Origin of the sequence: Rhizobium atlanticum, from assembly GCF_030182485.1 — a bacterium.
GTDB lineage: Bacteria > Pseudomonadota > Alphaproteobacteria > Rhizobiales > Rhizobiaceae > Rhizobium.
The window spans coordinates 229,325-285,448 of the sequence record NZ_JAQJCJ010000007.1; the positions used below are offsets into that span (position 1 = coordinate 229,325).

52 protein-coding genes and 1 pseudogene (1 of these 53 running past the window's edge) are annotated in these 56,124 nt (G+C 61.3%); 24 read left to right on the top strand and 29 right to left on the bottom strand.

Annotated features, from left to right (window positions below; all coding sequences use genetic code 11):
* From PH551_RS12925 to gyrB, 5 genes are all read left to right on the top strand, one after another.
* Positions 1-176, top strand: the 3' end of a protein-coding gene (locus PH551_RS12925) for a Tim44/TimA family putative adaptor protein (RefSeq protein ID WP_085776427.1). 529 nt of this gene lie to the left of the window's left edge; 176 of the gene's 705 nt are visible here — the last part of the coding sequence; the start codon falls outside the window, past its left edge; it ends in the stop codon at positions 174-176.
* Positions 169-1,290, top strand: a complete 1,122-nt coding sequence (mltA, locus tag PH551_RS12930) for a murein transglycosylase A (RefSeq protein ID WP_285193291.1) — start codon at positions 169-171, stop codon at positions 1,288-1,290. Before PH551_RS12925 ends, mltA begins: the two co-directional genes overlap by 8 nt.
* Complete coding sequence (locus PH551_RS12935; protein ID WP_285193292.1) at positions 1,290-1,859, top strand: Smr/MutS family protein; 570 nt, start codon at positions 1,290-1,292, stop codon at positions 1,857-1,859. The genes mltA and PH551_RS12935 overlap by 1 nt, the downstream gene beginning before the upstream one ends.
* The gene (locus tag PH551_RS12940; RefSeq protein ID WP_085776430.1) at positions 1,856-2,233 is read left to right on the top strand and encodes a helix-turn-helix domain-containing protein; all 378 of its coding nucleotides are present in this window, start codon (positions 1,856-1,858) and stop codon (positions 2,231-2,233) included. The genes PH551_RS12935 and PH551_RS12940 overlap by 4 nt, the downstream gene beginning before the upstream one ends.
* 135 nt (positions 2,234-2,368) lie before the next feature.
* A complete protein-coding gene (gyrB, locus tag PH551_RS12945; protein WP_285193293.1) occupies positions 2,369-4,804 on the top strand; it encodes a DNA topoisomerase (ATP-hydrolyzing) subunit B in 2,436 nt (811 codons plus the stop codon).
* Between the two features lie 64 nt (positions 4,805-4,868).
* On the opposite strand, the gene PH551_RS12950 is transcribed toward gyrB, so the two are convergent.
* Together PH551_RS12950 and PH551_RS12955 are read right to left on the bottom strand one after the other, a co-directional pair.
* Positions 4,869-5,468, bottom strand: a complete 600-nt coding sequence (locus tag PH551_RS12950; RefSeq protein WP_285193294.1) for a nitroreductase family protein — start codon at positions 5,466-5,468, stop codon at positions 4,869-4,871.
* Positions 5,469-5,504: 36 nt separating this feature from the next.
* A complete protein-coding gene (locus PH551_RS12955; RefSeq protein WP_285193329.1) occupies positions 5,505-5,789 on the bottom strand; it encodes a DUF2218 domain-containing protein in 285 nt (94 codons plus the stop codon).
* A gap of 131 nt (positions 5,790-5,920) precedes the next feature.
* On the opposite strand from PH551_RS12955, the pseudogene PH551_RS12960 reads away from it, so the two are divergent.
* The 10 genes and pseudogenes from PH551_RS12960 to PH551_RS13005 all read left to right on the top strand — a co-directional run.
* Positions 5,921-6,387, top strand: a pseudogene (locus tag PH551_RS12960) (glutathione S-transferase C-terminal domain-containing protein); the annotation flags it as partial.
* A gap of 95 nt (positions 6,388-6,482) precedes the next feature.
* Entirely contained in the window at positions 6,483-7,325 is an 843-nt protein-coding gene (locus tag PH551_RS12965; protein ID WP_285193295.1) for a fumarylacetoacetate hydrolase family protein, read from the top strand.
* Positions 7,326-7,529: 204 nt separating this feature from the next.
* A complete protein-coding gene (locus tag PH551_RS12970) occupies positions 7,530-8,807 on the top strand; it encodes a polyhydroxyalkanoate depolymerase (RefSeq protein ID WP_285193296.1) in 1,278 nt (425 codons plus the stop codon).
* Between the two features lie 144 nt (positions 8,808-8,951).
* Positions 8,952-9,386, top strand: coding sequence for a DUF2852 domain-containing protein (locus PH551_RS12975; RefSeq protein WP_064800136.1), 435 nt, complete (start codon positions 8,952-8,954; stop codon positions 9,384-9,386).
* Positions 9,387-9,596: 210 nt separating this feature from the next.
* Positions 9,597-10,355 (top strand): M48 family metallopeptidase, encoded by a 759-nt coding sequence (locus PH551_RS12980; protein ID WP_085776434.1) that lies wholly within the window; start codon positions 9,597-9,599, stop codon positions 10,353-10,355.
* 75 nt (positions 10,356-10,430) lie between these two features.
* The gene (locus PH551_RS12985) at positions 10,431-11,099 is read left to right on the top strand and encodes a phosphoribosylanthranilate isomerase (RefSeq protein WP_285193297.1); all 669 of its coding nucleotides are present in this window, start codon (positions 10,431-10,433) and stop codon (positions 11,097-11,099) included.
* 2 nt (positions 11,100-11,101) lie between these two features.
* Positions 11,102-12,322 (top strand): tryptophan synthase subunit beta, encoded by a 1,221-nt coding sequence (gene trpB / locus PH551_RS12990; protein WP_285193298.1) that lies wholly within the window; start codon positions 11,102-11,104, stop codon positions 12,320-12,322.
* Between the two features lie 3 nt (positions 12,323-12,325).
* Positions 12,326-13,165: a tryptophan synthase subunit alpha gene (trpA, locus tag PH551_RS12995; RefSeq protein WP_285193299.1), complete on the top strand. Its 840-nt coding sequence runs from the start codon at positions 12,326-12,328 to the stop codon at positions 13,163-13,165.
* A 39-nt stretch (positions 13,166-13,204) separates the two neighbouring features.
* Entirely contained in the window at positions 13,205-14,110 is a 906-nt protein-coding gene (gene accD, locus PH551_RS13000; RefSeq protein ID WP_183705815.1) for an acetyl-CoA carboxylase, carboxyltransferase subunit beta, read from the top strand.
* 84 nt (positions 14,111-14,194) lie between these two features.
* Positions 14,195-15,490 carry a bifunctional folylpolyglutamate synthase/dihydrofolate synthase gene (locus PH551_RS13005; RefSeq protein ID WP_085776439.1) on the top strand — a complete coding sequence of 432 codons (1,296 nt, stop codon included), beginning with the start codon at positions 14,195-14,197 and terminating at the stop codon, positions 15,488-15,490.
* 62 nt (positions 15,491-15,552) lie between these two features.
* Here PH551_RS13005 and trxA read toward each other — a convergent pair whose 3' ends face one another.
* From trxA to PH551_RS13065, 12 genes are all read right to left on the bottom strand, one after another.
* Entirely contained in the window at positions 15,553-15,873 is a 321-nt protein-coding gene (trxA, locus tag PH551_RS13010) for a thioredoxin (RefSeq protein ID WP_004672616.1), read from the bottom strand.
* A 75-nt stretch (positions 15,874-15,948) separates the two neighbouring features.
* On the bottom strand, positions 15,949-19,500 hold the full coding sequence (addA, locus tag PH551_RS13015; RefSeq protein ID WP_285193303.1) for a double-strand break repair helicase AddA: 3,552 nt from the start codon (positions 19,498-19,500) through the stop codon (positions 15,949-15,951).
* A complete protein-coding gene (gene addB, locus PH551_RS13020; RefSeq protein WP_285193304.1) occupies positions 19,493-22,687 on the bottom strand; it encodes a double-strand break repair protein AddB in 3,195 nt (1,064 codons plus the stop codon). Before addB ends, addA begins: the two co-directional genes overlap by 8 nt.
* Positions 22,688-22,691: 4 nt before the next feature.
* Positions 22,692-23,423, bottom strand: coding sequence for a nucleotidyltransferase family protein (locus PH551_RS13025; protein WP_285193305.1), 732 nt, complete (start codon positions 23,421-23,423; stop codon positions 22,692-22,694).
* A 13-nt stretch (positions 23,424-23,436) separates the two neighbouring features.
* Positions 23,437-24,951, bottom strand: coding sequence for a tRNA (adenosine(37)-N6)-threonylcarbamoyltransferase complex ATPase subunit type 1 TsaE (gene tsaE, locus PH551_RS13030; RefSeq protein WP_285193306.1), 1,515 nt, complete (start codon positions 24,949-24,951; stop codon positions 23,437-23,439).
* The gene (locus PH551_RS13035; RefSeq protein ID WP_285193307.1) at positions 24,948-27,533 is read right to left on the bottom strand and encodes a PAS domain-containing sensor histidine kinase; all 2,586 of its coding nucleotides are present in this window, start codon (positions 27,531-27,533) and stop codon (positions 24,948-24,950) included. The genes tsaE and PH551_RS13035 overlap by 4 nt, the downstream gene beginning before the upstream one ends.
* A 203-nt stretch (positions 27,534-27,736) precedes the next feature.
* Positions 27,737-29,137: an adenosylhomocysteinase gene (gene ahcY, locus PH551_RS13040; protein ID WP_285193308.1), complete on the bottom strand. Its 1,401-nt coding sequence runs from the start codon at positions 29,135-29,137 to the stop codon at positions 27,737-27,739.
* A gap of 144 nt (positions 29,138-29,281) precedes the next feature.
* Positions 29,282-29,557 carry an HPr family phosphocarrier protein gene (locus tag PH551_RS13045; RefSeq protein WP_011423436.1) on the bottom strand — a complete coding sequence of 92 codons (276 nt, stop codon included), beginning with the start codon at positions 29,555-29,557 and terminating at the stop codon, positions 29,282-29,284.
* A gap of 9 nt (positions 29,558-29,566) precedes the next feature.
* Positions 29,567-29,968 (bottom strand): PTS sugar transporter subunit IIA, encoded by a 402-nt coding sequence (locus PH551_RS13050; protein ID WP_011423437.1) that lies wholly within the window; start codon positions 29,966-29,968, stop codon positions 29,567-29,569.
* 150 nt (positions 29,969-30,118) lie between these two features.
* On the bottom strand, positions 30,119-30,568 hold the full coding sequence (locus PH551_RS13055) for an HPr kinase/phosphorylase (protein WP_085776445.1): 450 nt from the start codon (positions 30,566-30,568) through the stop codon (positions 30,119-30,121).
* Entirely contained in the window at positions 30,565-32,355 is a 1,791-nt protein-coding gene (locus tag PH551_RS13060; protein ID WP_085776446.1) for a sensor histidine kinase, read from the bottom strand. The genes PH551_RS13055 and PH551_RS13060 overlap by 4 nt, the downstream gene beginning before the upstream one ends.
* Before the next feature lie 76 nt (positions 32,356-32,431).
* Positions 32,432-33,169 carry a response regulator transcription factor gene (locus PH551_RS13065; protein ID WP_210282952.1) on the bottom strand — a complete coding sequence of 246 codons (738 nt, stop codon included), beginning with the start codon at positions 33,167-33,169 and terminating at the stop codon, positions 32,432-32,434.
* 339 nt (positions 33,170-33,508) lie between these two features.
* On the opposite strand from PH551_RS13065, the gene PH551_RS13070 reads away from it, so the two are divergent.
* From PH551_RS13070 to PH551_RS13080, 3 genes are all read left to right on the top strand, one after another.
* A complete protein-coding gene (locus tag PH551_RS13070) occupies positions 33,509-35,119 on the top strand; it encodes a phosphoenolpyruvate carboxykinase (RefSeq protein ID WP_285193309.1) in 1,611 nt (536 codons plus the stop codon).
* 185 nt (positions 35,120-35,304) lie between these two features.
* Entirely contained in the window at positions 35,305-35,742 is a 438-nt protein-coding gene (gene arfB / locus PH551_RS13075) for an alternative ribosome rescue aminoacyl-tRNA hydrolase ArfB (RefSeq protein WP_285193310.1), read from the top strand.
* A 1-nt stretch (position 35,743) separates the two neighbouring features.
* A complete protein-coding gene (locus tag PH551_RS13080) occupies positions 35,744-36,355 on the top strand; it encodes an alpha-ketoglutarate-dependent dioxygenase AlkB family protein (protein WP_285193311.1) in 612 nt (203 codons plus the stop codon).
* Positions 36,356-36,369: 14 nt separating this feature from the next.
* On the opposite strand, the gene coaA is transcribed toward PH551_RS13080, so the two are convergent.
* From coaA to hisB, 9 genes are read right to left on the bottom strand one after another with little or no spacing between them, the layout of a single operon-like run.
* Positions 36,370-37,365 (bottom strand): type I pantothenate kinase, encoded by a 996-nt coding sequence (gene coaA / locus PH551_RS13085; protein WP_085776451.1) that lies wholly within the window; start codon positions 37,363-37,365, stop codon positions 36,370-36,372.
* Positions 37,362-37,685 carry a phosphoribosyl-ATP diphosphatase gene (locus tag PH551_RS13090; RefSeq protein WP_085776452.1) on the bottom strand — a complete coding sequence of 108 codons (324 nt, stop codon included), beginning with the start codon at positions 37,683-37,685 and terminating at the stop codon, positions 37,362-37,364. The genes coaA and PH551_RS13090 overlap by 4 nt, the downstream gene beginning before the upstream one ends.
* A 16-nt stretch (positions 37,686-37,701) precedes the next feature.
* Positions 37,702-38,490, bottom strand: a complete 789-nt coding sequence (hisF, locus tag PH551_RS13095) for an imidazole glycerol phosphate synthase subunit HisF (RefSeq protein ID WP_285193312.1) — start codon at positions 38,488-38,490, stop codon at positions 37,702-37,704.
* Positions 38,490-39,236, bottom strand: coding sequence for a 1-(5-phosphoribosyl)-5-[(5-phosphoribosylamino)methylideneamino]imidazole-4-carboxamide isomerase (gene hisA / locus PH551_RS13100; RefSeq protein ID WP_285193313.1), 747 nt, complete (start codon positions 39,234-39,236; stop codon positions 38,490-38,492). Before hisA ends, hisF begins: the two co-directional genes overlap by 1 nt.
* Before the next feature lie 6 nt (positions 39,237-39,242).
* A complete protein-coding gene (locus PH551_RS13105) occupies positions 39,243-39,800 on the bottom strand; it encodes a hypothetical protein (protein ID WP_285193314.1) in 558 nt (185 codons plus the stop codon).
* Positions 39,797-39,979, bottom strand: a complete 183-nt coding sequence (locus PH551_RS13110) for a hypothetical protein (protein WP_085776456.1) — start codon at positions 39,977-39,979, stop codon at positions 39,797-39,799. Before PH551_RS13110 ends, PH551_RS13105 begins: the two co-directional genes overlap by 4 nt.
* Before the next feature lie 52 nt (positions 39,980-40,031).
* On the bottom strand, positions 40,032-40,682 hold the full coding sequence (hisH, locus tag PH551_RS13115; RefSeq protein ID WP_285193315.1) for an imidazole glycerol phosphate synthase subunit HisH: 651 nt from the start codon (positions 40,680-40,682) through the stop codon (positions 40,032-40,034).
* 2 nt (positions 40,683-40,684) lie between these two features.
* Entirely contained in the window at positions 40,685-41,167 is a 483-nt protein-coding gene (locus tag PH551_RS13120; RefSeq protein WP_285193317.1) for a DUF2628 domain-containing protein, read from the bottom strand.
* Between the two features lie 21 nt (positions 41,168-41,188).
* The gene (hisB, locus tag PH551_RS13125; RefSeq protein WP_097601349.1) at positions 41,189-41,797 is read right to left on the bottom strand and encodes an imidazoleglycerol-phosphate dehydratase HisB; all 609 of its coding nucleotides are present in this window, start codon (positions 41,795-41,797) and stop codon (positions 41,189-41,191) included.
* Positions 41,798-41,974: 177 nt separating this feature from the next.
* On the opposite strand from hisB, the gene hslV reads away from it, so the two are divergent.
* The 5 genes from hslV to PH551_RS13150 all read left to right on the top strand — a co-directional run bounded on the left by hslV (position 41,975) and on the right by PH551_RS13150 (position 48,767).
* Positions 41,975-42,502 (top strand): ATP-dependent protease subunit HslV, encoded by a 528-nt coding sequence (hslV, locus tag PH551_RS13130; protein ID WP_064800163.1) that lies wholly within the window; start codon positions 41,975-41,977, stop codon positions 42,500-42,502.
* Between the two features lie 104 nt (positions 42,503-42,606).
* Positions 42,607-43,914, top strand: coding sequence for an ATP-dependent protease ATPase subunit HslU (hslU, locus tag PH551_RS13135; RefSeq protein ID WP_064708200.1), 1,308 nt, complete (start codon positions 42,607-42,609; stop codon positions 43,912-43,914).
* 188 nt (positions 43,915-44,102) lie between these two features.
* Positions 44,103-45,050: a DUF1402 family protein gene (locus tag PH551_RS13140; RefSeq protein ID WP_285193318.1), complete on the top strand. Its 948-nt coding sequence runs from the start codon at positions 44,103-44,105 to the stop codon at positions 45,048-45,050.
* A gap of 48 nt (positions 45,051-45,098) precedes the next feature.
* A complete protein-coding gene (locus tag PH551_RS13145) occupies positions 45,099-46,511 on the top strand; it encodes a cytochrome P450 (RefSeq protein ID WP_285193319.1) in 1,413 nt (470 codons plus the stop codon).
* A gap of 84 nt (positions 46,512-46,595) precedes the next feature.
* Positions 46,596-48,767, top strand: coding sequence for a malate synthase G (locus PH551_RS13150; RefSeq protein WP_285193320.1), 2,172 nt, complete (start codon positions 46,596-46,598; stop codon positions 48,765-48,767).
* Positions 48,768-48,836: 69 nt separating this feature from the next.
* Here the strand turns inward: PH551_RS13150 and PH551_RS13155 are convergent, their stop codons facing one another.
* The gene (locus PH551_RS13155; RefSeq protein WP_011423457.1) at positions 48,837-49,520 is read right to left on the bottom strand and encodes a L,D-transpeptidase; all 684 of its coding nucleotides are present in this window, start codon (positions 49,518-49,520) and stop codon (positions 48,837-48,839) included.
* 179 nt (positions 49,521-49,699) lie between these two features.
* Between PH551_RS13155 and PH551_RS13160 the strand changes: the two genes are divergently transcribed.
* The gene (locus tag PH551_RS13160) at positions 49,700-50,194 is read left to right on the top strand and encodes an MmcB family DNA repair protein (RefSeq protein WP_011423458.1); all 495 of its coding nucleotides are present in this window, start codon (positions 49,700-49,702) and stop codon (positions 50,192-50,194) included.
* A gap of 12 nt (positions 50,195-50,206) precedes the next feature.
* Here the strand turns inward: PH551_RS13160 and PH551_RS13165 are convergent, their stop codons facing one another.
* The 5 genes from PH551_RS13165 to PH551_RS13185 all read right to left on the bottom strand — a co-directional run.
* Positions 50,207-50,785 carry an ActR/PrrA/RegA family redox response regulator transcription factor gene (locus PH551_RS13165; protein WP_285193321.1) on the bottom strand — a complete coding sequence of 193 codons (579 nt, stop codon included), beginning with the start codon at positions 50,783-50,785 and terminating at the stop codon, positions 50,207-50,209.
* A gap of 68 nt (positions 50,786-50,853) precedes the next feature.
* A complete protein-coding gene (locus PH551_RS13170) occupies positions 50,854-52,182 on the bottom strand; it encodes an ActS/PrrB/RegB family redox-sensitive histidine kinase (protein WP_085776464.1) in 1,329 nt (442 codons plus the stop codon).
* Positions 52,183-52,203: 21 nt separating this feature from the next.
* Complete coding sequence (hrpB, locus tag PH551_RS13175; protein WP_285193323.1) at positions 52,204-54,669, bottom strand: ATP-dependent helicase HrpB; 2,466 nt, start codon at positions 54,667-54,669, stop codon at positions 52,204-52,206.
* Positions 54,666-55,613, bottom strand: a complete 948-nt coding sequence (gene lhpI, locus PH551_RS13180) for a bifunctional Delta(1)-pyrroline-2-carboxylate/Delta(1)-piperideine-2-carboxylate reductase (protein WP_285193324.1) — start codon at positions 55,611-55,613, stop codon at positions 54,666-54,668. Before lhpI ends, hrpB begins: the two co-directional genes overlap by 4 nt.
* Positions 55,614-55,906: 293 nt before the next feature.
* A partial coding sequence (locus PH551_RS13185; RefSeq protein WP_285192699.1) for a hypothetical protein occupies positions 55,907-56,124 on the bottom strand: 218 nt, incomplete at its 5' end.

Here is a 56,124-nt window from a genome sequence, read left to right on the forward strand (position 1 = left end):
TCACCGTGCGCATCGTCAGTCAGCTGATCTCGGCGACTTACGACAAGGCTGACGTCCTGATCGAGGGCGACGCCGAAAACGTCGCCGAGGTCAACGACCTCTGGACCTTCGCCCGCGACACCCGCTCGCGTGATCCGAACTGGAAACTTGTGGCGACCGAATCGGAACATGAGTGATCAGGCATCGGACTTCGTCCTGCAGGCCATCAGCTTCGATAATTTGGAAGGCTGGAAGGATGATGATCCCTCCGGCCTTTTTGAAGTGATGCGGCGCTGCCGCCGGCAGATCACCGAAGTAAAGCCCTACCGTACCGGCTCGCTCGGCCTGAGCCCCGAGGACCTGCTTCCACTTCTGATGGACGCTGAAAATTTTACACCGTCCTCGCCGGCAGCGGCGCGCGCCTTTTTCGAGACGCGTTGCCGGCCATTTCTGATCCGCCGCAAGGACGGCAAGTCCGGTTTCGTCACCGCCTTTTACGAGCCGGAGGTCGAGGTATCGGATCGGCAAAACGAGCTCTTCCGTTTTCCATTCTACAGCCGCCCGAACGATCTGATCAATCTCGATGACGGCAATCGCCCGGCAGAACTGGATGGATCCTATGTTTTCGGCCGCTTGCATGATGATGGCCGCATTGGCGCTTATCCGGATCGCCGCGAGATCGATCAAGGCTTTCTCGCCGGTCGCGGCCTGGAAATCGCCTGGGCGAAATCGAAGGTCGATGTCTTCTTCGTGCATGTGCAGGGTGCCGCGCGCCTGCGTTATCGCGACGGGCGTATCGGCCGCATCACTTACGCGGCAAAGGCAGGGCATCCCTTCTCGGCGATCGGCAAGCTCTTGATCGACCGCGGTGAGATCGACCGCGCCGAGATTTCCATGCAGTCGATCCGCGCCTGGCTGGCCCGCAATCCCGAGCGGGTGGACGAGGTGCTATGGCACAACCGCTCCTATATTTTCTTCCGGGAAGCGGCGGTTGCCGATCCTGAAGCGGGTCCGATTGCCGCCGCCAAGGTGCCGCTTCTCGCCGGGCGCTCGCTCGCGGTCGACCGGCTGATCCATACCTTCGGTTTCCCCTTTTTCATCCGCGCTGACAGCCTCACCCATCTTGATCGCGGCCGCCCCTTCCGCCGGCTGATGCTGGCGCTCGACACCGGCTCGGCGATCGTCGGGCCGGCGCGCGGCGATATCTTCACTGGTTCAGGGGACTTGGCCGGAGAGCGCGCCGGCACCGTCCGCAACGACGCCGATTTCGTCATCCTCATTCCCAAAGCCGCCGCCGGGCGTTTCGACTGATGGCCAGGGATCGCAAGCTCAGCGCCGATGAGAGGATCCTGTGGGGCAAGGTGGCCCGCAGCACGCGGCCGATGCCCGGAAAAGCGAACGAGTTGACCGAGCTTGACGCCTTTCTGGCCGAAGCGGAAGCGGCGACAGAACGGCAGGCAGCCGAAAAGCAGACCTCCGTTGCGCCGACGGCAGCACAGCCGGCCCCACCGTCGACGCCGAGACAGCCGGCGAAGGCGCACCATCCGCTGGAAAGACCGGTGAAGCGCAAAATCGCCAAAGGCCGGCTGGCGCTCGAGGCGCGCATCGACCTGCATGGCCTGGTGCAGAGCGAGGCCCATGTCATCCTGCTCGATTTTTTAATCCGCGCCCATGAACGCGGCATGCGCCATGTGCTTGTCATCACCGGCAAGGGCAGCTCGCTGGGCAGCGAAGGTGCGTTGAAAAGAGCGGTTCCCCTGTGGTTCTCGAAGCCGGAATTCCGCTACCTGATCTCCTCCTATGAGCCAGCCGCACAGCATCATGGCGGTGAGGGAGCGCTCTATATCCGGCTGTCGCGGCGGCATGGGGAAAAGCCATGACACCCTTTGGAGAGGCGGTTCGCAGGCTGAGGGCGCGAAAGGGCGTCTCGCAGAAGGAGATGGCGCAAGCACTAAACGTCTCCCCCGCCTATCTCTCGGCGCTCGAACATGGCAAGCGCGGCCTGCCGACATTCGACCTGCTGCAGCGCATCGCCGGCTACTTCAACATCATCTGGGACGAGGCCGAGGAACTGTTCCTGCTTGCCCGCTCCTCCGACCCGCGCGTCGTCATCGACACGTCGGGCCTGCCGCCGGAATATACCGAACTCGCCAACCGGCTGGCCCGGCGGATCCGCGACCTTGACAGCGCCGAGATCGCCCGGTTATCGGCTGTTCTCGAAAATGGCGGCAAAGGTGACGGAAAAGCGTCATAATCCCCTGTTTTATGGCTTGTTCAGGGGACTTGCCATTGGGAACCGGGCTCAAAAAACCTATATACAAGAGTGAAGAAAGCCGGTGATTCGCAGGGCGCGCCGCCGCTTTACGACAACAGGGAAAATCTCGACAGAATGAGCGATACATCCGCGACGGAAAACGGCGTAAGCACCGAATATGGCGCAGATTCCATCAAGGTCCTGAAGGGCCTCGATGCCGTGCGCAAGCGCCCCGGCATGTATATCGGCGATACCGACGACGGCTCCGGCCTGCATCACATGGTCTATGAGGTCGTCGACAACGCGATCGACGAAGCGCTGGCCGGCCATGCTGACATCGTTACCGTCACCCTCAACCCGGATGGTTCTGTTACGGTCACCGATAACGGCCGCGGCATCCCGACCGACATCCATAGCGGCGAAGGCGTGTCAGCAGCCGAAGTCATTATGACGCAGCTGCATGCCGGCGGCAAATTTGACCAGAATTCCTACAAGGTCTCAGGCGGTCTGCATGGCGTCGGCGTTTCCGTCGTCAACGCCCTCTCTGTCTGGCTGAAGCTGAAGATCCGCCGCCATGGCAAGATCCATGAAATGAGCTTCACCCATGGCGTGGCCGACGCACCGCTGAAGGTCACCGGCGATGCCCCTGATTCGACCGGCACGGAAGTCAGCTTCATGCCGAGCAGCGAAACCTTCACCATGACCGAATTCGATTACGGTACGCTGGAGCACCGCCTGCGCGAACTCGCCTTCCTGAATTCGGGCGTGCGCATCCTTTTGAGCGACAAGCGTCATTCCGATATCAAGCAGGAAGAAATGCGCTATGACGGCGGCCTCGAGGCCTTCGTCTCCTATCTCGACCGCGCCAAGAAGCCGCTCGTCGACAAGCCGGTCGCCATCCGCGGCGAAAAGGACGGCATCACCGTCGAAGTGGCGATGTGGTGGAACGACAGCTATCACGAGAACGTGCTCTGCTTCACCAATAACATTCCCCAGCGTGACGGCGGCACCCATATGGCCGGCTTCCGCGCGGCCTTGACCCGTCAGGTGGTTTCCTATGCCGACAATTCCGGCATCACTAAAAAGGAAAAAGTGACGCTGCAGGGCGAAGACTGCCGCGAAGGCCTGACCGCGGTGCTGTCGGTCAAGGTGCCCGATCCGAAATTCTCGTCACAGACGAAGGACAAGCTCGTTTCCTCGGAAGTCCGTCCTGTCGTCGAAAGCCTCGTCAACGAGGCGCTGAACACCTGGTTCGAGGAGCATCCGAGCGAAGCCAAGATCCTTGTCGGCAAGGTCGTCGAGGCGGCAGCCGCGCGCGAAGCGGCCCGCAAGGCCCGTGAATTGACCCGCCGCAAGGGTGCGCTCGATATTGCCTCGCTACCGGGCAAGCTCGCCGACTGCTCCGAACGCGATCCGGCCAAATCCGAAGTCTTCCTGGTCGAGGGCGATTCCGCCGGCGGGTCGGCCAAGCAGGGCCGGTCGCGCGAAAACCAGGCGATCCTGCCGCTGCGCGGCAAGATCCTGAATGTGGAACGGGCCCGTTTCGACAAGATGCTGTCGAGCCAGGAAATCGGCACGCTGATCACCGCGCTCGGCACCGGCATCGGCAAGGACGAGTTCAACGCCGAAAAGCTGCGATATCACAAGATCATCATTATGACGGACGCCGATGTCGACGGCGCCCACATCCGCACCCTGCTGCTCACCTTCTTCTTCCGCCAGATGCCGGAACTGATCGAGCGCGGCCATCTCTACATCGCTCAGCCGCCGCTCTATAAGGTCGCGCGCGGCAAGTCGGTGCAGTATCTGAAGGATGAGAAGGCGCTCGAGGAATATCTCATCGCCCAGGGTCTGGAGGATGCCGCGTTGAGACTCGGCAGCGGCGAGGTCCGCACCGGACAGGACCTGCGCGAAGTCATCCTCGATGCGCTGCGTATGCGCGCCCTGCTCGACAATCTCCATTCGCGCTACAATCGCGCCGTCGTCGAACAGACGGCGATCGCCGGCGCGCTCAATGCCGAGCTCGTCAGCGATCAGGCAAGAGCGCAGGCATTGGCGAGCGAGGTCGCAAGCCGTCTCGACATCATTGCCGAAGAGACCGAACGCGGCTGGCAGGGTGACCTGGCGAGCGATGGCGGCCTGCGCCTCGAGCGTATGGTTCGTGGTGTCAAGGAAGTGGTGGTGCTCGACATGGCGCTGATCGGCTCCTCCGATGCCCGCCACATCGATCAGCTGACCGCGCGTCTCAAGGAAATCTATCAGACGCCGCCGTCGCTGCACCGACGCGAAGGCGACATTGAGATTTCAGGGCCGCGCGCCCTGCTCGATGCGATCTTTGCCAGCGGCCGGAAGGGTCTGACCATGCAGCGCTACAAGGGTCTCGGTGAGATGAATGCCGAGCAGCTCTGGGAAACGACGCTCGATCCGAATGTCCGTTCGCTGCTGCAGGTGAAGGTTGCCGACGCCACCGATGCGGACGGCCTCTTCGCTCGCCTGATGGGGGATGAAGTCGAGCCCCGGCGTGAATTCATCCAGGACAACGCGCTCAGCGTCGCCAATCTCGACATCTGATCGATGTGCCTTCAATAAAAGCCCCGCCGTCGCAAGACGGCGGGGCTTTTGCTTGTTCTGTCGCTCAGTTGGCTAGGAAATGGCCGTTGAAGGCAAGATCGGAGAGCGGCTTGCGCTGGCTCGGGAATTCGCGCGCCTGATTGCGTTCGGAAAGAACTCTCTTGTCGGCCAGACGGCCGACGGCAACGCCCGCTTCGATCCGGTAACCATCGGGGATATTGATGGTTTTTCTGATTTCCTCATGTTTGATGCCGCCCATGCCATGGGCATAGAAGCCGGAAAGGCGCGCTTGCAGCGCCAGGTAACCCCAGGCTGCACCGGCGTCGAAGGAATGGGTGTAGCTCGGCTTTTCCTCGCCGGATCCGGCAACGCCGGTGAAGCTGCGTGAGACAACGAAGATCAATGCCGATGCGGTCTTCGCCCATTCCTGATTGGCGTCGACGAGCAGTGTGACGAATTTCTCCCAGTGCTCCGAGCCCTTGAGGGCATAGATGAAGCGCCAGGGCTGCTGGTTGGAAGAGGAGGGCGCCCAATGGGCGGCTTCGAGCAGGCTGAGCAGCTGTGCCTCATCGATGACTTCGCCGGTAAAGGCGCGAGGCGACCAGCGGTCGAGAAACATCGGATCGATCGGATATTGGGATTCGCGGTTATTGCTCTGCGTCATGCTTGTTCCAGGGTTAGGGCATAAAAATCGTTGAGGTCAATCGGTCCAGACGATGTCGAGTTCCTCGCGGAAGGCGAAACGCTTCAGATGGTCGTCGATCACCCCCTGCATCCTTGCCTGCTGGTCGGGATCGGCAACGGAAAGCGTCATGGTGAGCGCCGCATCGTCGGCGGCGAATGTCACCTCGGCGCTTTCGCTGAACGGCACCCGGCCCTTATGCGGATCGAAATCGACGCTGAACTTGTGGCTCCAGTGTTTGCAGAGCTGCTGCAGGTAGCGGCTCGCATGTTCGGTGCGTACGACGGCCTTGGAGAGGTGCATGTCGAACTCCATCTCATGTTGGACTGAGGCCAAAGTCATATTTCCTGCTTCGCCGTCTTGGCAAGCGCAGCGTCGTCGCAGCTGGGTGAACGGACAGTCTCCATGATGATCGGCCTTGAGCGCGCGCCAAAGCGAAAAAACCAATCGATCTCTGTCCCGTCGACAGATGGGTTGAAAATCGATGGTTTCAACGACCGCGTCTATCCCGCCCTCAAATGGGGCCTATCGCGCCGGTTTTGCCAGCAAGCAGATCGCCGATAAGGAAGCCTTCGCCGATGTCTTCTCCTGCCTCGATTGAATCGAGCCGAAATTCGAAGGCCGGTCTTTCCTCTTCGCGGATCACCCCATGGAAAGCGATATCCGCCTTTTCGTCACGCTGGTGCGCTGAGACGTCGCCTATCACGGCATCTTTAAATGCAATCTGCGCCGGCTTTCGGGCTATGCCAATCTGCGCACCTTCTGCCGTCGCATGCTGGATTGGCCGGGCATCGCCGACACGGTGAATCTCGACCATATCAAGCGCGGTTACTACTCGGTCGAAATTCTGAACCCGACGAAAATCGTTCCTGCCTGCCCGGATCTCTCCGAAATTTTCTAGAAACACCGTACCGCTTCCGGGCAAAGCCGTAATGACACCGATGAATAATTCGTTCATAGGTGGCTGCAAATCCGTTTTCGATGAGGAGGCATTCCATGAAGCTGATGCGTGTTGGCGAAGCAGGTCGGGAAAAACCGGCGCTTCTCGATGCCGATGGCAAGATTCGCGATCTCTCGGCGCATGTCGCCGACATCGGCGGCGACGCAATCTCGCCGGCCGGCCTTGCAAGGATCGCGGCGCTCGATCCGAAGGACCTTCCGGAACTTGCCCCCGGCCGTATCGGCGCCTGCGTCGCCGGCACGGGCAAATTCATCTGCATCGGCCTCAATTTCTCCGACCATGCCGCCGAAACCGGAGCCACCGTGCCGCCGGAGCCGGTCATCTTCATGAAGGCGACGTCGGCCATATCAGGCCCGAACGACACCGTTCTGATCCCGCGCGGTTCCGAAAAGACCGACTGGGAAGTCGAGCTCGGCGTCGTCATCGGCAAGACCGCGAAATATGTCAGCGAAGCCGAGGCGCTGGACTATGTCGCCGGTTACTGTGTGTCGCACGATGTTTCCGAACGCGCCTTCCAGACCGAGCGCGCCGGCCAATGGACCAAAGGCAAGTCCTGCGACACCTTCGGCCCGATCGGCCCTTGGCTGGTCACCAAGGATGAAATCGCCGATCCGCAGAATCTCGGTATGTGGCTGAAGGTCAACGGCCAGACGATGCAGAATGGTTCCTCCAAGACCATGGTCTATGGCGTCGCGCACATCGTTTCCTATCTTAGCCAATTCATGTCGCTGCATCCTGGCGACGTCATCTCGACGGGGACGCCGCCCGGCGTCGGAATGGGCATGAAGCCGCCGCGCTTCCTCAGGAATGGCGATGTCGTCGAGCTCGGCATCGAAGGGCTCGGCAGCCAGAAGCAGAGCTTTGTTGCGGATCGTTAACGACGCTACCTCAGCTGAACCTCAAACTTTCGGTTCTATGGTGATGCCAGAGATCAACTCTCTGGCATTTCCTGTGCAGGTCTGGGACGTCCATGTTGCTGTGCAACAAAAACCTGTTAGTCTGCGTTACTTGCCAGCGTGCGGAAAGAGCTCGACGTCTATCACCCGACGTCATCTTTTCGATAGAGAAAGGCAGCGCCTTCTATGTTTTATCAGCTTTATGAATTGAATCATGCCGCCATGGCGCCGTTTCGCGCCGCGGCTGACATCATGCGGTTTGCCTATGCCAATCCGCTGAACCCGTTCGCCCAGACGCCGTTCGGCCGCACGATGGCGGCAAGCCTCGAAATGTTCGAGCGTACGACGCGCCGCTACGGGAAACCGGAGTTCGGACTGAAGCAGACGGTGATCGGCGATCAGACGGTTTCCGTTCGTGAAGAGATCGTCTGGTCGCGGTCCTTCTGCAACCTCCTTCATTTCTCGCGCAACGTCCCGCCTGGCCGCGCCAGCGATCCGCGCATCCTGATCGTTGCACCGATGTCCGGCCACTATGCGACGCTGCTGCGCGGTACGGTCGAGGCATTGCTGCCGAGCGCCGATGTCTACATCACCGACTGGATCGACGCCCGCATGGTGCCGATGACGGAAGGCAGCTTCGATTTCGACGATTACGTCGACTACGTCATCGACATGCTGCATTTCCTCGGTCACGACACGCATGTGATCGCCGTCTGTCAGCCGTCGGTGCCGGTGCTGGTCGCAGCCGCGGTGATGGAGGAAGCCCAGGATCCGCTGTCGCCGTCATCGATGACGCTGATGGGCGGCCCGATCGACACGCGCATCAATCCGACGGCGGTCAACAAGCTCGCCCAGGAGCGGTCGCTGCAGTGGTTTTCTGACAATGTCATCATGAACGTGCCCTGGCCGCAGCCGGGCTTCATGCGGCCTGTCTATCCTGGTTTCCTGCAGTTGTCGGGCTTCATGTCGATGAACCTCGACCGGCACCTCGTCGCCCACAAGGAGTTCTTCATGCATCTCGTGAAGAACGATGGCGAACCGGAAAAACATCGCGATTTCTATGACGAATATCTCGCCGTCATGGATCTGACCGCCGAGTTCTACCTGCAGACGGTCGAACAGGTTTTCATGAAGCATTCGCTGCCGAAGGGCGAATTGATGCACCGAGGCAAGCGGGTCGATCCGGCGGCGATCCGCAAGGTCGCGCTCCTGACCGTCGAGGGCGAGAATGACGACATTTCAGGCGTCGGCCAGACCAGGGCGGCGCAGACCATCTGCGTCAACATCCCCGAAGACATGCGCATGCATTATCTCCAGCCCGATGTCGGCCACTACGGCGTTTTCAACGGCTCGCGATTCCGTCGCGAGATCGCGCCGCGCATCGTCAATTTTGTCCGCCAGCATTCCCGCACCGCCGTCAAGCCGCGGGTGCCGCGCGTCATCAAGGGCGGTCGCACCGCCTGATTTAGCGACAGCTGAATTAGGGAAGTGGATTCAAGGCCTTGTTCGATTTCGCAGGCAATCGTCTTGAAGGCGGTTCTTGCGGTAACCACATCGATTTCCAGCGTTCGGCATCTTGCCGGCCGCGGAAAGCGAGGATACCGCACGATGAACCAGTCAGCATTGCTTCGACCGGATTGGACTCCGGCTACCATTGCCCTGATGATTCTCGGCTTCATGGTTTTCTGGCCTCTGGGTCTGGCCATGCTAGCCTACATCATTTTCGGCGATCGTCTGCGCGGCTTCAAGCGCGACGTCAATCAGGCGACCGACGGCTTCTTTGCCTCCTGCCGCCGTTCGCATGGCCGCCACCGCCCGCATTTTTCGACCGGCAACGTCGCATTCGACGACTGGCGTAAGGCCGAACTCGACCGGATCGAGGAAGAGCGCCGCAAGCTCGACGAAATGCGCGAGGAATTCGACGAGTATCTGCGTGAACTCCGCCGCGCTAAGGACCAGGAAGAGTTCGACCGCTTCATGCGTGACCGCAAAAACGCCAAGCGCGACGACAACGGCCCGGTCGCGGAGTTCCAGACGCCGTGAAGGCCGAAGCATGTTTCGCAAAAAGTGTGCAGCGGTTTTGCGGCAACGACATGCGTAAACGAAGACCTAAAGCGCAACGAGCGAGTCTGAACGATCGCGACACGCTTTAGGCGATGAATGATGACCGGCATCTCACGATGCCGGTTTTTCCATGTCCGCCGGCCTCGCAAATCGTTTAGGATTCACCGGCGAATCGTATAGAAAACCCCCATGTTTCCGCTTCTGAAGACACGGCCAAAGGCGCGAAAGCCGGCTCCGCCCGAAACGCGGACGCTCGATGTCGCCGGCCGGCTCATGCCGCTGACCATCAAGCAGCACGATCAGGCAACCCGTATCACGCTGCGCATAGAGCCAGGTGGGCGGGCTCTGAGGATGACGGTGCCAAGAGGCCTTGCGGCGCGTGAGGTCAACGCTTTCCTCGATCGGCACCAGGGATGGCTGCTCACCAAGCTCGCCAAGTTTTCGATCGATACCGGCTTAAGCGACGGCGGGAAGATCCTCCTGCGCGGCGTTTCCCATCGCATCGAGCACACAGGCAGTCTGCGCGGCTTGACGGAGGCGGTCGCTGTGGATGGCAGCCCTGTGTTGCGCGTCAGCGGCCTGCCCGAGCATGTTGGACGGCGCATTTCGGCCTTCCTCAAGAAGGAGGCGCGCGCCGATCTCGAGAGGCTGGCGACGATGCATGCTGCAACGATCCGGGCACCGATCCGCTCGATCTCGATGAAAGATACCCGCAGCCGCTGGGGCTCTTGCTCGTCGGAGGGAAATTTGAGTTTCTCCTGGCGTATCGTCATGGCGCCGCCCTCGGTGATCGATTATCTTGCCGCTCACGAAGTCGCCCATCTCAAGGAGATGAACCACGGCCCCCGCTTCTGGGCACTTTGCAAGAAGCTTTGCCCCGGCATGGAGGAAGCGAAATTGTGGCTGAAGCGGCACGGCAGCCAGCTGCACGCCATCGATTTCGATTAGACCCAAGCCCCGCTAAATACAGCTTTCCATGCAAATTGGCTCGACTCTTGCAGCATTTCGTGTCACTTCGCTGCCATGAAACCCGATATCAAGATCTGTGGCTTGAAGACGCCCGAAGCGATTGATCGCGCGTTGAAACGCGGCGCGACCCATATCGGTTTTATCTTCTTCGAAAAGAGCCCGCGTTACGTTGAGCCGGATGTGGCGGCAAAGCTTGCCGAACCGGCGCGTGGCAGGGCGAAGATCGTCGCCGTCGTCGTCGATCCCACAAATGACGATCTGGACGAAATCGTCTCGCTGCTGAAGCCTGACATGCTGCAGCTCCATGGCAACGAGAGTCCCGAACATGTGCTGACCATCAAGGCGCTCTATGGTCTGCCTGTGATGAAAGTCTTTTCCGTGCGTACGGCCGACGATCTCAAGCGCGTCGAAGCCTATATCGGCATCGCCGACCGTTTCCTCTTCGACGCGAAAGCGCCGAAGGGTTCGGAATTGCCTGGCGGCAACGGGATTTCCTTCGACTGGAGCCTTCTCGGCTGGCTCGACGGCAGCATCGACTACATGCTGTCCGGCGGACTGAACAAGGACAATGTCGCGGATGCGCTTGTGAAGACAAAGGCACGTGGTATCGACGTTTCCTCGGGTGTCGAAACCAAGCCCGGCGTCAAGAGCGTCGCGTTGATCGATGAATTTTTCGATGCGGTCGAAGAGGCGGATAAGTCCGTCGTGGCCTCAGGGAGTTGAGAGTGAACGAAACGCCTAAACCGAATTCCTTCCGTTCCGGGCCCGATGAAGATGGCCGCTTCGGCATCTATGGCGGCCGTTTCGTTGCCGAAACGTTGATGCCTTTGATCCTCGATCTGCAGGATGAATGGAACAAGGCGAAGAACGATCCGGCCTTTCAGGCGGAACTAAAGCATCTTGGCGCCCATTATATCGGCCGCCCGAGCCCGCTTTATTTCGCTGAACGGCTGACGGCCGAACTCGGCGGCGCGAAGATCTATTTCAAGCGCGAGGAGTTGAACCACACCGGTTCGCACAAGATCAACAACTGCATCGGCCAGATCCTGCTCGCCAAGCGCATGGGCAAGACACGGATCATCGCCGAAACCGGCGCCGGCCAGCATGGCGTCGCTTCGGCGACTGTTGCCGCCCGCTTCGGCCTTCCCTGCGTCGTCTACATGGGCGCCACCGACGTCGAGCGCCAGGCGCCGAACGTTTTCCGCATGAAGCTGCTCGGCGCCGGAGTCAAACCGGTGACGGCAGGCAGCGGCACGCTGAAGGACGCGATGAACGAGGCGCTGCGCGACTGGGTCACCAATGTCGAGGATACCTATTACCTGATCGGCACGGCGGCCGGCCCGCATCCTTATCCGGAGATGGTCCGCGACTTCCAGTCGGTGATCGGCGCCGAAGCGAAAGAGCAGATGCTGGCAGCCGAAGGCCGTCTGCCGGATCTCGTCATTGCTGCCGTCGGCGGCGGCTCGAACGCCATCGGCATCTTCCATCCCTTCCTGGATGATTCCTCCGTGAAGATCGTCGGCGTCGAAGCCGGCGGCAAGGGCCTGCAGGGCGACGAACATTGCGCCTCGATCACCGCCGGAACGCCCGGCGTGCTGCACGGCAACCGCACCTACCTGCTGCAGGATGGCGATGGCCAGATCAAGGAAGGTCACTCGATTTCGGCCGGTCTCGACTATCCCGGCATCGGCCCCGAACATTCCTGGCTGAGCGATATCGGCCGCGTCGATTATGTGCCGATCATGGACCACGAAGCGCTCGAGGCCTTCCAGACCCTGACCCGCCTCGAAGGAATCATCCCGGCGCTCGAGGCCGCGCATGCGATTGCCGAAGTCATCAAGCGCGCGCCGAAGATGGGCAAGGATGAGATCATCCTGATGAATCTCTCCGGCCGCGGCGACAAGGATATCTTCACCGTCGGCAAGATTCTGGGAATGGGACTGTAAGACATGACCGCACGCATGGACAAACGCTTTGCCGCGCTGAAAGCCGAGGGCCGTCCGGCGCTTGTGACCTATTTCATGGGCGGCGATCCTGACTACGACACCTCTCTCGGCATCATGAAGGCACTGCCGGAAGCAGGTTCCGACATTATCGAGCTCGGCATGCCTTTCTCCGATCCGATGGCCGACGGCCCGGCGATCCAGCTGGCCGGTCAGCGGGCGCTGAAAGGCGGCCAGACGCTGAAGAAGACGCTGCAGCTGGCGGCCGACTTCCGCAAGACCAACGATGTGACGCCGATCGTCATGATGGGCTATTACAATCCGATCTACATCTACGGCGTCGAGACGTTTCTGGATGATGCGCTTGCTGCCGGTATCGACGGCCTAATCGTCGTCGACCTGCCGCCTGAGATGGATGACGAACTCTGCATTCCGGCGATCCGCAAGGGTATCAACTTCATCCGCCTGGCGACGCCGACCACGGACGAGAAGCGCCTGCCCGCGGTGCTGAAAAACACCTCCGGCTTCGTCTATTACGTCTCGATGAACGGCATCACCGGCTCGGCGCTGCCCGATCCGTCGCTGGTTTCGGGCGCCGTCCAGCGCATCAAGCAGCATACGGAGCTGCCCGTCTGCGTCGGCTTCGGCGTCAAGACGGCGGAACATGCCAAGGTCATCGGCGGCTCGGCCGATGGCGTTGTCGTGGGCACAGCCATTGTCAATCAGGTCGCAACCAGTTTGACGAAAGACGGAAAGGCGACGGCCGACACCGTTCAGGCGGTCGCAACGCTGGTGCGCGGCCTTTCCTCGGGAACACGTTCGGCGCGCCTTGTTGCTGCCGAATAGTTTTCCCACATTGGCACCAATCAGTTAGGAGATTTCGAGTTGAACTGGATCACCAACTACGTTCGCCCGCGGATCAATTCCATGCTGGGCCGCCGCGAAGTTCCCGAGAACCTGTGGATCAAGTGCCCGGAAACGGGCGAAATGGTCTTCCACAAGGATCTGGAATCCAACAAATGGGTCATTCCCGCATCCGGTTATCACATGAAGATGCCGGCCAAGGCGCGCCTTGCCGACCTTTTCGACAATGGCGAATATGAATCGCTTCCGCAGCCGAAGGTCGCCCAGGACCCGTTGAAGTTCCGCGATTCCAAAAAATATATCGATCGCCTCCGCGACAGCCGTGTGAAGACCGAACAGGAGGATACCATCCTTGCCGGCCTCGGAAAGGTGCACGGTCTGAAACTCGTTGCCGTTGTGCATGAATTCAACTTCATTGGCGGTTCGCTCGGCATTGCCGCCGGTGAGGCGATCGTCAAGGCTTTCGAACGCGCGACCTCCGAAAAGTGCCCGCTGGTGATGTTCCCCGCCTCCGGCGGCGCGCGCATGCAGGAAGGCATTCTGTCGCTGATGCAGCTGCCGCGGACAACCGTTGCCGTTGACCTGCTGAAGGAATCCGGCCAGCCTTATATTGTTGTGCTCACCAACCCGACCACAGGCGGTGTGACGGCCTCCTACGCCATGCTCGGCGATATTCATCTGGCAGAGCCCGGCGCCGAAATAGGCTTTGCCGGCAAGCGCGTGATCGAGCAGACGCTGCGCGAGAAGCTGCCTGAGGGTTTCCAGACCTCCGAATATCTACTGGAACATGGTATGGTCGATATGGTCGTCAAACGTCACGATATTCCGGAGACACTGGCGCGTTTGCTGAAGATCCTGACGAAGAAGCCCGTTTCGGCGGCCAACGACATGAATGGCGGCGCGATCGCTCTGGCGGCGAGCGCCTGATAACCGACACACAGGCGGGGTGCCGAATTGATACCAAGAGGCCAAACCGCGGTGAGTGAGGCAGCGCAAGAGATAGAAAAACTCATGGGATTGCATCCCAAGGGGTTCGATCTGTCTCTCGATCGCATCACCCGTCTTCTCGATCAACTCGGCAACCCGCACCGGAAACTGCCACCTGTGATCCATGTCGCCGGCACCAACGGCAAGGGCTCGGTCACCGCCTTCTGCCGCGCCTTGCTCGAGGCCGGCGGCTACAGCGCCCATGTCCATACCTCGCCGCATCTCGTCAATTGGCACGAGCGCTATCGCATTGGTGTCAAGGGCGGGCGCGGGCAGCTCGTCGATGACGCCGTCTTCGCCGATGCTGTGCGACGCGTGGCGGATGCCAATGCGGGGCAGCATATCACCGTCTTCGAAATCCTGACGGCGGTCACCTTCATTCTGTTTTCCGAGCACCCGGCCGACGCCGCGATCATCGAGGTCGGTCTCGGCGGCCGTTTCGACGCCACCAATGTCATTTCCGATCCGGCCGTTTCGGTGATTATGCCAATCTCGCTGGATCACCAGCCCTATCTCGGCGACAGGGTTGAGCTGATCGCTGCCGAAAAAGCCGGCATCATGAAGCCGGGACTGCCTGTCGTCATCGGCCACCAGGAATATGATGCAGCACTCGACGTGCTGATGTCGACGGCGGAGCGGCTGCATTGCCCGAGCGCCGTCTTCGGTCAGGATTTCATGGCGCATGAGGAATATGGGCGGCTCATCTATCAGGACGAGTTCGGCCTTGCCGACCTGCCGCTGCCGCGCCTTCCCGGCCGCCATCAGTATGCCAACGCCGCCGCGGCCATCCGCGCCGTCAAGGCCGCGGGTTTCATTGTCACCGAGACGATGATGGAAAAGGCGATGAATTTCGTGGAGTGGCCGGGCCGGCTGCAGCGCCTCAGCGAAGGCCGGCTGATGCAATATGCGCCGGCCGGTGCCGAGATCTGGGTCGATGGCGGGCATAATCCCGGCGCCGGCGAAGTGATCGCCGAAGCCATGGCCAATTTCGAGGAGCGCCAGCCGCGGCCGCTTTTCCTGATCATCGGCATGATCAACACCAAGGACCCGATCGGTTATTTCAAGGCTTTCACAGGCCTGGTCGAGAAGGTGTTCTGCGTGCCGATCCGCGGCAGCGACGCGATGATCGACCCTGTGATATTGTCGAACGCCGCCTATGATGCCGGTTTGATCGCCGAACCGATGTCGACGGTCGGCGAGGCGCTGGAAGCGATAAAATCGGCCCTCGACCCAGCGGCACTGCCGCCCCGCATCCTCATCGGCGGCTCTCTCTATCTCGTCGGGGATGTGCTTGCCGACAACGGCACGCCCCCGAAATAAGCAGACGAAAAAAGCCCGGCCGAAGCCGGGCTTTTCCATGCGATATATGAAGACGATATCGATTAGGCGGCGTTCGAAATCCAGTTCGAAAGCGCTGTCTTCGGCTTGGCGCCGACGGAGATATCAGCGACTTCGCCGCCCTTGAAGATCGCGAGCGTCGGAATGGAGCGCACGCCGAACTGGGCGGCGAGTTCAGGGTTTTCGTCGATATTGAGCTTGGCGACCTTGACCTTGCCTTCCATCTCGACGGAGATTTCCTCGAGGCTTGGAGCAATCATCTTGCACGGACCGCACCATTCAGCCCAGAAATCGACGACGACGGGTTCTGCGGATTCCAGAACTTCCGACTGGAAGTTGTTGATATCGACTTTCACGGTAGCCATAGGCTGCTCCTTTGACCGAAGAAGATGTTGAACCACATGTGATGGTGCGGCGCCAAATTTTCAATGTCCGGTATTTCACTTTGTCTTGAGTCCTGCAAGCGCCAAACCGAGTGCCTCTTCGCTCAAAGTGTAGAGCGACGCATTCTCGGTGTAGACGAGCATGCAGTCGATGCGTTTGCCGGGATAGAGCGGTGCCAGGATCTCACGATAAATCGCGAGCTGAGCCTTATGTGCGAAAGGGATCGCCTCCTTGGTCGAAGGTGGCACCCGATTGGTCTTGTAGTCAAGAATGACGACGCGATCGGCAAGCACGGCGAGCCGATCGATACGGCCGGAGACCGCATAGCGCCTGTCTGCAAGCGTCAATGTTCCCATGATCGAAACTTCCGGCTGGGCCTCTACTCCGAGAACCGGCTGCAGACCTTCTTCGTCCATCAGTGTCAGAACCGAATCGACGAGCCGGCGGCGTTCCGCTTCAGGCCAGAACCGCGCCGCCCGCTCGGCATAGCGGCTTGCGGCATCCGGCCGTTTGACCGGGGGAATGTCGGGAAGCGCCTGCAGCATGCGATGGATCAACCTGCCCTTTTCCAGGGAACGATCGCTGCGCTCCTTCTCGCCGAACAGCGGCGAAGCGACAAACAAGCTGCCCTCGTCTTCGTCGACGATCGTCCCGGCGCCGGATGGGCTGAGGGGGCGGGGCAGCTCAGCCTGCGGCGGCAGTGGCCGCAATAGGCCTTCCGGCAACGCCTCCTGGCTGTCGCGCGCCTCATGGCGGTCACTACGCTCGAAGCGCCGCTCCACCCGCGGCACCCGCCATCGTATGCCCGGCCATTCGCCGTCTGGGCCGGAGAAGGTGGCCGCCTCCACATGCGGATGGCCTTCGCTGAGCGCGGCTGAGATCATCATGTGCCAGGTATCGTTGTTGACACGAACGCCACGGTAGCCGCAAACAACAAGCCGGTCGGCAGCCCGTGTCATGGCGACGTAAAGCAGCCGGCGATACTCCTCTTCCGCCAGCATCTGGATCCGTGCTGCATCGTTTTGCGTCAGCGAATTGGCCAGGTCGGAGACGGGAACCCAGGCCGGCAGCGGCGGCTCGTCTGCGTCGGTTTCGATCAGGCGAAGCTTCGGCAGATGTGTATGCGTGAACGGCTTGGAGCCGCCGTCGACGAGGAAGACGATCGGTGCTTCAAGACCCTTGGAGGCATGCACGGTCATGATCCTGACCTCGTTGCGCCCCTTGTCCTGCTCACGCTTCACCTCCGGCGCTTCGAGCTCCAGCGTTGAGATGAAGGATTGCAGCCCGGGAAGGCCGGAACTCTCGTGGTCGAGCGTAAAGGTCAGGAACTCGTCGAGAATATCGCTGACCTCGGTGCCGAGACGGGCAAGGAATTGCCGCCGACCGCCATGGCTGCCCAGCACGCGCGCATAGAAATCATGGACCGACAGATGCCGCGACTGCCGCAGAAACAGCTCCAGCCTCTCGACGGCAGCACGGAATCGTTCAGTACCATCGGCCGCAAACCTCTTGAGCTGGCTCCAGACGCTCTCGTCGTCGCCCCGAAGGCCGGCGATTGCAAAGATATCGTCCTCCGAAAAATCGAAAAGCGGGCTCTTCAGCACGGCAGCGAGCGAAAGGTCGTCCTCTGGCAGAAGCAGGAAACGGCCGAGCGCCAGCAGATCCTGCACCGCGATATGGCTGGTGAGCGTCAGTCGGTCGGCGCCGGCGACGGGAATGTCGCCACGGCGCTTCAAGGCGCGGGTCAAGGCATTGACGAAGGCGTCGCGCTTGCGCACCAGAACGAGGATATCGCCGGCTTCGATCAGCCGCTCCGTGCCTTTGTCGACGATCGTTTCACGGCCGACGAGCGTGCCGATCGCATGGGCGATCCGCCGCGCGAGGATTGCGGCCGGCGCGCTTTCCGGCGTCGCATCGAAGGGCGCCGTCCAATCCTCTTCCTTCACCACCGCCTCAGGCGCGACCATCTCCCAGAGGTCGACGGCGCCGGGATGTCCGATGCGGCTGGATCGATGTACGACCGGTTCGCCGACAGCGCTGAGACCCCGCGCATTGTCCGCCGTCCGGAAGATCTGGTCGACGGCTTCGAGCACGTCGGCGGTCGAGCGGAAGGAGAGCGGCAGCCGCACGGAGGAAAAGCTCTGCCCGCTGTCGGCGACCCGCCGCCGTGTCCGGTCGCTCTCTTCGGAAAAACGCTCGGGTCGCGCTCCTTGGAAGGAGTAGATCGACTGTTTCTCGTCGCCGACGGCAAAGAGCGTGCGCACGACCGGCCGGGCGCTCTCGCCGGAAAAGAAATCCTCGGCGAGCGACTGGATGACGCTCCATTGGATCGGGCTGGTATCCTGGGCCTCGTCGACGAGGATATGATCGATACCCCGGTCCAGCTTGTAATGGACCCAGGGACCGACGCCACTCTTCGTCAGCAGGTCGGCGGTGCGTGTGATCAGGTCTTCGAAATCGAGTTGGCTGCGCTGCTTCTTCAGTTCCTCGTAATCGTGGTTCAGCCGACCGGCGAGCACCAGCGCCGCCCTCGTGGCGCCGAACATCCGCATCAGCTTCAACCGGTCACGGCTTGCGGCGACATGCGCGCGGGCGGCGGCTATGGCGCTCGTCAATTCCGGCGCTTCCGCAAGCATGGCTTTGACCAGGAACTGCGAGTCCGTTTTCGGCTCGCCTTTTGCCGTCAAAAAGATCTTCTCCAGCATCTCGGCGCGCTTGGCATCATCGCGCTCCCGGCCGGCGAGCCTGAGGCCATAAGCAACCTCCTGCGCCTTTGCGCCACCCTTCTGGTCGGCAAGCGCCAAATAAAGCTCCAGCATGCCGCCCGAAAGCTCCGGCAACGGCCAATATTGCGCCGCGATCCGGCTTTCAGTATCGCCCATGGCAAGGCCGAGCCTGTCGCGCAGAACCGTCTCCACGCCGCCCGGTCGCTCGGCAGCCGCCGTGAAGCGGCGAATGGCATTGCGGTTGGCGATGATGTCGGCGAGCAGGTTCTCCAGCCCGGATTCATCGCCGAGATTGAGCACATAGGCGAAAGCCTCGGCAAGAGCGCTGCCTTCCTCCGGCGCCGTTGCTGTCAGCAGCGCCCGGCGTACATCGGAAAGCAGTGCCGCCGCCGCGCGATCGTCGAGGACCGAGAAATGCCCGGCAACATTGGCCTCCAGCGGGAATTGGTGCAGCAGCGCTTCGCAAAACGCATGGATTGTCTGGATCTTCAATCCGCCCGGTGTTTCCAGCGCCTTCGCAAACAGCCGGCGCGCCTCGGCAAGCTTTAAGGCATCCGGCGCCGTACCCTCGATCTGCGTGATGCGACGGCTGAGATTTTCGTCGTCAAGCACCACCCAGTCTGCCAGCCGTTCGAAGACGCGGTTCGACATTTCGGAGGCCGCGGCCTTGGTATAGGTCAGGCAGAGAATGGCGGAAGGCCGTGCGCCGGCGAGCAGGAGACGAATGACACGCTGGGTCAGGACATGCGTCTTGCCGGAACCGGCATTGGCCGAGACCCAGGCCGAGCGCTCGGGATCGGAGGCGATTGCCTGTTGAATCGTGGTCCAGCCGATCCAGGCGCCGGGATCGTCGTCAATCGGAAGTGCAGTCTGGTCACTCATCGCCGCCGCCTTCCTCGGTCTCGGCCGTCGACCATTCGGAGACGCGGGCGAGATGATCATAGTCGCCGCCGAAATCAAACTGCTGCGCCGGAATGAGCCGCGATGTAAAGCCTTTTTCGCCGGACTGCAGCAAACTGACGAACTTGATCAGCTGGTCGACCGAGTCCGCGGCAAGGTCCATCGCCGATTTTGCCTTGTCGCTGCGGGCCGAGTTTTCGTTGTTCACCGTATCGACCTGGAACCGGCGTCCCGGACGCAGACGGACATAGAGCAGATCCTGCGGGATGAGACTGCCGGCATCGCGGAAGGCGCCGGCGCTCAACGCGGCCGCTTCGAGCGCGAGCTGCGGATCGAGAAGCGAGCGTGCCTGTGCCGGTGAGGGGTTGTAGCCGGTCTTGTAGTCGATGATATCGGCCGCCCCCGGTCCCGTAATATCGATCCGGTCGGCAACGCCGTTCAGCCGGACATCGATCGCCTCCAGCTCCACGCCGCCGCGCACTTCCGTCAGTGTCCTGCGTATGGCGGGACGTCGTCCGGCCTCCCATTCGAGGAAGGCGCCGGCCACGTCGCGAAAGCGCGGCCGCCACACGGCATCGATATGTGGCGGCAGCTTCTCCATGTCGAAAAGCTCGGTAAGAATCTGCTCCATCGCCGCTGCCGCCTCCGGCGTGCCGGCGACATGGGCCTCGCGGATGAACCGGTCGATGATCTTGTGGTAGAGCGTTCCGCGTTCGGCCGCTCCCGGATCCCGGTTGAACGCGTCGACCGGATCGAGCCGCAGGATACGGCGGGCATAGATCGCATAGGGATCGCGGCGCAGCCGGCCGACCTCGCTGAAGGAATAGGACTTCGGCTGCAGCGCCAGAGGCGGTTTCGGCGAGGGTCGCTGCGCCGGTGCCTGAACCTCTCCCCGATCGATGAGGCCGGCCCATTGCAGATACCGGTTACCGCGCCCTCTCAATGCCGCTTCGAATGTCTCTCCGCCGAGCGCCAGCAGCCGCTGCAGCCAGCGCGAGGCGACGGTCGGCGTCGAACCTTGGCGCAGCGCTCTCGAATAGATCAGGTGGCGAGTGCCGTTCGCCATCTCGAAATCATGCGCCAGCTGGCCGATGCGCCGCTCCGGCGGTTCGAGCCCGATCTCCGTCTTCATCATGCGCGGAATGAAGGGATTGTTTGCGCTCTGCCCTGGCCAGGAGCCTTCGTTCAAGCCGCCGAGGATCAGCGTGTCGACGCTCTGTAGGCGGGCTTCGAGCGTGCCGAAGATGAAGAGGCGGGGATGGCTGAGTGCCCGGGGTTTCACCGCATGGCCGGCGGCAAGTGCGGCCATGATGTCGATCCATTGCGGCCCGTCGGCCTCCATCTGGCCATCCGTGTCGATCACTTCGCTGAGAAGCGAGGCAAGGGCGTCTCCTGCCTCGTGCGACCAGAGATCGGCAAGATTGCCGTGCGGATCTGCCGCGACCGCTTCGAGCGAACGGCCGGTCCGCTCCGCCCATTCGGACAGCGTGAAACGCGCCGTCTTGCCGCGTTCTTCCGGCCGGTGCCGGACCAGCGCGGAAGCCAGAGGCTCGGTTGCGCGGGCAACCCGGCGGGCAAGCTCGGATGCGGCATTGGCCGCCTCGGCTGGCAGCGTTTTTCGCCATTGCGGCGTGTGTCGGTCCAGAGCCTGCTCGCCGAGCTGATGGGCCAGGAGCGACTCGAGCGCACTGATATCCACCTCCGCCACGCCGCCGCGCAGTGCCAGCAGCTCAAGCGCCTCGGTTGCAGAAATCAGGGCCCCACGTTCGAGGCCGAAGCGGGCCAGCGGATGTTTGAGCAGCGAGACGATCGCCACCGGATCGCCCGGGCGCAGCGCCGCTTCCAGCAGTAATTGCAGCAGGGTGCCCTGCGGGGTGGCCGAAAGCGGCGTGCCGGCCGAATCGTCGGCGAGGATGCCGAAGCGGGACAGTTCGGCCATCACCCGACGGGCGAGATTGCGGTCGGGCGTGATCAGGGCTGCCCGGCTTTCGCCGTCCTGGCCCGGCCTTTCCAGTGCGAGCCTGAGCGCGATGGCAATTGCGGTTGCTTCCTCGCGTTCATTGGCAGCTTCGATCAACGAAACATCGGCGAAGGCCGAAGTCAGCGCTCCCTCGGACAACGCGCCCTTCCAGGCCCCCCAGTCGCTGGTCGCCTCTGCCGGCGAGAGCGCGCGCGATAGGATTTCGGCGCGCCGATCGAGATCGGTCTCCGGCCTCTCAAGCAGGCTGATGTCGGCTCGTGTCAGCCTCAGCCTCTTCAGCAGCGAGGACAGGCCATATTGCGGATGGCTCCGGCTGGCCGGATTGGCATGCTGGCCCGGTGCCGGTTCCGGCGCGACCATTTGCCAATGCCTATCGGGCATGGAGAGATCGAGGCCGGGAAGGACGATCACGCCTTCGGGCAGATTGGCAACGGCGGCGATGAGATCGGCCGTGGCAGGGACCGAACCCGTCGAACCGGCGACGACAATCGGCCCCGCCGGCTTCGCCGCAGAAATCCTGGCTGCCTCGGCCCGCAGAATGGCGTTCCTGTGCCGCGCCGGCGAGGACCTGCCGAGCTCGGAAAGCCGCTCCGGCCAGAAGGCGCTGGCTATCTGCAGGAACTCCGCCGTCAGCTGCCACCAGGCGGCGTAGTCACCGGTGTCGAGTTTCGACAGTTCCGACCAGTCAAGATCCTCAGTTTCGATGGAATCGATCAGCTCCGCAAGGTTGCGGGCGAGCCAGATAGCATCCGCCGGGCTGGCCGGCGCAACCAAAGGCGAGTCCGAATGGATATGACGGACGATCTCCGGCAGTTTGTTTCGCCAGGCAAGGATCAGGCGCGCCAGTTCCAGCAGCCGGGCGGTATTCGACAGTGGCTGGGCGAGATCCATCGTTGCCGGCAGCGCCTCTTCGAAATATCCGCTGTCGTCATCGGTTTCGCCGAGCGGACGAATGACCGGCAGGATCGCCGAGCGGCCGCCGAGCAGGTCGACGAATTCCGAACGGAGCACACGCACGGCGCGCCGGGTCGGCAGGTAGATCGTCACCCTGGCGAGCGACAGCGGATCAGCGGGCTCATGCCGAAAGAGCGGCGTCAGGCGTCCGTCGCAAAGCGTCGTTGCCAGCGTTTTCAGGAAGGGGAGGCCCGCCGGGATCGTCAGGATGCGTGGCTGGTGCCGGTCCGCCATGAGCTCACGCGAACGCCCGCAGTCGGCGGATCGTTTCCTCCGCTTCGCCGATCGCCTCTGGCGTTCCCACTGTCAGCCAATGGCCTTCGAGCATAATGCCGAACAGACGGCGGCGCGCGATCGCCTTGTCGAAATAGATGTTGAGGTTGAAGGCATCCTTCGGCGCATCGTCAAATAGCGCCGGATTCATGGCGATCGCCCCGGCGTAGACGACCGGATTGGACGGATCGTCGCGATACCGCGTCAGCCGGCCATCTGCAGCGAGGCTGAAATCGTTCTTGCCGTTGTGACCCGTCGTATCCTCGATCCCAACGCAAAGCAGCGCCATGTCCATGTGTTCGGCATCGAAGTATCCGGCTAAGCGCTGCAGGTTCGTCGGCCGTCCCGGCTGTTCGCCGATCCAAAAGAGATCGGCATTCATGACGAAAAGATCGTCACGGTCCAGCAGCGTCAGGCCCTTCGCCAGCCCGCCACCGGAATTCATCAGTCCGTCCCGCTCATCCGATATGACGATGTCGAGGCCGCGATACTTGCCGAGATGGTCGAGCATCTGCTCGGCATGATGATGAACGTTGACGACGGCCCGCTCGACACCGGCCGAAACCAGCGCGTCCAGCGCATAGTCGATCATCGGCTTGCCGTCGATCTTCACCAGCGGCTTCGGAATCGTATCGGTGATCGGGCGCATGCGGGTCCCGAGACCCGCGGCCAGTACGATGGCTTGTCTGATGGTCATCTTGATCCGGAACTTATGATTCGCTCTGGCCTATTCCAGCCCTTGCACACCAATCGCGCAAGGGGGTAAGCGCCTCGTGCTCGAGCGCGACATTCAGATAAGCGAGTGTGCGCGGCATATGTTTGAGATAGCCGGGCTTGCCGTCCCGCTGCAGCAGCCGCACCCAGAGACCGGCGAGCTTGCAGTTGCGCTGCGCCGACATGATCGCCCACGCTTTCAGGAATCCGGCTTCGTCGAAGCCGCCCTGCGCGTGGCGAAGCGCCAGATAATCGTCCATCAGCTGCCGGAAAAGCTGCGGTTCGATCGTGACGCGCGCGTCCTGGACGATCGAGGCAAGGTCATAGGCTGTGGGCCCGATCATGGCGTCCTGGAAGTCGATGAGGCCGATCTTTCTGATGCCCGGCTCGTGCGGCCGCCAGATGATGTTCGGCGAGTGGAAATCGCGCAGCAGCAGGTTCTTTTCGACCGTGGCAAGTTCATCGATCAGGGCGTCCCAGATCGCCAGATATTCATTGCGCTCTGCCTCCGAGGGGGCGGTGCCGCGCTTCCAGGCAATGTGCCAGTCGAGCAGAAGCTGCACTTCCATTTTCATCGCCGTGCGATCGAAGTCCGGTATGTGATGCCTATGGGTGGCGGAAACCGGTATATCCTGCGGAAATTGCATGGAATGAAGATGGGCAAGACAGGCGACGCTTTGCCGGTAACGCTCGACGATCGGCCGCCCCTCGTCATCGAGCACGCCTTCGGTGCCAAGATCCTCGATCAAGAGGATGCCCTTGTTATAATCGACCTTATAAATCTCCGGCGCCGCAAACCCCCGTTCGCGCAGCGCATCGGCAATCGCAACGAAGGGATAGGCGTTCTGTGCCAGATGTGCGACCTTGGGATAGGGCTTGCCGTCGTGGACCGGCGGTCCCTCGGGATGCGGCTGCCAGTCCATCAGGATGAGACGGCCCTTGATGCTCTCACGATAGATCGCCTCGTAGGCACGCAGCGACGCATCGCCAGTCAGGAAGCGACGTTTGGCATCGGAACAGCCTGCGTCTTCGAGGAAATTGCGGATCGCCAGGACGCGCCGGATGCGCAAAGCCTGTGCGCCGGCGGCGCTGATCGTCGCCCGGCGGCCGTTGCCTTCATGGGTCAGCGTCAACGTGATGCATTCCCCAGGCAACTCGCTCGCCGCCATCTCCGGCCATTCGACGAGGCATATGCCGTTCTGCAGGGCCTCGTCGAAGCCGAGCTCCGTCAATTCACCGGGATCGCCGAGCCGGTAGAGATCGAAGTGCGAAACCGGGATACGCAGGTCGTAGGATTGCACCAGTGTGAAGGTCGGGCTCGGGACTTCGAGCCCATCGTCATCGGCAATGGCACGCAGGATCGCACGGGCAAGCGAGGATTTGCCGGCACCGAGATCGCCCGACAGGGCAAGACAATCGCCGGCCTTCAAGGCCAATGCCAGGTCTTCGCCGAGGCGAACCGTGGCCGCTTCGTCCTTCAGGAACAGCGAGATCGTATCGTCGGTCGTCATTCGGCGGCGGCGGAATGCGGTATGTTGACCGAGGGGATACGGCAGACGACCGTCGTGCCCTTGCCCGGCTCGCTGTCGATCGTCACGTCACCATGATGCAGGCTGACGAAGCTGTCGACGATCGACAGGCCGAGGCCGGCGCCGCCGCGTTTGCCGCTTTTAGCCCCGGTCGCGAACCGGTCGAAGACCGTCGCGATCATGTCGGGCGAAATACCGGGGCCGCGATCGCGGACGGAGAACACGAAATCCGTGCCTTCGCGATGGCATTCCAGCGAGATCGAGGTACCCTCCGGCGAGAAATTCGCCGCATTGGCAAGAAGCTTCAGAAGGATCTGCTTCAGCCGCTGCGGATCGGCGATGATCGAGCCGAGATACGCAGGCGCGGTGATTTCGAGCGCGACGCCGCTTTCGTGCAGCCGGTCGGCGATCTGCATCGAGACGTCGTCCAGCAGGTCGTTGAGATCGATCTCGGCATAGTTCAGACGCATGATGCCGGCATCGACCGTCGCAAGATCGAGAATGTCGTTGACGAGGGTCAGCAGAACCGAGGACGAAGTCGAGATGTGGTCGATATATTCGGCCTGCCGTTCATTCAGCGGCCCAACGCCCTGCGTGCGCAGCAGATCGGTAAAGCCGATGATATTGGTCAGCGGTGAGCGAAGTTCATAGGAAACATGCTGGACGAAGTCGTTTTTCAATTCGTCGGCTTTGCGCAGCGCCTCGTTCTTCTCGGTCAATGCCCGCTCGGCCCGCACGCTGTCCGTCATGTTGACGAAGGTCAGCATGGTCTGCGCGTTCGGCAGCGGGATGACGGCGTAATCGAGCACGAGGCCGGAGAAGAGTTCCAGCGTCCCCTGGCTCGAGCGACGTTCGTCATCGAAGCTGGTGATCAGTTCCGCAAAGGTCTTCCAGCCGTCCGGCCGGTCATAGGACGGTGCGCACGCCTCGCCCAGCGCGCGGATATGGGTTCCGGGCTTGGCTTCGGTCTCGGTAATACCCCAGAGCGCCCGGAAGGCCGGATTCGACAGGCGGATACGTCCATCGGGCCCGAATACCGCGACACCTTCGGAAAGGTGATCGATCGTTTCACCCTGTACCTTGACCAGCGTGTTGTAGCGGGTTTCGAGATCGACCTGTTCGGTCAGATTTTCGAAAACCCAGGTGGCGCCGCCCTGGGGATGGGCGGTCGCAAAGACGCGCAGCGTCTGGCCGTTCGGCAGGTGCCAGAGATCCGATTGCGTATCGAGCGTGCGATAGACCGAAAGGGCCGCTTCCTTCCAGCTTTTCCAGTTGAGCTGGTCCGGCAGTTTCTTGGCCGCTCGCAGCCGCTCGAGCAGCTCGCTATTGTCGGGCCGGCTTTCAAGGAAGGCGATATCCAGTTCCCAGAGGGCGACGAAGGCCTGGTTGTAGAACTGCAGCCTCCGCTCGCCGTCGAAGATGGCGACGGGTGTCGCGAGATGATCAAGCGTTTCGGCGTGGCTCTTCAGGGTCCGCTCCAGCTCGGCGCGGACCGCTTCGATGTCGGATACGTCGACAGCAATGCCGGCCGAGCCGCCGGGAACCTTGACGTCGACGACGTCGAAGAAGGTTCGGTTGCCGCGCACGACCGTCGAGATCGTGTCATGGAAAGGTGATTCCGGCGTCGCCGTCGCGCGAATGCGTTCGCGTGCCACGGTCGTCAGCATCTCGCGGCCTTCGTTGATCGCCTGCTGCGGCGAGCGCGCTTCGACCGCATCGCCATAAGCCTGATTGACCCAGGTCAGGCGGCCCGCCGGGTCGCGCTGCCAGGCCGGCATGTCGATCGCGTCGAGCATGGTCTGGAAGGCCGAGATCGAGGTCATCAGCCGGTCGCGCTCGATCCTGAGTTCGGCAAGCTCGGCGCGCAGATTGTTCAGCGCCACGAAGCGGACGAAGGCGCGTCCGCCGGAAACCCGGCCCTGCGCCTCGAGGATTTCATCGCGGATGGTCTCGACCACCATGTCGAAACTCTGCGCTCCGTCGCGCAGCCGGTCGATCGCCTTTTCCAGCTCCGAGGCGGAGTGTGACTTCAGCCAGAGGCCGAAGGCCAGGAATTCGCCATCCTGCGGTGCGCCAGTCTCGGGCGGAAGCTGCCCAAGCAGTTCCGGGCGCGCATTGCCGTCCCAGATGACGATGCGCCGGTTCTTGTCGGCGATCAGCGCCTGATATTGCGAAATGCGTTGCTGGGCATCCGAGAGCGCCGAGCGGATGTCCCGGCTCTCGTTTTCCAGATTGCCGCGCTGGCGCACGAGCCAGAGAGTGGAAAGCAGGGCTGCCGATATGACGCCGATGACGACGGAAACGCCAACGACCTGCGAGGAGGTGAAAAGGTGAGCCGAGGCCGCCGCCTGCTGCTCGCTTTGTGCCAGAACCGGCCGCGCCAGCGCGGCAAGCGCCGTGCCGGCCGCGCAAGTTTTCAAGAAGCGCGCCAATGATCCATGCTTTTGCTTTGCGGCCTCGTGTGCCGTTGCAGATTTATATCCCTGGCCTGCCATGAACGGACGGCGATGCTTACAAGCATCATCATCCGCCTGATCGGGCAGGCTGTTTTTCACTTCCGACATCCGCGGTATGTCTCCGTCCTTCAATGTGCCGCATTACGACAAGACATCCCATTTTCGGAGCGGTCGGACGGAGTCCGGCGTCCCGAATCAAGTCTTAAAACAATACTTCGGAAGGGAATCGGCGGGAAGGGAGCGGCCAAAAAATAAGCCGCGGCATTTGTCAATGCCGCGGCTTCTACATCTTGTGGATATCGACGACCCTATCAATATCTGTAGTGGTCGGACTTGAACGGGCCCTGCGGCTTCACGCCGATATAGGCAGCCTGCTCTTCGCTGAGCTGGGTCAGCTTCACGCCGAGCTTGTCGAGATGAAGGCGTGCGACCTTTTCGTCGAGATGCTTCGGCAGGATGTAGACCTTGTTCTCGTACTGGCCGGGCTTGGTGAAGAGTTCGATCTGCGCCAGCGTCTGGTTGGTGAAGGAAGCCGACATCACGAAGGACGGATGGCCGGTTGCATTGCCGAGGTTGAGCAGACGCCCTTCGGAGAGAAGGATGATGCGGTTGCCCTTGGGGAACTCGATCAGGTCGACCTGCGGCTTGACGTTGGTCCACTTGAGGTTACGCAGCGCGGCGACTTCGATTTCGTTGTCGAAATGGCCGATATTGCCGACGATCGCCATATCCTTCATCTGCCGCATGTGATCGATGCGGATGACGTCCTTGTTGCCCGTCGTGGTGATGAAGATGTCGGCAGAGGAAACGACGTCTTCCAGAAGTACGACTTCGTAACCGTCCATGGCGGCCTGCAGAGCGCAGATCGGATCGGCTTCGGTCACCTTTACACGGGCGCCGGCGCCGGAGAGCGAGGCAGCGGAACCCTTGCCGACGTCGCCGTAACCGCAGACGACGGCGACCTTGCCGGCCATCATCACGTCGGTGCCGCGGCGGATGCCGTCAACCAGCGATTCCTTGCAGCCGTATTTGTTGTCGAACTTCGACTTGGTGACGGAGTCGTTGACGTTGATCGCCGGGAAGGGCAGCAGGCCCTTCTGGCTGAGCTGGTAAAGGCGGTTGACGCCGGTCGTCGTTTCCTCGGTGACGCCCTTGATCGCGTCACGCTGCTTGGTGAACCAGCCCGGAGAAGCGGCGAGGCGCTTCTTGATCTGGGCGAAGAGGATTTCTTCTTCTTCCGAATGCGGGTTCGAGAGCACGTCCTCGCCGGCTTCGGCGCGGGCGCCGAGCAGGATGTACATGGTGGCGTCGCCGCCGTCATCGAGGATCATGTTGGAAAGGCCACCATCGGCCCACTGGAAGATCTTGTCGGTATAGACCCAATAGTCCGCGAGCGACTCGCCCTTGATAGCAAAGACCGGAACGCCGGCGGCGGCGATCGCGGCTGCAGCATGGTCCTGGGTCGAGAAGATGTTGCAGGAAGCCCAGCGGACTTCGGCGCCGAGCGCAACCAGGGTTTCGATCAACACGGCTGTCTGGATGGTCATGTGCAGCGAACCGGTGATGCGCGCGCCCTTGAGCGGCTTTGCCTCACCGAACTCGGCGCGGCAGGACATCAGCCCCGGCATTTCGGTTTCGGCGATCGTAATTTCCTTGCGGCCGAAATCCGCAAGCCCGATATCGGCGACGACATAATCTTTTTCAGTGCTCATAGAGGTCTCCAGGCTGAAAAACGTCTCAAAAATTGGCGCAGGCGCAAGCAAGCGCACGGCATATCCGCCGTTTAGCAGGCTTCGCATGGGATGGCAATAAGGATATAAAGAAGTCTTTATATGTTTATATGAACTCGGACGAACTCACATTTCTTCGCCGAACTTGTTCTGGATCAGCTGATCCAGGGCCTCCAGGGCTTCCTGAGCCTGGCTGCCGCTTGCCGAGACGACGACGCTGGAGCCGGGGCTTGCCGCAAGCATCATGAGACCCATGATCGAGGTGCCGCCGACCGTCATTCCATCCTTGGAAACGGTGATGGCTGCATCGAAATTCTCGACCATCTGCACGAATTTAGCGGAGGCGCGAGCGTGAAGGCCGCGCTTGTTGATGATGAGGAGTTCCCGGGAAAGCGATGTCATGAAGCGCCGTTATTTTCCGCTGAGCACGCGGCTCGCGACATTGATATATTTCCGCCCGGCTTCGGAAGCCTCCACCAGCGCCTTCTCCATGTTGTTCTCGCCGCGTACGCCGGCGAGTTTGATCAGCATCGGCAGGTTCATGCCGGCAATGACTTCGGTATGGCCGCTGCTCATGACCGAGATGGCGAGGTTGGAAGGCGTGCCGCCGAACATATCGGTCAGGATAACAACGCCATGGCCGTCATCAGCGCCGGAAACGGCTTGCAGAATGTCCTGCCGTCTCTGGTCCATATCGTCTTCGGGGCCAATACAGACCGTCTCGATGAATTTCTGAGGACCGACGACGTGCTCGACAGCATGACGAAACTCTTCAGCCAGCTTGCCATGAGTGACAAGCACAAGTCCGATCATGATATTACTGCTCCCATATACGCAAACGGTGGCTGAGATATCGCAATGCAGCAATTTCGTCCACCGGTGGCGGCACATCTTCGCTATGAAAAGCCGAAGTGCAAGATAAAAATGCAAATATATAAGGCGGATTGATCAATCCGGAAGCCTTCAGCATCCGATGTCAGGCGCTTTCGCCATCAGGATCGCCAGCGGCGAGGCAACATTTGTGAGCAGCCGCAATGCGGGAAGCGAAAAACCCGGGGCGAGACTGACGATTTCGCCCTCCGCAGGGACGCGGTTTTCACCGGAAGCGCTGCCGGGAAGCACGGCATAGTGCATGGTTGCCGGGGACACGTGATCCTGCCGGACGATGCCAGTGCCGCGAAGTTCGATCAACCCGGCGATCGACGGCGGACAGGTGGCGATCACCGTGCCGGTCTCTCCCGACAGAAGCACCTGATCATCGGCGACCAGCGCCGTGAACAGCCCAAGACGGCGCGCCTCGGTCATGCAGGTGAAAGCCAGCATCGATTTCCCCCAGCCCGAGGGACCGCTGAACAGCAGCCCCGTTCTGCCGACGACGATCGCCGTGGCATGGATGTTGGCGGCCGCCGTCATGCGGCTGGATCGAGGGGCAGGGCGAGGATAAAGCGCGCGCCGAGCACCTGCCCGCTTTCGGCGTCGGTAATGTTCTCTGCTCTGAGCGACCCGCCATGCGCCTCGGCGATCTGGCGGCTGATCGACAGGCCGAGCCCCGAATTCTGGCCGAAGCCTTCGGATTCAGGTCGGTCGGTATAGAAGCGCTCGAAGATGCGATCGATATTTTCCGCCTGGATGCCGGGACCGTTGTCTTCGATCGTGGTGACACAGCGCGACCGTGTCCGCATCAGCCGCACGATGATCTTCCCGTCCTTTTCAGGGACGAAGGAGCGGGCGTTCTCGATCAGATTGGTGACGATCTGGCCGATGCGCAGGTCGTGACCGTTGACGACGAAGCGCGTCTTGATGTTCGGCTTGCGCTCCACGACATAGTCGATCTGCACTTGCTTTTTGCTGCCCCTGATCTGGCGCGACACGTCGATCAGGTCGCGCAGCAGCACCTCCATGTCGATGGAGGCGGCGTCGACGCGTGCGAGTTCGGCATCGAGCCGCGAGGCGTCGGAAATGTCGCTGATCAGGCGATCGAGGCGGCGGACGTCGTGCTGAATGACGTCAAGCAGCCGTTTCTTGGAATCCTCCGACCTGGCGAGCGGCAGCGTTTCGACGGCGCTGCGCAGCGAGGTCAGCGGGTTCTTGAGCTCGTGGCTGACATCGGCGGCAAAGCTTTCGATGGCGTCGATGCGGTCATAAAGCGCTGTCGTCATCTCGCGTAATGCGATGGAGAGGTTGCCGATTTCGTCCTGGCGAGCGGAAAAGTCGGGAATTTGCTCACGTGTCTTGGCGCCGCGGCGAACGCGGATGGCGGCTGCCGAAAGACGACGCAGGGGATTGGCGATCGTCGATGAGAGCACCAGCGACAGCAGTACGTTGACGAGCGTCGCCACGCCGAAAACGCGCATGATGGCCAGTCGTTCGGCATGGACGATATTGTCGATGTCACCGGCCTGCGTCGACAACAGCAGCACGCCGAGCACGGCGCGGAAGCGCTGGATCGGAACGGCGACGGAAACGATGAGTTCGCCTTTCTCGGTGGTGCGTACGACCGCGCCGCGCACGCCGGTCAGCGCGTTCATGACCTCCGGATAGATCGAGCCGTCGCCGCCCGGCGCTTCTTTGTAGAGCGGCAGATTGCCCGGCTGCAGCGCCTTGTTGAACAGCGTCGCGAACCAATCGCTCCAGGTCTGCTTTTCTTCCTCGACCGGCGGCAGGTCGAAGCGCAGCACCTGACCGCGCGAATAGAGGTGACGCGAATCGAGCAGCAGATTGGCGTCGGCATCGAAGATGCGCGCGCGTGTGCGCGTAGGCGAGATCAGCCGACGCAAGACGGGAGCGACCTTCTCGGGGTCGATCGGAAATTCCAGGTCCTCGTCGTTCGGCACTGGGGTGATGCTCTGGCCGGCCTGCAGTTCAAGCAGCTTTTGCGGATCGATGGTGATCGAGTTCGTATCGACCGACGCGGAAGCCGAAACGGCGCCGGCGATGATTTCACCCTGCGTCAACAGGCTTTCGGCGCGGGCGTCGATCAAGCCTTCGCGAAACTGGTTGAGATAGAGAATGCCGCCGACGAGCACCACCAGCGCGACGAGATTGAAGAACAGGATGCGCCGCGTCAGGCTCGAAAACACCGCATTGCCGAAGATGCGGCGGATCAGCGTAAAGGGATGCGACCAACGGCGGCCTCGGACGCGACGGGTGCTCACGCCCTCCGCGTCGTCCAAATCCCTTTCCTGCACCAACTGTGCCAATGGTAGGCCCTTTCGAAAGGTTGGGCCCGATAAACTGGCCGGCAACCTTCAATTTTTCCAGCTGTGCCGCTCGGGCTCAAGCTGCTTCGCGGAAGCGGTATCCCACTCCGTAGAGCGTTTCAATCATATCAAAGTCGGTATCGACCATCTTGAATTTCTTGCGCAGCCGCTTGATGTGGCTGTCGATGGTCCGGTCGTCGACATAGACCTGTTCATCATAGGCCGCATCCATCAGCGCGTCGCGGCTTTTCACGACACCGGGGCGCTGCGCCAGCGAATGCAGGATCAGGAACTCTGTCACAGTCAGCGTCACGGCCTCGCCCTTCCAGGTGCAGGTATGGCGCTCCTGGTCCATGACCAGCTGTCCGCGCTCGAGCGAGCGGGCCTGCTGCACCGCTCCGGCTTTCGGCGCAGCGCCGGGGCTTGTGCCGCCGGCGGCCGCGGCTTCGCGGCTGGAGGCGCGACGCAGGACGGCGCGGACGCGCTCCACCAGCAGGCGCTGCGAAAACGGCTTGGTGATGAAATCGTCCGCGCCCATCTTCAGGCCGAACAACTCGTCGATCTCCTCATCCTTGGAGGTGAGGAAGATGACCGGAATATCCGATTTCTGCCGCAGGCGGCGCAGCAGCTCCATGCCGTCCATTCGCGGCATCTTGATGTCGAAGATCGCCAGCTGCGGCGGTCGCGCCAGAAGGCCGTCGAGCGCCGAAGCACCGTCCGTATAGGTCTCGACCTTATATCCTTCGGCCTCCAGTGCGATCGACACCGAGGTGAGGATGTTGCGGTCGTCGTCAACGAGCGCGATTGTCGGCATGGTGTTGGTCTCCGTCATCAGTGCGCAATCTCCCGGATTTTGGTCGTCCCCAGGCGGTCTCAATGACCGGATGCGCTTATGGAGGATAAAGGTGGAACAAATTGTGGCAAAGATAAAGGGGAAGATTGTCGCTAAATTCGGCGGCACTCGTAAGTTGTGGCCGGAAATGTTTCAACGTTGTCTCTTCAAACGATTTAAAAACACCGAAACAAATTTAAATCGATTAATTAATTGATATTACTATATTTTCTCGATTCTTGTCTCTTGTCTTTTAAAATTTCTCCCCGTATTTTCCCGGTTAGTTTTAACGGCAACGAGCCTGAGCAAAGGGAACTAGCCATGGAAAAGTTCGGAGTTCATAACCCGGCAACGGAGCTTGCAACGGTTGGATTGGGCGGCGCAAGCAGCGTCCGCTATAACTTTTCCGCCGCAGCGCTCTATGAAGAAGCGATCCGCCGGGGTGAAGCCGAACTGACCGCTCAGGGCGCGCTTCGGGCCCTCACCGGTCAGCATACGGGCCGTTCGCCGCGCGACAAATTCATCGTTTGCGACGCCAATACCGATGGTCAAATCTGGTGGGATAACAACAAACCGCTCTCGCCGAAGCATTTTGCCCTGCTGCGCGACGACATGCTGGCGCATGCAGCCGGCAAGGAGCTGTTCGCTCAGGATCTTGTTGGTGGTGCCGAGGAAGGCCATGCCCTGCCGACCCGTGTCATCACCGAATTCGCCTGGCATTCGCTGTTCATTCGCAATCTGCTGATCCGCCCCGAGGCGGCGGCGTTGCCGACCTTCGTGCCGAAGCTGACGATCATCGATCTGCCGAGCTTCAAGGCCGATCCGGCCCGCCACGGCTGCCGTTCGGAAACGGTGATCGCCTGCGATCTCACCAACGGTCTCGTTCTCATCGGCGGCACCTCCTATGCCGGCGAAATGAAGAAGTCGGTCTTCACCGTGCTCAACTACCTGCTGCCGGCCAAGGGTGTCATGCCGATGCACTGCTCGGCCAATGTTGGCCCGGACGGTGACGCGGCGGTCTTCTTCGGTCTTTCCGGCACCGGCAAGACGACGCTTTCGGCCGATCCGGCCCGCACGCTGATCGGTGACGACGAACATGGCTGGAGCGAAAACGGCATCTTCAACTTCGAAGGCGGCTGCTACGCCAAGACCATCCGCCTCTCGGCCGAGGCCGAGCCGGAAATCTACGCAACGACGCAGCGCTTCGGCACTGTGCTCGAAAACGTCGTCCTCAACGAAAATCGCGAGCCCGATTTCGATGACGGTTCGCTGACTGAAAACACCCGTTGCGCCTACCCGATGCATTTCATTCCGAATGCCTCGGAAACCGGCCGGGCCGGGCATCCGAAGACGATCATCATGCTGACCGCCGATGCCTTCGGCGTCATGCCGCCGATCGCGCGGCTGACGCCCGATCAGGCGATGTATCATTTCCTCTCCGGCTACACCGCCAAGGTGGCCGGCACCGAAAAAGGTGTCGTCGAGCCGGAAGCGACCTTCTCCACCTGTTTCGGCGCGCCCTTCATGCCGCGTCATCCGGCCGAATACGGCAACCTGCTCAAGGAGCTGATCAGCCGCCACGGCGTCGAGTGCTGGCTCGTTAACACCGGCTGGACAGGCGGCGCCTACGGCACCGGCAAGCGCATGCCGATCAAGGCGACGCGCGCCCTTCTCGCTGCCGCCCTCAGCGGCAAACTCGGAAAGGTCGAATTCCGCACGGATACGAATTTCGGCTTTGCCGTGCCGGCTTCCGTCGACGGCGTCGAAGGCGGCATTCTCGATCCGCGCTCGACCTGGGCCGATAAGGCAGCCTATGACGCGCAAGCCGAAAAGCTGGTCTCGATGTTCATCGCCAACTTCGCGAAGTTCGAGAACCACGTCGATGGTGGCGTCCGCGATGCTGCTCCCGGCGTGAAGGTCGCAGCCGAATAAGAAGCGCAAGCAATTCCAGCAAAAGTGTGCAGCGGTTTTGCCAGGCAAAGCGCGAAGCGCTTTTGCCGGGAATTGCGCTAAACAGAATCTCTGATTCACGTGAAACCCGGCATCGCAGGACTGCCGGGTTTTCTCTTTGACGGCCGATATTTTCAATTGGCGGCCGATATGAGATAGAACGCCGCATGGCCAGCGACGCACTCTATATCGACGACAGGATCACCATCGCGGGATGGGAACTGACTGAACAGTTTGTTCTCGCGGGCGGTCCCGGCGGGCAGAACGTCAACAAGGTTTCGACCGCGGTCCAGCTGTTCTTCAACATCGCGAATTCGCCTTCCCTCAATGATCGCGTCAAAGCCAATGCGATCAAGCTCGCCGGCCGACGCATGTCGAAGGAGGGCGTGCTGATGATCGAGGCGAGCCGCTTTCGCAGCCAGGACCGCAACCGCGAGGATGCGCGCGAGCGGCTGAAGGAACTGATTCTGGGGGCGGCCAAGCCGCCGCCGCCGCCGCGCAAGAAGACCAAGCCGACCAAGGGTTCGATCGAACGCCGCCTGAAGGAAAAAACCGGCCGCTCGGAAGTGAAGAAAATGCGCGGCCGCCCCGACGGCGGCGAATGACATGCCCGAGCTTCTGAACGGCATCCGCCATCTGTCCGGCTATTTCGACCGGGCGCGCCAGGCGGAATTGGTCGAGGTGATCCGTGCCGTCGTCGCCGAAGCGCCGCTCTATGTGCCCGCGATGCCCGGCACCGGCAAGCCGATGTCCGTCAGGATGACCAATTGCGGGCTGCTCGGATGGGTGACGGACAAGGAGCGCGGCTATCGCTATCAGCCGACGCACCCGGCAACCGGCCGGCCCTGGCCTGAGATGCCGGCGCCTTTGCTCGATATCTGGAATGAGGTTTCCGGCTATGAGAAGCCACCGGAGGCCTGCCTCGTCAATTTCTATTCCGACGACGCCCGTATGGGCCTGCATCAGGACAAGGACGAGCAGGATCTGCAGGCGCCGGTCGTCTCGATCTCGCTCGGCAACAGCTGCCTCTTCCGCATCGGCGGCCTCAACCGCAATGATCGCACGCTATCCTTCAAGCTTGCGAGCGGTGATCTGGTCGTGCTGGGCGGCGAGGGGAGGCTTTGTTATCATGGCGTCGACCGCATTTGCCCCGCGACATCGACGCTGTTGAAGAACGGCGGCCGCATCAATCTGACGCTGCGCCGCGTTCGTCCGTGAAAATTGATCGTCTGCTATAGTTTTCTGAGCGCGACCTGTTCGATCAGATGATCCTTGCCCTTTTTCAGGATGAGATCGGCGCGCGGCCGCGTCGGCAGGATGTTCTGGCGCAGGTTCTTCAGGTTGATGTTCGCCCAGAGATCTTCGGCGATTTCGAGCGCTTCCCCATCGGTGATCGAGGCGTAGCGATGGAAATAGGAGTTCGGATCGCGGAAGGCGGTTTCCCGCAGCCGCATGAAGCGCGTCACGTACCAGTTGTGGATCTGGTCTTCCGCGGCGTCGATATAGATCGAGAAGTCGAAGAAGTCGGACACCATCGGCACGATCTTGCCGTCGGCCGGCAGGTTGCGCGATTGCAGCACGTTGATGCCTTCGAAGATCAGAATATCGGGCCGGTCGACGATCTTGTATTCGTCCGGCAGCACGTCATAGACGAGATGCGAATAACACGGCGCCTTCACATCGGGCCGCCCGGCCTTGATCGCCGAGAGGAAGCGCAGGATCGCGCCAGTATCGTAGCTTTCCGGGAAACCCTTGCGTTGCATCAGCTTTTCCCGCTGCAGCACCGCGTTCGGGTGGAGGAAGCCGTCTGTCGTGATGAGATCGACCTTCGGGCTGGAAGGCCAGCGGCCCAAGAGCTCCTTCAGGATACGGGCTGTGGTCGATTTTCCCACAGCGACGGAGCCGGCGATGCCAATGACGAAAGGCGTTTTCGTTACATCCGACATGCTGAGGAAGCGGTTGCGCTGGTCGAACAGCATCTGCGAGGATTCGACATGTGACGAGAGCAGGCGCGACAGCGAGAGGTAGATGCGCCGGACCTCGTCGAGATCGATCGGGTCGCCCATTGAGCGCAGCCGCTTGACCTCGTCGCCGGTCAGCGTCAGCGGCGTGTCGGCGCGGAATTTCGCCCATTGCTCGGAAGAGAAGAAATGGTAGGGCGAATAGGATTCAGACTGGAAGTGATCCAATATCTCCGGCACCCCGATAATCTCAGTCGCGATACTCATGAACTCTGCCGGCTGGCCTTTTCCTTGAGACCGGACTGCGCGGTTCTGCGCTCGAGTTCGGCCATGACATTCTCTAACGGTATTTCAGCAATCTTCAATACGACCAAAAGGTGATAGAGCAGGTCGGCCGCTTCGTAGGTCAGATTGTCGCGATCGCCCGTCACCGCCGCCATCACCGCTTCGATTGCCTCTTCACCAAGCTTCTTCGCCGCTTTCGGCTGGCCGGCGGCTACAAGCTTGGCTGTCCAGGACTGCTCCGGTGAGGCTTTCGATCGCTCTTCGACGATGCGTTCGAGGTCGGAAAGGGAAAAACCGCTCATTGTTCGTTCTCAGGGTTCAGTCGAGACGCATGTCGATGCCGCACTTCGACATATAGTGCTTCGCCTCGCCGACGGTATAGGTGCCGAAGTGGAAGATCGATGCGGCGAGCACGGCATTGGCATGGCCTTCCTTCACCCCGGCGACGAGATCGTCGAGGTCGCCGACGCCGCCGGATGCGATGACCGGCACACGCACAGCATCGGCAATCGCCCGCGTCAGCTCCAGGTCGTAGCCGGCCTTGGTGCCGTCGCGGTCCATGGAGGTAACGAGCAGTTCGCCGGCCCCGCGCGCCACCATTTTCTGAGCGAATTCGATAGCATCGATGCCGGTCGCGTTGCGGCCGCCATGCGTATAGATTTCCCAGGCGCTGAGATTGTCGCCGCCGACCGCTTGCGTGCGTCGGCGCTTGGCGTCGATCGAGACGATGATGCACTGGTCACCGAACTTGTCGGCCGCTTCAGTGACGAAATCAGGATTGCTGACGGCCGCCGAGTTGATCGACACCTTGTCGGCGCCGCACAGCAGGAGCTTGCGGATGTCGGCGATGGTTCTGACCCCGCCTCCGACAGTCAGCGGCATGAAGCATTGATCGGCCGTGCGCGACACGACATCGAAAATCGTCTCGCGATTGTCCGAGGACGCGGTGATGTCGAGGAAGCAGAGCTCGTCGGCGCCGGCCGCGTCATAAGCCTTCGCCGCTTCGACGGGATCGCCGGCATCGACGAGATTGAGAAAGTTGACGCCCTTGACGACGCGGCCGTCCTTGACGTCGAGGCAGGGAATGACACGAGCCTTGAGGGTCATTATGCGGTCTCCTTCGCCCTGTTGGCCTTGATCAGCGCCAGCGCTTCCTTGGGGTCGATACGCCCGTCGTAAAGCGCCCGGCCTGAAATCGCCCCTTCCAGCTTCTGCGCGTCGGGCTGCAGCATGCGCTTGATATCTTCGATGGAGGCAAGGCCGCCCGAAGCGACGACGGGAATGGAGACGGCATCGGCGAGTTCCAGAGTCGAGCTCCAGTTGATGCCGGTCAGGATGCCGTCGCGGTCGATATCGGTGTAGATGATCGCGGCAACGCCGGCGCCCTCGAATTTCCGGGCAAGCTCGACAATGCCGAGTTCCGAAGCTTCAGCCCAACCCTCGACGGCCACTTTGCCGCCTTTGGCATCGATGCCGACGGCAACCTGGTCCGGAAATTTCCGGCAGGCCTCGATCACCAGATCAGGATTTCTGACCGCGACGGTGCCGAGGATGACCCGCCGCAACCCACGCGACAGCCAGGCTTCGATGTGGTCGAGGGTGCGGATGCCGCCGCCGAGCTGCACCGGATTTTTTGTCGCCTTCAGGATCGCCTCGACGGCGTCGCCATTGGCCGAATGTCCCGCGAAGGCGCCATCGAGATCGACCACGTGCAGCCATTCGAAACCCTGGTCTTCGAAGGACTTCGCCTGGGCGGCGGGATCGGTGTTGTAAACCGTCGCCTGTTGCATGTCGCCGAGCTTCAGGCGAACGCATTGGCCGCCCTTCAGATCGATCGCGGGAAAAAGGATCATGTCGTCTTACGTCCGTAGAGTGATCGCTGCCATCAGCGCATTCCACGCATCTACGATATCCGAGTGGAAAAAGACAGCGGCAATGGCGGCCGCGCTCAAAAGCAGCAGAAGCAAAAGGATGGCGATGAAGCCCGCACGCACCTGCCGCCAGAAACCGAGGCGCTTCTTCACCGATTTCTCGATCTCCCGCACCCGCCGCAGGGCGTCGCTGTTGACGGCGGCGAGCCGGATCTCAGGCTCCATCGCTTCCACATAGGTCTCGGCATAGCTCGAAAGAATCTGCGAGGCGCGATCGCGCAGCGTATTGCGCAGGTCAGTGGAGAGATAATTGCTGGAAACTGCGGCAAGCTCGGCCTCATTGGGCGAACGGCCGGCATTCCGCTTTCGATAGCTGACGACGAAATCGCGCTTATGCCGCTCGTAAAGGGCGTAGGCAAGCAGGCCGATCAGATCGTCTTCGCCTTCGATATAGAATTCCAGCACGGCTTCGGTGATATCGCCGGCATTGATCCCATTGGCGCGCAGCTGCGAATTCTCGTTGCCGCCAAGAAATTCATGAATCATCGGTCCAGCCTTTCCTTCAATGCCTTGGCCGCATTGGAAAGCGCTCTTCTATGGAGGGCTTCGTCGACACGGCGAATGATCGTCCCGTCGGGAAGCCGGATGTCCGAGAAGGGAGGCAGACCCTCTCTGGAGGGTCTCAGCATATAGAACACCTTGCCTGATTTCCGCGAAGCCGGCATCGAGCGCACTCCTGTTCGGCTCTTTTCATAAAGAGGAAATAAGGCGGAGGTATTATGGGTTCCAGCGCAGGAAATTGGCGATCAGGGCGAGGCCGAGCTTCTGGCTCTTTTCCGGGTGAAACTGGGCCCCCACCATGTTGTCGCGCCCGACGAGGGCGGTCATCGGTCTGCCATAATCGACGGTCGCAATGACATCCTCGGCATTTTCGGCGGCAAGATGGTAGGAATGGACGAAATAGGCATGCAGCCCCTGCGGCCCGGTGGGAATGCCGTCGAAGAGCGGATGCTCGCGCTTCAGGTCGAGCGTGTTCCAGCCGATCTGCGGAATCTTCAAGGCGGGATCGTCAGGCGTCATCTCGATGACGTCGCCTGGGATCCAGCCGAAGCCGTGTGTCACGGTCTTCTCCAGACCGCGCGACGACATCAGTTGCATGCCGACGCAGATGCCGAGGAAAGGCCGCGCCTTGTTCTCGACAGCCTCGATCAGCACTTCGTTCATGCCGGGCACGGCGTCCAGTCCGCGCCGGCAATCGGCATATGCGCCGACGCCGGGCAGCACGATACGATCGGCCGCAGCAACGTCCTCCGCCTTATCGGTGAGATCGATATGGGCATTGATGCCCGCCTCCCGCGCGGCCCGCTCGAAAGCCTTGGTCGCCGAGCGCAGATTGCCGGAGCCATAGTCGATAATCGCGACGCGCATCGTCAGCGTCCTCCATCAAAACCAAAGAGATCAAGCGATGTTGCTTGGCCGCGCAGGCTGTTTGCACCGGGCTTGTTCTGCCAATCCGGTGCGACCGTATCGTCACTGCTCGCAGGGACTGTCTTGTCCGCAAAATAGACCTGCTCGGCGATATCGAGCGTATCGGCTGCAATGAGGGCGTCCTCGTTCCAGCCCTTGGCGGCAAGATGGCGGATGCGAAAGTTCTGGCCTTCGAGACCGACCACTATATTCACGCCCAGCATGATCGCCGCGCCCGCCGGCCCCAGACCGGGTTCGTCCATCAGTGCGCCGCCGATTCCCTGCAGGAGAAACGCCGCGGCCGCATGCATCCATAGCCGGTGCACCAGAAGCCAAACCCATGGAAACAGGAAGCCGAGCCAGGTGAAGCCGTCGCGAATAGTGCGCACCTCATCGGTCGCTGGGTTCGCACCGGGCGGTGTCAGGAAAATATAGCTGGAGGTCATTGTCGCCGCTCCCTGAGGGGCTCAGACGAGCGTGCCCTTCGTCGAGGGAACACGGCCCGCCTGTCTCGGATCGATCTCTGTCGCCGTGCGCAATGCGCGCGCGACCGCCTTGAAGCATGTCTCGGCAATATGGTGGTTGTTGGCGCCATAATGATTGAGAATATGCAAGGTGATGCCGGCGTTCTGGGCGAGCGCCTGGAAAAATTCGCGCACGAGTTCCGTGTCAAAGGTGCCGATCTTCGGTGCGCTGAAGGCGACATTCCAGACGAGGAACGGCCGACCCGAAAGATCGACAGCCGCCTTGGTCATCGTCTCGTCCATAGCGAGATCGATCGAAGCGTAGCGTGTGATGCCCCGGCGGTCGCCAAGCGCCTTCGAGATCGCCTGGCCGATCGCAATACCGGTATCCTCGACCGTGTGATGATCATCGATATGCAGGTCACCCTTGGCTTCGATTTCCATGTCGATGAGCGAATGCCGCGAAAGTTGATCGAGCATATGGTCGAAGAAGCCGACGCCGGTCGAAATCTTCGATTTGCCGGTGCCGTCGAGATTAACGGAAACGGAAATCGACGTCTCGTTGGTCTTGCGGGCAACGCTGCCGGTACGGCTTGCTGCGGTCTCGGCCATCTGGCCCTCCATCGGAATAAGGCCGTTCCTTATCAGGCGCATCGGCAAATATCCAGAAGCCGGGCAGGAGAAAAGCCCGCCCATTTGCAATCAGCTCCGGCCGGCTTACATAGGGTTCAACAAGGACCGGTTTGCGGTCTCGTGTAAAGGCCCGCCTCATGGGCAGACAGGTGTTTTATGACAACAATCATTACAGTTCGAAAAGGCGGCAAGGTGGTGATGGCGGGCGATGGCCAGGTGAGCCTCGGCCAGACCGTGATGAAGGGCAATGCCCGCAAGGTCCGGCGCATCGGCAAGGGCGAGGTCATCGCCGGTTTCGCCGGCGCCACGGCCGACGCTTTCACCCTGCTCGAAAGGCTTGAAAAGAAGCTGGAACAATATCCCGGTCAGCTGATGCGCGCCGCCGTCGAGCTCGCCAAGGACTGGCGCACCGACAAATACCTGCGTAATCTCGAAGCCATGATGCTCGTCGCCGACAAGTCGATCACCCTGGCAATCACCGGCAATGGCGATGTTCTGGAGCCCGAACATGGCACGACGGCGATCGGTTCTGGCGGCAATTTTGCCTTCGCCGCCGCTCGTGCACTGATGGATACCGACAAATCGGCCGAAGAGATCGCGCGGCGCGCCCTCGATATCGCCGCCGACATCTGCGTCTACACCAACCACAATATCGTGGTCGAATTGCTGGACGTCGAAAGCTGAATCCCGGCCTTCCGGCTGCTGCCGCGGCTGACCCGTCGCGGCGCGACAACGATGAATTGCGGCCGGGCGTTGATGGCTCCGGACCGCCAGGAGAATGATACGCAATGACGACCTTTTCCCCCCGCGAGATCGTTTCCGAACTCGATCGCTACATCATCGGCCAGCATGATGCCAAACGCGCCGTCGCGATTGCGCTGCGCAACCGCTGGCGTCGCCAGCAGCTCGACCCGAGCCTGCGCGACGAAGTCATGCCGAAAAACATCCTGATGATCGGTCCGACCGGTGTCGGTAAAACGGAGATTTCCCGCCGTCTGGCAAAACTCGCCGGCGCGCCTTTCATCAAGGTCGAAGCCACGAAGTTCACCGAAGTCGGCTATGTCGGCCGTGATGTCGAGCAGATCATCCGCGATCTGGTCGAGGTCGGCATCGGCCTGGTGCGCGAGAAGAAGCGGGCCGAGGTGCAGGCCAAGGCGCATGTGAGCGCCGAGGAGCGTGTGCTCGATGCGCTGGTCGGCACCACCGCTTCGCCCGCCACCCGCGAAAGTTTCCGCAAGAAGCTCAGGGACGGTGAGCTCGACGACAAGGAAATCGATATCGAGGTGGCCGATGCCGGCTCCGGCATGGGCGGCTTTGAAATACCCGGGATGCCGGGCGCCAATATCGGCGTGCTCAACCTGTCGGAAATGTTCGGCAAGGCAATGGGCGGACGCACTAAGAAGGTGCGCACGACGGTCAAGGCTTCCTATACCGATCTGATTCGCGATGAATCCGACAAGCTGATCGACAACGAGGTGATCCAGCGCGAGGCCGTCCGCTCTACCGAAAATGACGGCATCGTCTTCCTCGACGAGATCGACAAGATCGCCGCCCGCGACGGCGGCATGGGTGCCGGCGTTTCACGCGAAGGTGTCCAGCGCGACCTGCTGCCGCTCGTCGAAGGCACGACGGTCTCGACCAAATACGGGCCTGTGAAGACGGACCATATCCTCTTCATCGCCTCTGGCGCCTTCCATGTCTCCAAACCCTCGGATCTCTTGCCGGAGCTGCAGGGCCGCCTGCCGATCCGCGTCGAGCTGCGCCCGCTGAACAAGGAGGATTTCCGCCGGATCCTGACAGAGACCGAAGCGAGCCTCATCCGCCAGTACCGGGCGCTGATGGAAACCGAAAATCTGAACCTCGATTTCACCGAGGACGCGATCGACGCGCTGGCTGATGTCGCCGTGCATTTGAACTCCTCGGTCGAGAATATCGGTGCGCGCCGTCTGCAGACGGTGATGGAGCGGGTTCTGGACGATATTTCCTACAATGCGCCGGATCGGGCAGGGGCAGCCATCACGATCGATGCAGCCTATGTGCGCGAACATGTCGGCGATCTCGCGCAGAATACCGACCTGTCACGCTTCATTCTGTGATATCGGCGCACCGGCTCGTGGCTTTACCGATGTGAATGCCGCATTCTGTTGACCTCGACTATCGACAGCGGGCCTTTTCCTTTTTAGTGAAGGCCCGTTTTGTTTTCCGCTACGGCTTTATTCGGCCAAGATTCTGGTCCAGTCAGCCGCATCGCGAACAGGACGATGAACGGACGGGATAGCGGATCGTGCGACGCCTTTTGACAAGCCTTTTGATTGCCGTTGCCCTGGTGAATTCGGCGCCGGCCTTCGCCATGCAGACGGTGCCGGCCGGCAATCGCCACGCTGAGCAGCCCGATATTCCCGGCGCGTCCGTCCGCCGCACCAAGGGCACCAAGAGCAGCTTCGATCTGAAATATGAGAAGGTCCATGAGCTTCTTGCGACCGATCGCGAGCTGATGGCCAAGATCCGCAAGGTCTCCAGCGCTTACGGCATCAATCCCATCCATGTCGTCGGCGCGATCGTTGGCGAACATACCTATAATGTCGACGCTTACGACAGGCTGCAGGCCTATTATGTCAAAGCCGCTTCCTATGCCGGGGAAAGTTTCCGCTTCGCCTATGACGGCGAAAACGTCGACGATTTCGTGGCGCGGCCGCAATTTGCGCAGTGCAAGGGCAAGAATGATTCCTACACGCTCTGGTCCTGCCGGGAAGATGTCTGGGAAAGCGATTTCCGCGGCAAGACCGTGGGTGGCGAGAGCTTCCCCAACAACCGCTTCAGTGCGGTCTTCTTTCAGCCTTTCTATGCCGGCCAGACCTTCGGCCTCGGTCAGGTCAATCCGCTGACGGCGTTGATGCTCTCCGATCTCGTCAGCCGCGTCTCCGGCTATCCGAAGCTGAACGAGAAGAATGCCGGCGACGTCTATAAGGCGATCATGGATCCAGATATCTCGCTCGCCTTCGTCGCGGCCTCGATCCGCCGGTCGATCGACGACTACAAGGAGATTGCCGGCATGGATATCTCGGGCAATCCCGGCCTGACGGCGACGCTGTATAATGTCGGCAATTCCCGCCAGCGTGCCACAGCCCTTGCGGCGAAAAACCGCTCTTCCGGTGCGACCGTTTGGCCTGAAGAGAATTATTACGGCTGGCTGATCAACGACAAGCTGGACGAACTCAAGGGCCTGCTCTAGCTTCAAGCTTGCCGGGAAGGCGTCGCTCTTCCCCGAAAGGCTTTGACGATGGACATGCGTCCGGATCCCTTCGTTCCGCCGGCACCGCTGCCGCGCACTGTGCCGCCGAGCCGGCTGGATATCATCCGAATCATCCTGCGCAACCCGCTCGAACTCTGGGGCGAGCCCTCCTATACGCTACCCTGGATCAAGACGAGTTTCTTCGGGCAACACACCCTCATCGTCAACGATCCCGGCTTCATCAAGCACGTGCTGGTCGACAATGCCGCCAATTACCGCATGTCCGACATTCGCCAGCTGGTGTTGCGGCCAATCTTGCGTGACGGGTTGTTGACGGCGGAAGGCCAGGTCTGGAAGCGATCGCGAAAGGCGGTCGCGCCAGTCTTCACGCCGCGCCACGCCAAGGGCTTTGCCGGCCAGATGCTGCGGCAATCGGAAGATTTCGTCCGCAAATACGAGAACGGCGAGGCGGCTGGTCAAATTTTCGACATTGCCACCGACATGACCGATTTGACCTTTGCTATCCTTGCCGAAACGCTCTTCTCCGGCGAAATCATCTCGTCGAGCGGCCATTTCGCCGATGACGTCAACCAGCTTCTCCACCGGATGGGCCGCGTCGACCCGATGGACCTGCTGCGCGCGCCCTCCTGGGTGCCACGCCTGACCCGTATCGGCGGTCAGAAGGTGCTGGAAAAATTCAGGGCTATCGTCCGCGATACCATGGATGTGCGTCTGGCGAAGATGAAGGCCGATCGCGCCGCCGCACCGGAGGATTTTCTGACGCTGCTCCTGGAACAGGCAGGTCCGGATGGCCTGACCAAGGAGGAGATCGAGGACAATATCCTGACTTTCATCGGAGCCGGCCACGAGACGACGGCGCGTGCGCTTGCCTGGACACTTTATTGTGTGGCCAACAGCCCGCATATTCGTGAGGCGATGGAGACGGAGATCGATGCCGTCCTGGCGACTGGAGCCGAACCAGTGGAATGGCTGGATCTGATGCCGGTGACGCGGGCGGCCTTCGAAGAGGCCCTCAGACTTTACCCGCCGGCTCCTTCGATCAATCGCGCCGCCATAGCCGATGACCTCTGGACGAATGCCAAGGGCGAAAAGGTCGAAATACCGGCGGATATTACCGTGCTGATCATGCCGTGGACGCTGCATCGCCACGAACTTTATTGGGAAAAGCCGCGCGCCTATATGCCGGAGCGCTTCCTGCCGGAAAACCGCGGCAGCATCGGCCGGTATCAGTTTCTGCCGTTCGGCGCCGGCCCGCGCGTCTGCATCGGCGCGACCTTCGCGCTGCAGGAGGCGGTGATCGCACTGGCCGTGATGATGCGCCGTTTCCGTTTCGATCAGACGGCAACCACCAACCCTTGGCCGGTGCAGAAGCTGACGACTCAGCCGCAGAACGGGCTTCCCATGCGCGTGACGTCGCGCATAATTTCCGGAACGGCATAAATCTTTCGAACTATTGCGGAATTGACTGTGAATGAAAGCCGGGCAAAGTGGCAGCATTCACAGGCGCTGCCAGGGAGAATACGCATGAGCCGCATTGATAAGAACGGTCTTGCCATCGAAACCGTCCTTCACGATTTCCTGACGCAGGAGGTTCTGCCGGGTCTGGCGATCGATGTGGACAGATTCTTTGCCGATTTTTCGGCGATCGTTCACGATCTCGCCCCGCGCAATCGCGCACTGCTGGCCAAACGCGACGAGCTGCAGACGAAGATTGATGACTGGTATCGCCAGCATGGCGCCCCGTCGGATATGGACGACTATCAATCCTTTCTCCGTAGCATCGGCTACCTTCTGCCGGAAGGATCGGACTTCCAGGTCTCGACCGAAAACGTCGATCCCGAGATCGCCTCGATCGCCGGTCCGCAGCTCGTCGTTCCCGTGATGAATGCCCGCTACGCTTTGAACGCCGCCAACGCTCGCTGGGGCTCGCTCTATGATGCGCTCTATGGCACCGACGCCATTCCCGAGAGCGACGGCGCCGAGAAGGGTAAGGGGTATAATCCGAAGCGCGGCGAAAAGGTCATCGCCTGGGTGCGAGATTTCCTCGATACGGCGACGCCGCTGCAGGACGGCAGCTGGAAGGATGTCGGCAGCTTCGCCGTCAAGGACGGAATGCTCGTCGTCAGATCGGTGGACGGCGAGCAGACAATGCTCAGAGACGGCCGGCATTTTGCCGGCTATCGCGGCGATGCCACCATGCCGAGCCATATTCTCCTGAAGAACAACGGCATCCATATCGATATCGTTATCGACCCGACGACAGCGATCGGTAAGGCCGATCCGGCCCATATTTCCGATGTCTGGCTGGAATCGGCGATCACCACGATCATGGACTGCGAGGATTCGATTGCAGCCGTCGACGCCGAAGACAAGGTGATCGTCTATCGCAACTGGCTCGGCTTGATGAAGGGCGATCTGCAGGAAGAGGTGGCAAAGGGCGGAACGACCTTCATCCGCAAGCTCAACCCGGATCTGGACTATACGGGCCCGGATGGCGCTTCGTTCGAGGTGCATCGCCGTTCGTTGATGCTGGTGCGCAATGTTGGCCACCTGATGACCAATCCCGCGATCCTCGACAAGGACGGCAACGAAGTGCCCGAGGGCATCATGGATGCCATCATCACTGCCCTGATCGCGCTTTACGATATCGGTCCCGCCGGCCGGAAGAAGAATTCCCGCACCGGCTCCATGTATGTGGTGAAGCCGAAGATGCATGGGCCAGAAGAGGTCGCCTTCGCCGTCGAGATTTTCTCCCGGGTCGAAGACGCGCTCGGCATGGCGCGCAACACCATCAAGATGGGCATCATGGACGAGGAGCGGCGCACAACGGTCAATCTCAAGGAGTGCATTCGTGCCGCCCGCGAGCGCGTCGTCTTCATCAACACCGGTTTCCTCGACCGCACCGGCGACGAGATCCATACTTCGATGGAAGCCGGTCCGATGATTCGCAAGGGCGATATGCGCCAGGCAGCGTGGATATCGGCCTATGAGAACTGGAACGTTGATATCGGTCTGGAATGCGGCCTTTCCGGCCACGCCCAAATCGGCAAGGGCATGTGGGCGATGCCGGATCTGATGGCGGCGATGCTGGAACAGAAGATCGCCCATCCCAAGGCCGGCGCGAACACCGCCTGGGTGCCGTCGCCGACGGCCGCAACCCTGCATGCCACCCATTATCACCGCGTCAACGTCGCCCGGGTTCAGCAGGGGCTGAAGGACCGGGCTCGCAAAAAGCTTTCCGACATTCTCTCCGTGCCGGTTGCGGTGCGGCCGAACTGGACTCCCGAGGAAATCCAGCGGGAACTCGACAACAATGCCCAGGGTATCCTCGGTTACGTCGTGCGCTGGGTCGATCAGGGCGTCGGTTGCTCGAAAGTGCCCGACATCAACAATATCGGCCTGATGGAGGATCGCGCCACGTTGCGCATTTCGGCCCAGCACATGGCGAATTGGCTGCATCACAAAGTCGTCACCGAAGCTCAGATCGTCGAAACGATGAAACGCATGGCTGCCATCGTCGATCGACAGAACGAATCCGATCCGGCCTACCGGCCGATGGCGGCCAATTTCGATGATTCGATCGCCTTCCAGGCCGCCCTCGATCTCGTCCGGAAGGGCAGGGAGCAACCGAACGGCTATACCGAACCGGTGCTTCACCGCCGCCGCCTCGAGCTCAAGGCGAAACAATCGGTGTAACCGAGAATACGAAAAAGCCGCCGGAACGACAGTCCGGCGGCCCTTTTTATACCGAATTCGGTATCTAGCCTACTGGATGACGATGACCTTGGAGGTCCCCTTGCCGGGGCGGACGCGGCTGTAGAGGTCGATGACGTCCTGGTTCATCAGGCGAATGCAGCCCGAGGAAGCGGCGGTGCCGATCGAAGCCCATTCCGGCGTGCCGTGCAGGCGGAACAGGGTGTCCTTGCCGTCGTCGTTGAAGAGATACATGGCGCGCGCGCCGAGCGGATTGCTGAGACCGGGGCCCATGCCCTCCTCGACGTATTTGGCGACGTCGGGGCGGCGTTCAGCCATTTCCTTCGGCGGGTGCCAGGTCGGCCATTCCTGTTTCCAGGCGACATAGGCAGTGCCGGCCCATGCGAAGCCCTGCTTGCCGACGCCGATGCCGTAGCGCATCGCCTTGCCGTTCGGCAGGATGTAATAGAGGAAGCGCTCGCGCGTATTGACGATGATGGTGCCTGGACGCTCGGTGGTCTGGTAGCTGACGACCTGGCGGCGGAACTGCGGCTTGACCCTGTCGATCGGGATCGCCGGCAGGGAGTATCCGGCGTCCTTCGTCACGCCATAGGCGTCGTTGAAGATTTGAGCTGTCTGTACCGTCGGGCCTGCGCCCTTGTCGTCGACGGATGCGCTTTCGGAATTGGTGGAGCAGCCGGCCAGTGCGAGTGTCGTCAGCAGGCCAAATACAGGGAATGCGTTGCGGATGCGCATAGATAACTCTTGAAGTTTTCGGGCGAGGAGAACAGTCTTTCGACCATCGTTGATTATGGTTTATTTTCGATTAACTTGCGCTTTGCAAGACTGCTTCGGCGCGAGGAATCCGTCTGCCGCGCAAATTAAAAGCGCATGGTTTTTTTGCAACAACACACCCGGCTCGGCGATGGTTATCCATGACGATTTTGAGCGTTTACAATAACAATCCGTTAATCGATGGCCGGCAATCGGACAGGGCCATGATGGTGCGGCGCGGAACGCAGATATTGCTGCACGAAATGCGCCATGCGGTGCTGCCGGAACTGCCGCTCGCCAGCGGCCGCCGCGCCGATCTGATCACGCTTTCGGAAAAGGGCGAAGTTTGGATCATCGAAATCAAGACATCGATCGAGGATTTCCGGGTGGATCGCAAATGGCCCGAATACAGGCTGCATTGCGACCGCCTGTTCTTTGCGACTCATGAAGGTGTGCCGCTTGACATCTTTCCCGAGGAATGCGGGCTCTTCCTCTCAGATGGCTATGGCGCCCATATGATCCGCGAGGCGCCGGAACACCGCATGGCACCGGCCACGCGCAAATCTGTCACGCTCAGTTTCTCGCGCGCCGCTGCGCAAAGGTTGATGATGGCCGAATGGGCGAACGGAAAACCATTCACTGTGGATGATGTCTGACGAAGGTTTCTTCTATTTCGGCGCGCGTTTGGCAAGTATGCGCTGCAGCGTTCGCCGATGCATGTTGAGCCGACGTGCTGTTTCCGAGACATTGCGCTCGCACATCTCGTAGACCCGCTGGATGTGTTCCCAGCGCACCCGATCGGCCGACATCGGATTCTCCGGCAGCTCGGCCTTTTCGCCCGGCCGTTGCGTCAGCGCTGAAAAGACCTCGTCGGCATCCGCGGGCTTGGCCAGATAATCGACGGCTCCGAGTTTTACGGCCGTCACCGCTGTTGCGATATTGCCGTAGCCGGTCAGCACGATGATCCGGGTATCGTCGCGCCGCTGCCGGATCGCTTCGATGACGTCGAGGCCGTTGCCGTCGCCGAGGCGAAGGTCGACCACCGCATATTTCGGCGGCCTGCCTTTCGATTTCGCAACGCCTTCCGCCACTGATTCGGCCGTCTCCACCTCGAAACCGCGCGTCTCCATCGCCCGTGCGAGACGGCGCAGGAAGGGCCCGTCGTCGTCGACGATCAGCAGGCTGGCGTCGGGCCCGATATGGTCTTCATCCGGTGCGGCGAAATTTCCATGATTCTGTTCTGTCATCGTCTCGGGTCCCGGCGGTTGCGCCTGATCCTGGGCAACCGTTTCTCATTCTACTTATGCCCACAAACTCATTTTGTCGAATTTGCGTCGATCAGCATTCGCGGCCATTCGATGCGGATGCGCGCGCCGGCTCTTTCCGGCTCTCGGTTCTCGAAAACCAGCGATGCGCCCGAGCGCTCCAGCAGTGTCTTGGCGATGAAAAGTCCGAGCCCGAGGCCGCCGGCCGTATCTTCCTTCTGCCGCTTGGTCACATAGGGCTCGCCGATGCGCGTCAGGATGTCAGGCGAGTAACCATTGCCGTCGTCTTCGATGACGATCAATACTTTGTCTTGATCATGCTCGACGGTCACGGTCACTTTCTCCCTGGCATAATCGACGGCATTTTCGATGAGGTTTCCGAGCCCGTACATGATGCCGGCATTGCGATCGGTGACCGGCTCGCTCTTGCGCGGGCTCTTCTCGATGAGCTCGAGTGTGATGCCGAATTCCCGGTGCGGTGCGACAACTTCTTCGATCATGGAGGAAAGCGGCAGCCGGCGCATATGCGCCTCTCCTTCGGAGGAGAGCGTCGTCAGCCGCCGCAGAATGTCACGGCAGCGTTCGCTCTGGCTTCGCAGCAGCATGACATCCTCGCGAAAGCGATCATCATCCTTGAGCTCGCGCTCCATTTCCTTGGCGACGACGCTGATCGTGGCAAGCGGCGTGCCGAGTTCATGAGCGGCGGCCGCAGCCAGACCGTCCAGCTGCGAAAGATGCTTTTCCCGCTGTAGCACCAGTTCGGTCGCGGCGAGCGCATCGGCAAGCTGGCTCGCTTCCATCGAGACGCGATAGGCATAGAAGGCGGCGAAGGCCATGGTCGAGGCGATCGAGCACCAGACGCCGAACTGCATGACATTATGGACATTGATCTCGACGCCGTCGAACCAGGGCAGCGGGAAAGGCGAAAAGGCAAGCACTGTAATGCAGACCATGGCAAAGCCGATCAGTGCCGTGCTGTAGCGGATTGGCTGTGAGGCGAAAGAGATGATGACGGGCACGCAGACGAGTGCGGCGAACGGATTGGCGAGGCCGCCCGTGATGAAGAGCAGCGCGCAAAGCTGCAGAAGATCGAAGCCGAGCAAAGCGAAGGCGGCCGGCGGCTCCAGCCGATGCGTCGGCGGATAGCGGATTGTCAGGTAGAAATTCACCCAGGCAAGGGCGGCGATCAGCAAAGAGCTGGCGATCAGCGGCAAGGGAAATTTCAGCCAGAAGGCGACGATGAACACCGTCAGTGCCTGGCCGCCGACCGCAAGCCAGCGAAGCCGCACCAACGTCTGTAGCCGCAGCCTGCGGCTGCTGTGCCGGTCTTCCAGCGTATGGCTTTCGGTCTTGTCGATGACACCGGGCTTGTCGATCATTCCGGAGCTCCTTGATGGCTCTCATGTACCACGTGGTTTTGCCCGTGTCGTCGGCAGCGCCTCTTCCGGCCGCTCCGGCCAGGGGTGGCGGGGATAGCGTCCACGCATCTCGGCGCGCACGTCCTTCCATGAGCCCACCCAGAAGCCGGGCAGGTCGCGTGTCGTCTGGATCGGCCGGTGCGCCGGTGACGTCAGCTCCAGGAGTAGCGGCAGGCGGCCTCCGGCGACCGCCGGATGCTGCTTGAGCCCGAACAGCTCCTGCACGCGGATCGTCAGGACCGGCTCCTCGCCTTCATATTGGATGGGATGTTTTTGACCGGTCGGCGCTTCGAAATGCGTTGGCGCAAGCCGGCTAAGATCGCGCTGCAGCTCGTGTGGTACCAACGACATCAGGCCGTTCGAAAGCCCGGCCGCAGAAACCTCGGAAAGGCTACGGGCGTCCTCCTGGAAGGGAGCGAACCAATCTTCCAGCCGAGAAAGCAGAGCATCGTCGCTGACATCGGGCCAGGGATCACCGATCGTCCGATGAAGAAAACCGATCCGTTCGCGAAGCTGCATGGCCTCCTTTGAGAAGGCGAGCTGATCAAGCCCCAATTCGCGCACGCCCTCTATCAGCGCCTGAGTGACGGCGGCTCCGGAAGGACGCGGCAAGGGCGTCTCTTCGAAGACGATTGCGCCAAGCCGAGTTGCCCGCCGCGCCCGCACCTGCCGGCTTTGCCGGTCGAAGAATATCTGGTCATCGGTTCTGATCTCGCCAGGCAGTTCGGCTTCGATATCCGCACGTGTCACTTCCGCCGCCGCCAGAATCCGCCCCTGCGCCGCGCGCCCGGTGAGATCGGCGATGACGAGCATCTGGCTGCCGGCGAGCCGCTCGGTCTCCGGCAGTTCCGCTCCCCGCCCGTTCACCATGACGAATCGCCCGCGCCCCCCGCGCTGAAGCGCGATCCGATCTGGGAATGCGTGCAGCAGCAGCTGACCCGCCAATACGGGTGCGGCTGTTGTGACGGGATCGAGGCCGGCGGCCAGCCGCCCCGCCAGCCGCCGCGAGGCGTCGGCTCTGTCACCGCGCTCGGCTTTGAATCGCCGCAGCCGGTCGTCAATGTCGATGCTCGATCCGCCAAGCCCCTGTTCGGTCAGGAGCACGGCAATCATCGCCGCCTCCCGGGCATGGCCCGATTCGCCTGATGAGACGACCATGGCGGCAAGTCGCGGCGGCAAAGCGAGATCGCGCATCATCTTGCCACGGGCAGTCAACGCGCCATCCTTGTCGAGCGCTCCGAGCTGACCGAGCAGCGCCCGCGCTTCCTTAAGCGTCGTTTCCGGCGGCAGATCGACGAAGGCAAGGGATGCGGGATCCTGGACCCCCCAATGCGCGAGATCGAGCACCAGGCCGGAGAGGTCGCTGGAGAGGATCTGCGGCGGTGTGAAAGCCGGCAGTGCCGCCGTCTGCCCCTGGTGCCACAGCCGGATGGCGATGCCGGGCTCGGTTCGTCCCGCGCGGCCGGCCCGCTGATCGGCCGAGGCTCGCGACACCCGCACCGTCTCGAGCCGCGTAATCCCGGTCGAGGCCTCGAAGACCGGCAGACGCTGCAATCCGCTGTCGATCACGATCCTAACACCGTCGATGGTGATCGATGTTTCGGCGATCGAGGTGGCAAGAACGATCTTGCGCATTCCCTTGGGCGCCGGGCGAATCGCTGCATCCTGCTCCTTCTGGCTAAGATTGCCATAGAGAGGGGCAATCAAGGTTTCGGGCCCGAATCGCCCCTGCAGGCGCTCCACGGTGCGCGTGATTTCCGCCTGGCCGGGCAGGAAGGCGAGGATAGAGCCGTCCTCATCGGCGTGAGCCTCGATAATCACCCGCGAGACGGCGTCCTCGATGCGCTCGCCGCCGGCCCGGTCCTGATAGCGGATATCGATCGGAAAGCTGCGTCCCAGGCTCTCGATGATAGGCGGGTTATCGAGCAGGGCGGCCACACGCTCCACGTCGAGCGTCGCCGACATCACCAGGACGCGCAGATCCTCGCGCAACGCTGACTGCACGTCGAGCGCCAGCGCCAGCCCGAAATCGGCATCGAGCGACCGCTCATGGAATTCGTCGAAAAGCACGGTCGAGACGCCGGTCAGTTCCGGATCGTCGAGGATCATCCTGGCGAAAACCCCTTCTGTCACCACTTCGACCCGGGTCGCCGCCGATATCCTGCTGTCGAGGCGCATACGGTAGCCGATCGTTTCGCCCACCTTTTCGCCGATGAGCGACGCCATCCGGCTGGCTGCGGCTCGCGCCGCTAGCCGCCGCGGTTCGAGCAGGATGATCTTGCCGTCGCCGCGCCAGGGCTGATCGAGCAGGTAGAGCGGCACCAGCGTCGTCTTGCCGGCGCCGGGTGGCGCGGAAAGAACGGCGCGTCGCTGCTCGGCCAACGCCGCCGCGACGGCTGGCAGGACATGCGAAACCGGAAGCTCCGGCAATGATGCACTGATCGTCACTTGCGGCCCGCCACCGTCTCATAGGCAAGGATGGCGCCGGCGAGATCCTCGAGTGCTGCGCCGACCGATTTGAACAGCGTAATCTCCTCATCATGGCTTCGTCCGCCATGCACGCCGCTGACGAGTTCAGCAAGCTCCGATTGGATATCGTTCATGTCAAGCACGCCGCTTTTAATCGGCTGAACGATATCGCCGGCCTCGCTGGTGGCGCCAGCGCGGGTATCGACATGGACCGAAGCGCGGCGAATGGCTTCGTCGTCGCTTTCGCGCATGCTCGGTTTGAAGGCGCCGACGAGGTCGAGATGTGCGCCCGGCTTCAGCCATTCGCCCGATACCAGCGGTTCGCTGGAAAGTGTGGCGCAGGAAATGATGTCGGCCGTCCGTGCCGCCGCTTCCCTGTCGGTGACGGCTCTAGCATCGAGGCCCAGCACTCGCGCTTCCGCCGCGATCTTCTCCGCCGCCTGCGCGTTGCGTCCCCAGATCCTGTATCTCTTTATGGGCCGGGTCGTGCCGTGGGCGAGCATCAGGTTGAGCGACAGCCGCCCGGTTCCGCAGACGAGCATTTCCTCCGCATTCGGGCGAGCGAGATAACGGCCGGCGAGCGCCGATGCCGCTGCTGTCCGCCGCGCCGTCAGCTCGGCGCCGTCAATCACGGCCAGCATCTCGCCGGTCGCGCCTGAGGAAAGAAGATAGGTCCCTGAAATTGCCGGCAGGCTTCGCTGTGCATTGCCGGGAAAGACCGAAACCATCTTCACCCCGGCATAACGCCCGGGAACCCAGGCCGGCATCAGAAGCAGCGTTGCGCTCTCTTCACCGGGTACGTCCATCTCGTGGTGATGTCGCACCGGCATCACGCATTCGCTCGCAAACATGGCGGCGATCGCTTCGATCAGCTCGGGCCAGGGCAGGGCCGCGCGCGTCTGTTCTTCGTTGAGGACAAGCATTCTTCACTCCGCCGGATCGTTGTTCCAGCCAAATTAGCGAGGGGCGTACGTGAGACGCAAGCGCCCTGGAATTACAGCTGCAGGCTTCCCATATAGGTCATGACAGCGCCTTCGAAGCGATTTGTCCGAGATTCGGTTAAGACAGGCCCTCAGAACTGCCCAATCGGGCGGCAATTTTGCGGGTTTTCAAAGACCGAAACAAAAAGCTAAGCAAAATCAGCCTGTTACAAAAATGTCAAAAAACTTTTGGAATGGCTGTTGACTTAGAAAAGGGGGTGGGATTATAAGCCCACTCACTGACGAGGGCGGCGGCGCTGCTGGCGACGAAGTCTCTCGTTCTTAAGAAACTCAAGCGAATTGGCGGATTGCTGGTTTGTTGCTTCGGGCTTAGGTTTGGAGCGGGTTTTGGTGACGGCTTTTGGTCGTCTGTTATTTGACAATTGAAGATTGGAAGAAAGAGAAACGTGGGCGGCGGAGCTTGCGGGATCTGAGAGATTGGATCCTTTGAAAG

Excerpts from the sequence above, each read along its gene's own strand:
- PH551_RS12970 (WP_285193296.1), top strand. The coding sequence starts at position 7,530 with ATGTTTTATCAGCTTTATGAATTGAATCATGCCGCCATGGCGCCGTTT.
- gyrB (WP_285193293.1), top strand. The coding sequence starts at position 2,369 with ATGAGCGATACATCCGCGACGGAAAACGGCGTAAGCACCGAATATGGC.
- hisH (WP_285193315.1), bottom strand. The coding sequence starts at position 40,682 with ATGCGCGTCGCGATTATCGACTATGGCTCCGGCAATCTGCGCTCGGCG.
- arfB (WP_285193310.1), top strand. The coding sequence starts at position 35,305 with ATGGCCAGCGACGCACTCTATATCGACGACAGGATCACCATCGCGGGA.
- addA (WP_285193303.1), bottom strand. The coding sequence starts at position 19,500 with ATGAGTGACCAGACTGCACTTCCGATTGACGACGATCCCGGCGCCTGG.
- PH551_RS13065 (WP_210282952.1), bottom strand. The coding sequence starts at position 33,169 with ATGCCGACAATCGCGCTCGTTGACGACGACCGCAACATCCTCACCTCG.
- PH551_RS13165 (WP_285193321.1), bottom strand. The coding sequence starts at position 50,785 with ATGACAGAACAGAATCATGGAAATTTCGCCGCACCGGATGAAGACCAT.
- PH551_RS13090 (WP_085776452.1), bottom strand. The coding sequence starts at position 37,685 with ATGAGCGGTTTTTCCCTTTCCGACCTCGAACGCATCGTCGAAGAGCGA.
- hisF (WP_285193312.1), bottom strand. The coding sequence starts at position 38,490 with ATGACCCTCAAGGCTCGTGTCATTCCCTGCCTCGACGTCAAGGACGGC.
- PH551_RS12980 (WP_085776434.1), top strand. The coding sequence starts at position 9,597 with ATGTTTCCGCTTCTGAAGACACGGCCAAAGGCGCGAAAGCCGGCTCCG.
- PH551_RS13155 (WP_011423457.1), bottom strand. The coding sequence starts at position 49,520 with ATGCGCATCCGCAACGCATTCCCTGTATTTGGCCTGCTGACGACACTC.
- PH551_RS13145 (WP_285193319.1), top strand. The coding sequence starts at position 45,099 with ATGGACATGCGTCCGGATCCCTTCGTTCCGCCGGCACCGCTGCCGCGC.
- PH551_RS12965 (WP_285193295.1), top strand. The coding sequence starts at position 6,483 with ATGAAGCTGATGCGTGTTGGCGAAGCAGGTCGGGAAAAACCGGCGCTT.
- PH551_RS13080 (WP_285193311.1), top strand. The coding sequence starts at position 35,744 with ATGCCCGAGCTTCTGAACGGCATCCGCCATCTGTCCGGCTATTTCGAC.
- PH551_RS12940 (WP_085776430.1), top strand. The coding sequence starts at position 1,856 with ATGACACCCTTTGGAGAGGCGGTTCGCAGGCTGAGGGCGCGAAAGGGC.
- PH551_RS13110 (WP_085776456.1), bottom strand. The coding sequence starts at position 39,979 with ATGCCGGCTTCGCGGAAATCAGGCAAGGTGTTCTATATGCTGAGACCC.
- ahcY (WP_285193308.1), bottom strand. The coding sequence starts at position 29,137 with ATGAGCACTGAAAAAGATTATGTCGTCGCCGATATCGGGCTTGCGGAT.
- PH551_RS12975 (WP_064800136.1), top strand. The coding sequence starts at position 8,952 with ATGAACCAGTCAGCATTGCTTCGACCGGATTGGACTCCGGCTACCATT.
- PH551_RS12950 (WP_285193294.1), bottom strand. The coding sequence starts at position 5,468 with ATGACGCAGAGCAATAACCGCGAATCCCAATATCCGATCGATCCGATG.
- PH551_RS13105 (WP_285193314.1), bottom strand. The coding sequence starts at position 39,800 with ATGATTCATGAATTTCTTGGCGGCAACGAGAATTCGCAGCTGCGCGCC.
- mltA (WP_285193291.1), top strand. The coding sequence starts at position 169 with ATGAGTGATCAGGCATCGGACTTCGTCCTGCAGGCCATCAGCTTCGAT.
- PH551_RS13005 (WP_085776439.1), top strand. The coding sequence starts at position 14,195 with ATGGGATTGCATCCCAAGGGGTTCGATCTGTCTCTCGATCGCATCACC.
- PH551_RS13170 (WP_085776464.1), bottom strand. The coding sequence starts at position 52,182 with ATGATCGACAAGCCCGGTGTCATCGACAAGACCGAAAGCCATACGCTG.
- PH551_RS13025 (WP_285193305.1), bottom strand. The coding sequence starts at position 23,423 with ATGACCATCAGACAAGCCATCGTACTGGCCGCGGGTCTCGGGACCCGC.
- PH551_RS12955 (WP_285193329.1), bottom strand. The coding sequence starts at position 5,789 with ATGCACCTCTCCAAGGCCGTCGTACGCACCGAACATGCGAGCCGCTAC.
- addB (WP_285193304.1), bottom strand. The coding sequence starts at position 22,687 with ATGGCGGACCGGCACCAGCCACGCATCCTGACGATCCCGGCGGGCCTC.
- PH551_RS13035 (WP_285193307.1), bottom strand. The coding sequence starts at position 27,533 with ATGTCGGAAGTGAAAAACAGCCTGCCCGATCAGGCGGATGATGATGCT.
- PH551_RS13150 (WP_285193320.1), top strand. The coding sequence starts at position 46,596 with ATGAGCCGCATTGATAAGAACGGTCTTGCCATCGAAACCGTCCTTCAC.
- PH551_RS13055 (WP_085776445.1), bottom strand. The coding sequence starts at position 30,568 with ATGACGGCGGCCGCCAACATCCATGCCACGGCGATCGTCGTCGGCAGA.
- PH551_RS12985 (WP_285193297.1), top strand. The coding sequence starts at position 10,431 with ATGAAACCCGATATCAAGATCTGTGGCTTGAAGACGCCCGAAGCGATT.
- PH551_RS13120 (WP_285193317.1), bottom strand. The coding sequence starts at position 41,167 with ATGACCTCCAGCTATATTTTCCTGACACCGCCCGGTGCGAACCCAGCG.
- PH551_RS12935 (WP_285193292.1), top strand. The coding sequence starts at position 1,290 with ATGGCCAGGGATCGCAAGCTCAGCGCCGATGAGAGGATCCTGTGGGGC.
- hisA (WP_285193313.1), bottom strand. The coding sequence starts at position 39,236 with ATGATCCTTTTTCCCGCGATCGATCTGAAGGGCGGCCAATGCGTTCGC.
- trpA (WP_285193299.1), top strand. The coding sequence starts at position 12,326 with ATGACCGCACGCATGGACAAACGCTTTGCCGCGCTGAAAGCCGAGGGC.
- trxA (WP_004672616.1), bottom strand. The coding sequence starts at position 15,873 with ATGGCTACCGTGAAAGTCGATATCAACAACTTCCAGTCGGAAGTTCTG.
- PH551_RS13050 (WP_011423437.1), bottom strand. The coding sequence starts at position 29,968 with ATGATCGGACTTGTGCTTGTCACTCATGGCAAGCTGGCTGAAGAGTTT.
- hslV (WP_064800163.1), top strand. The coding sequence starts at position 41,975 with ATGACAACAATCATTACAGTTCGAAAAGGCGGCAAGGTGGTGATGGCG.
- hisB (WP_097601349.1), bottom strand. The coding sequence starts at position 41,797 with ATGGCCGAGACCGCAGCAAGCCGTACCGGCAGCGTTGCCCGCAAGACC.
- coaA (WP_085776451.1), bottom strand. The coding sequence starts at position 37,365 with ATGAGTATCGCGACTGAGATTATCGGGGTGCCGGAGATATTGGATCAC.
- PH551_RS13045 (WP_011423436.1), bottom strand. The coding sequence starts at position 29,557 with ATGACATCGCTTTCCCGGGAACTCCTCATCATCAACAAGCGCGGCCTT.
- lhpI (WP_285193324.1), bottom strand. The coding sequence starts at position 55,613 with ATGCTTGTCCTCAACGAAGAACAGACGCGCGCGGCCCTGCCCTGGCCC.
- tsaE (WP_285193306.1), bottom strand. The coding sequence starts at position 24,951 with ATGACGACCGACGATACGATCTCGCTGTTCCTGAAGGACGAAGCGGCC.
- PH551_RS13070 (WP_285193309.1), top strand. The coding sequence starts at position 33,509 with ATGGAAAAGTTCGGAGTTCATAACCCGGCAACGGAGCTTGCAACGGTT.
- hslU (WP_064708200.1), top strand. The coding sequence starts at position 42,607 with ATGACGACCTTTTCCCCCCGCGAGATCGTTTCCGAACTCGATCGCTAC.
- PH551_RS13160 (WP_011423458.1), top strand. The coding sequence starts at position 49,700 with ATGACGATTTTGAGCGTTTACAATAACAATCCGTTAATCGATGGCCGG.